55 protein-coding genes (2 of these 55 only partly in view) are annotated in these 57405 nt (G+C 66.2%); 17 read left to right on the forward strand and 38 right to left on the reverse strand.

The window, feature by feature from the left end:
• The 13 genes in view from nuoL to AOP75_RS03815 are tightly spaced (at most 46 nt apart) and all read right to left on the reverse strand, a layout consistent with a single transcriptional unit that may run on beyond the window.
• Positions 1-1679, reverse strand: the 5' portion of a protein-coding gene (nuoL, locus tag AOP75_RS03755; RefSeq protein WP_062076986.1) for an NADH-quinone oxidoreductase subunit L. The gene continues 202 nt to the left of window position 1, outside the view; the window shows 1679 of its 1881 coding nt (coding positions 1-1679); the start codon lies at positions 1677-1679; the stop codon falls past the left edge of the window.
• Positions 1680-1682: 3 nt separating this feature from the next.
• Positions 1683-1982 (reverse strand): NADH-quinone oxidoreductase subunit NuoK, encoded by a 300-nt coding sequence (gene nuoK, locus AOP75_RS03760; RefSeq protein ID WP_062076987.1) that lies wholly within the window; start codon positions 1980-1982, stop codon positions 1683-1685.
• The gene (locus AOP75_RS03765) at positions 1979-2782 is read right to left on the reverse strand and encodes an NADH-quinone oxidoreductase subunit J (RefSeq protein WP_062076988.1); all 804 of its coding nucleotides are present in this window, start codon (positions 2780-2782) and stop codon (positions 1979-1981) included. Before AOP75_RS03765 ends, nuoK begins: the two co-directional genes overlap by 4 nt.
• Positions 2772-3461 carry an NADH-quinone oxidoreductase subunit NuoI gene (nuoI, locus tag AOP75_RS03770; protein ID WP_062076989.1) on the reverse strand — a complete coding sequence of 230 codons (690 nt, stop codon included), beginning with the start codon at positions 3459-3461 and terminating at the stop codon, positions 2772-2774. The genes AOP75_RS03765 and nuoI overlap by 11 nt, the downstream gene beginning before the upstream one ends.
• Positions 3454-4806: an NADH-quinone oxidoreductase subunit NuoH gene (nuoH, locus tag AOP75_RS03775; protein ID WP_083966672.1), complete on the reverse strand. Its 1353-nt coding sequence runs from the start codon at positions 4804-4806 to the stop codon at positions 3454-3456. Before nuoH ends, nuoI begins: the two co-directional genes overlap by 8 nt.
• On the reverse strand, positions 4806-7295 hold the full coding sequence (locus AOP75_RS03780; protein WP_062076990.1) for an NADH-quinone oxidoreductase subunit G: 2490 nt from the start codon (positions 7293-7295) through the stop codon (positions 4806-4808). Before AOP75_RS03780 ends, nuoH begins: the two co-directional genes overlap by 1 nt.
• On the reverse strand, positions 7292-8620 hold the full coding sequence (gene nuoF, locus AOP75_RS03785; protein WP_062076991.1) for an NADH-quinone oxidoreductase subunit NuoF: 1329 nt from the start codon (positions 8618-8620) through the stop codon (positions 7292-7294). Before nuoF ends, AOP75_RS03780 begins: the two co-directional genes overlap by 4 nt.
• The gene (gene nuoE, locus AOP75_RS03790) at positions 8617-9270 is read right to left on the reverse strand and encodes an NADH-quinone oxidoreductase subunit NuoE (RefSeq protein ID WP_062076992.1); all 654 of its coding nucleotides are present in this window, start codon (positions 9268-9270) and stop codon (positions 8617-8619) included. Before nuoE ends, nuoF begins: the two co-directional genes overlap by 4 nt.
• Complete coding sequence (locus tag AOP75_RS03795; protein ID WP_062076993.1) at positions 9267-10610, reverse strand: NADH-quinone oxidoreductase subunit D; 1344 nt, start codon at positions 10608-10610, stop codon at positions 9267-9269. The genes nuoE and AOP75_RS03795 overlap by 4 nt, the downstream gene beginning before the upstream one ends.
• The gene (locus AOP75_RS03800) at positions 10607-11302 is read right to left on the reverse strand and encodes an NADH-quinone oxidoreductase subunit C (RefSeq protein WP_062076994.1); all 696 of its coding nucleotides are present in this window, start codon (positions 11300-11302) and stop codon (positions 10607-10609) included. Before AOP75_RS03800 ends, AOP75_RS03795 begins: the two co-directional genes overlap by 4 nt.
• Positions 11299-11850 carry an NADH-quinone oxidoreductase subunit B gene (locus AOP75_RS03805; RefSeq protein ID WP_062076995.1) on the reverse strand — a complete coding sequence of 184 codons (552 nt, stop codon included), beginning with the start codon at positions 11848-11850 and terminating at the stop codon, positions 11299-11301. Before AOP75_RS03805 ends, AOP75_RS03800 begins: the two co-directional genes overlap by 4 nt.
• 3 nt (positions 11851-11853) lie before the next feature.
• Entirely contained in the window at positions 11854-12213 is a 360-nt protein-coding gene (locus AOP75_RS03810; RefSeq protein ID WP_083966673.1) for an NADH-quinone oxidoreductase subunit A, read from the reverse strand.
• A gap of 46 nt (positions 12214-12259) precedes the next feature.
• Complete coding sequence (locus AOP75_RS03815; RefSeq protein WP_062076996.1) at positions 12260-13549, reverse strand: geranylgeranyl reductase family protein; 1290 nt, start codon at positions 13547-13549, stop codon at positions 12260-12262.
• A 190-nt stretch (positions 13550-13739) separates the two neighbouring features.
• Here AOP75_RS03815 and AOP75_RS03820 point away from each other — a divergent pair, with 190 nt between their 5' ends.
• The 5 genes from AOP75_RS03820 to AOP75_RS03840 all read left to right on the forward strand — a co-directional run bounded on the left by AOP75_RS03820 (position 13740) and on the right by AOP75_RS03840 (position 18520).
• On the forward strand, positions 13740-14996 hold the full coding sequence (locus AOP75_RS03820; protein ID WP_062076997.1) for an FAD-binding protein: 1257 nt from the start codon (positions 13740-13742) through the stop codon (positions 14994-14996).
• A gap of 43 nt (positions 14997-15039) precedes the next feature.
• A complete protein-coding gene (locus AOP75_RS03825; RefSeq protein WP_062076998.1) occupies positions 15040-16302 on the forward strand; it encodes an isochorismate synthase in 1263 nt (420 codons plus the stop codon).
• A gap of 146 nt (positions 16303-16448) precedes the next feature.
• Complete coding sequence (locus AOP75_RS03830; RefSeq protein WP_083966833.1) at positions 16449-17060, forward strand: class I SAM-dependent methyltransferase; 612 nt, start codon at positions 16449-16451, stop codon at positions 17058-17060.
• Positions 17061-17117: 57 nt separating this feature from the next.
• The gene (locus AOP75_RS03835; RefSeq protein WP_062077000.1) at positions 17118-18071 is read left to right on the forward strand and encodes a zinc-binding dehydrogenase; all 954 of its coding nucleotides are present in this window, start codon (positions 17118-17120) and stop codon (positions 18069-18071) included.
• Between the two features lie 50 nt (positions 18072-18121).
• Positions 18122-18520, forward strand: a complete 399-nt coding sequence (locus AOP75_RS03840; RefSeq protein ID WP_062077001.1) for an HNH endonuclease — start codon at positions 18122-18124, stop codon at positions 18518-18520.
• Between the two features lie 4 nt (positions 18521-18524).
• Here AOP75_RS03840 and menD read toward each other — a convergent pair whose 3' ends face one another.
• Both menD and AOP75_RS03850 read right to left on the reverse strand, forming a co-directional pair.
• Complete coding sequence (gene menD, locus AOP75_RS03845; RefSeq protein ID WP_062077002.1) at positions 18525-20189, reverse strand: 2-succinyl-5-enolpyruvyl-6-hydroxy-3-cyclohexene-1-carboxylic-acid synthase; 1665 nt, start codon at positions 20187-20189, stop codon at positions 18525-18527.
• Positions 20186-21076, reverse strand: coding sequence for an o-succinylbenzoate synthase (locus AOP75_RS03850; protein ID WP_062077003.1), 891 nt, complete (start codon positions 21074-21076; stop codon positions 20186-20188). Before AOP75_RS03850 ends, menD begins: the two co-directional genes overlap by 4 nt.
• A 110-nt stretch (positions 21077-21186) precedes the next feature.
• On the opposite strand from AOP75_RS03850, the gene AOP75_RS03855 reads away from it, so the two are divergent.
• The gene (locus AOP75_RS03855) at positions 21187-22116 is read left to right on the forward strand and encodes a 1,4-dihydroxy-2-naphthoyl-CoA synthase (RefSeq protein WP_062077004.1); all 930 of its coding nucleotides are present in this window, start codon (positions 21187-21189) and stop codon (positions 22114-22116) included.
• 277 nt (positions 22117-22393) lie between these two features.
• On the opposite strand, the gene AOP75_RS03860 is transcribed toward AOP75_RS03855, so the two are convergent.
• The gene (locus AOP75_RS03860) at positions 22394-23470 is read right to left on the reverse strand and encodes a DUF3048 domain-containing protein (protein ID WP_062077005.1); all 1077 of its coding nucleotides are present in this window, start codon (positions 23468-23470) and stop codon (positions 22394-22396) included.
• A 35-nt stretch (positions 23471-23505) separates the two neighbouring features.
• On the opposite strand from AOP75_RS03860, the gene AOP75_RS03865 reads away from it, so the two are divergent.
• Positions 23506-24531 carry an AMP-binding enzyme gene (locus AOP75_RS03865; RefSeq protein WP_083966674.1) on the forward strand — a complete coding sequence of 342 codons (1026 nt, stop codon included), beginning with the start codon at positions 23506-23508 and terminating at the stop codon, positions 24529-24531.
• Positions 24528-25397 carry a 1,4-dihydroxy-2-naphthoate polyprenyltransferase gene (locus AOP75_RS03870; protein WP_062077006.1) on the forward strand — a complete coding sequence of 290 codons (870 nt, stop codon included), beginning with the start codon at positions 24528-24530 and terminating at the stop codon, positions 25395-25397. The genes AOP75_RS03865 and AOP75_RS03870 overlap by 4 nt, the downstream gene beginning before the upstream one ends.
• Before the next feature lie 78 nt (positions 25398-25475).
• Here AOP75_RS03870 and AOP75_RS03875 read toward each other — a convergent pair whose 3' ends face one another.
• Entirely contained in the window at positions 25476-25742 is a 267-nt protein-coding gene (locus AOP75_RS03875) for a DUF4229 domain-containing protein (protein ID WP_062077007.1), read from the reverse strand.
• A gap of 96 nt (positions 25743-25838) precedes the next feature.
• On the opposite strand from AOP75_RS03875, the gene AOP75_RS03880 reads away from it, so the two are divergent.
• Complete coding sequence (locus AOP75_RS03880) at positions 25839-26117, forward strand: PLDc N-terminal domain-containing protein (protein WP_062077008.1); 279 nt, start codon at positions 25839-25841, stop codon at positions 26115-26117.
• Positions 26118-26177: 60 nt separating this feature from the next.
• Here the strand turns inward: AOP75_RS03880 and AOP75_RS03885 are convergent, their stop codons facing one another.
• From AOP75_RS03885 to AOP75_RS03920, 8 genes are all read right to left on the reverse strand, one after another.
• A complete protein-coding gene (locus AOP75_RS03885) occupies positions 26178-26906 on the reverse strand; it encodes a sugar isomerase domain-containing protein (protein ID WP_062077009.1) in 729 nt (242 codons plus the stop codon).
• Positions 26907-26962: 56 nt separating this feature from the next.
• Entirely contained in the window at positions 26963-28075 is a 1113-nt protein-coding gene (locus AOP75_RS03890) for a glycosyltransferase family 4 protein (protein ID WP_062077010.1), read from the reverse strand.
• 6 nt (positions 28076-28081) lie between these two features.
• Positions 28082-29131, reverse strand: coding sequence for a c-type cytochrome biogenesis protein CcsB (ccsB, locus tag AOP75_RS03895; RefSeq protein WP_062077011.1), 1050 nt, complete (start codon positions 29129-29131; stop codon positions 28082-28084).
• Positions 29128-30756, reverse strand: coding sequence for a cytochrome c biogenesis protein ResB (gene resB / locus AOP75_RS03900; RefSeq protein WP_062077012.1), 1629 nt, complete (start codon positions 30754-30756; stop codon positions 29128-29130). Before resB ends, ccsB begins: the two co-directional genes overlap by 4 nt.
• On the reverse strand, positions 30756-31514 hold the full coding sequence (locus tag AOP75_RS03905; protein WP_236683112.1) for a cytochrome c biogenesis CcdA family protein: 759 nt from the start codon (positions 31512-31514) through the stop codon (positions 30756-30758). Before AOP75_RS03905 ends, resB begins: the two co-directional genes overlap by 1 nt.
• Complete coding sequence (locus tag AOP75_RS03910) at positions 31514-32074, reverse strand: TlpA family protein disulfide reductase (RefSeq protein ID WP_062077013.1); 561 nt, start codon at positions 32072-32074, stop codon at positions 31514-31516. The genes AOP75_RS03905 and AOP75_RS03910 overlap by 1 nt, the downstream gene beginning before the upstream one ends.
• Positions 32071-32691, reverse strand: a complete 621-nt coding sequence (locus AOP75_RS03915; RefSeq protein WP_062077014.1) for a histidine phosphatase family protein — start codon at positions 32689-32691, stop codon at positions 32071-32073. The genes AOP75_RS03910 and AOP75_RS03915 overlap by 4 nt, the downstream gene beginning before the upstream one ends.
• Before the next feature lie 84 nt (positions 32692-32775).
• Positions 32776-33012, reverse strand: a complete 237-nt coding sequence (locus tag AOP75_RS03920; RefSeq protein ID WP_062078392.1) for a glutaredoxin family protein — start codon at positions 33010-33012, stop codon at positions 32776-32778.
• A gap of 52 nt (positions 33013-33064) precedes the next feature.
• On the opposite strand from AOP75_RS03920, the gene AOP75_RS03925 reads away from it, so the two are divergent.
• Positions 33065-33913, forward strand: a complete 849-nt coding sequence (locus tag AOP75_RS03925; protein WP_062077015.1) for an HAD family hydrolase — start codon at positions 33065-33067, stop codon at positions 33911-33913.
• Between the two features lie 196 nt (positions 33914-34109).
• Here the strand turns inward: AOP75_RS03925 and AOP75_RS12360 are convergent, their stop codons facing one another.
• On the reverse strand, positions 34110-34208 hold the full coding sequence (locus tag AOP75_RS12360) for a 30S ribosomal protein bS22 (protein ID WP_005504750.1): 99 nt from the start codon (positions 34206-34208) through the stop codon (positions 34110-34112).
• Positions 34209-34276: 68 nt separating this feature from the next.
• On the reverse strand, positions 34277-34516 hold the full coding sequence (locus AOP75_RS03930) for a helix-turn-helix domain-containing protein (protein ID WP_062077016.1): 240 nt from the start codon (positions 34514-34516) through the stop codon (positions 34277-34279).
• Between the two features lie 183 nt (positions 34517-34699).
• Here AOP75_RS03930 and AOP75_RS03935 point away from each other — a divergent pair, with 183 nt between their 5' ends.
• The 3 genes from AOP75_RS03935 (at position 34700) to AOP75_RS03945 (ending at position 37930) form a co-directional block, all read left to right on the forward strand.
• The gene (locus tag AOP75_RS03935; RefSeq protein ID WP_062077017.1) at positions 34700-36073 is read left to right on the forward strand and encodes a TrkH family potassium uptake protein; all 1374 of its coding nucleotides are present in this window, start codon (positions 34700-34702) and stop codon (positions 36071-36073) included.
• Positions 36066-36731, forward strand: coding sequence for a potassium channel family protein (locus AOP75_RS03940; protein WP_062077018.1), 666 nt, complete (start codon positions 36066-36068; stop codon positions 36729-36731). The genes AOP75_RS03935 and AOP75_RS03940 overlap by 8 nt, the downstream gene beginning before the upstream one ends.
• 134 nt (positions 36732-36865) lie before the next feature.
• A complete protein-coding gene (locus AOP75_RS03945; RefSeq protein WP_152649931.1) occupies positions 36866-37930 on the forward strand; it encodes a glycosyltransferase in 1065 nt (354 codons plus the stop codon).
• A gap of 2 nt (positions 37931-37932) precedes the next feature.
• Here the strand turns inward: AOP75_RS03945 and AOP75_RS03950 are convergent, their stop codons facing one another.
• The 7 genes from AOP75_RS03950 to AOP75_RS03980 form a co-directional block, all read right to left on the reverse strand.
• Entirely contained in the window at positions 37933-39672 is a 1740-nt protein-coding gene (locus tag AOP75_RS03950; RefSeq protein ID WP_062077020.1) for a glycosyltransferase, read from the reverse strand.
• Positions 39669-40511: a glycosyltransferase gene (locus tag AOP75_RS03955; RefSeq protein WP_152649932.1), complete on the reverse strand. Its 843-nt coding sequence runs from the start codon at positions 40509-40511 to the stop codon at positions 39669-39671. The genes AOP75_RS03950 and AOP75_RS03955 overlap by 4 nt, the downstream gene beginning before the upstream one ends.
• 374 nt (positions 40512-40885) lie before the next feature.
• A complete protein-coding gene (locus AOP75_RS03960; protein WP_062077022.1) occupies positions 40886-42646 on the reverse strand; it encodes a glycosyltransferase family 4 protein in 1761 nt (586 codons plus the stop codon).
• 21 nt (positions 42647-42667) lie between these two features.
• Positions 42668-43486 (reverse strand): anti-sigma factor, encoded by an 819-nt coding sequence (locus tag AOP75_RS03965; protein WP_062077023.1) that lies wholly within the window; start codon positions 43484-43486, stop codon positions 42668-42670.
• Positions 43473-44021 (reverse strand): RNA polymerase sigma factor, encoded by a 549-nt coding sequence (locus AOP75_RS03970; protein ID WP_062078394.1) that lies wholly within the window; start codon positions 44019-44021, stop codon positions 43473-43475. Before AOP75_RS03970 ends, AOP75_RS03965 begins: the two co-directional genes overlap by 14 nt.
• Before the next feature lie 38 nt (positions 44022-44059).
• Positions 44060-44821: a class F sortase gene (locus tag AOP75_RS03975; RefSeq protein WP_062077024.1), complete on the reverse strand. Its 762-nt coding sequence runs from the start codon at positions 44819-44821 to the stop codon at positions 44060-44062.
• A 102-nt stretch (positions 44822-44923) separates the two neighbouring features.
• On the reverse strand, positions 44924-45727 hold the full coding sequence (locus tag AOP75_RS03980) for a DUF4397 domain-containing protein (RefSeq protein ID WP_062077025.1): 804 nt from the start codon (positions 45725-45727) through the stop codon (positions 44924-44926).
• A gap of 416 nt (positions 45728-46143) precedes the next feature.
• Between AOP75_RS03980 and AOP75_RS03985 the strand changes: the two genes are divergently transcribed.
• A complete protein-coding gene (locus AOP75_RS03985) occupies positions 46144-47109 on the forward strand; it encodes a DUF4349 domain-containing protein (RefSeq protein ID WP_062077026.1) in 966 nt (321 codons plus the stop codon).
• 102 nt (positions 47110-47211) lie between these two features.
• Here AOP75_RS03985 and AOP75_RS03990 read toward each other — a convergent pair whose 3' ends face one another.
• Positions 47212-49635 carry a glycoside hydrolase family 94 protein gene (locus AOP75_RS03990; protein WP_062077027.1) on the reverse strand — a complete coding sequence of 808 codons (2424 nt, stop codon included), beginning with the start codon at positions 49633-49635 and terminating at the stop codon, positions 47212-47214.
• Positions 49636-49827: 192 nt separating this feature from the next.
• Between AOP75_RS03990 and AOP75_RS03995 the strand changes: the two genes are divergently transcribed.
• The 3 genes from AOP75_RS03995 to AOP75_RS04005 all read left to right on the forward strand — a co-directional run bounded on the left by AOP75_RS03995 (position 49828) and on the right by AOP75_RS04005 (position 54013).
• Complete coding sequence (locus tag AOP75_RS03995; RefSeq protein WP_062077028.1) at positions 49828-51150, forward strand: glycosyltransferase; 1323 nt, start codon at positions 49828-49830, stop codon at positions 51148-51150.
• Positions 51147-51590 (forward strand): hypothetical protein, encoded by a 444-nt coding sequence (locus AOP75_RS04000; protein ID WP_062077029.1) that lies wholly within the window; start codon positions 51147-51149, stop codon positions 51588-51590. Before AOP75_RS03995 ends, AOP75_RS04000 begins: the two co-directional genes overlap by 4 nt.
• Positions 51591-52102: 512 nt before the next feature.
• Complete coding sequence (locus tag AOP75_RS04005; RefSeq protein WP_161794530.1) at positions 52103-54013, forward strand: glycosyltransferase; 1911 nt, start codon at positions 52103-52105, stop codon at positions 54011-54013.
• Between the two features lie 46 nt (positions 54014-54059).
• On the opposite strand, the gene AOP75_RS12500 is transcribed toward AOP75_RS04005, so the two are convergent.
• The 3 genes from AOP75_RS12500 to wecB form a co-directional block, all read right to left on the reverse strand.
• A complete protein-coding gene (locus AOP75_RS12500; RefSeq protein ID WP_152649933.1) occupies positions 54060-54497 on the reverse strand; it encodes a hypothetical protein in 438 nt (145 codons plus the stop codon).
• A gap of 770 nt (positions 54498-55267) precedes the next feature.
• Positions 55268-56485 carry a glycosyltransferase family 4 protein gene (locus AOP75_RS04015; protein WP_062077032.1) on the reverse strand — a complete coding sequence of 406 codons (1218 nt, stop codon included), beginning with the start codon at positions 56483-56485 and terminating at the stop codon, positions 55268-55270.
• A 384-nt stretch (positions 56486-56869) separates the two neighbouring features.
• A protein-coding gene (gene wecB, locus AOP75_RS04020) for a non-hydrolyzing UDP-N-acetylglucosamine 2-epimerase (protein ID WP_062077033.1) crosses the window boundary here: on the reverse strand, positions 56870-57405 show its 3' portion. 508 nt of this gene lie beyond the right edge of the window; the window shows 536 of its 1044 coding nt (coding positions 509-1044); the start codon falls outside the window, past its right edge — the gene reads right to left on this strand; the stop codon is at positions 56870-56872.

Genomic DNA, 57405 nt, shown 5'->3' on the forward strand with positions numbered 1-57405 from the left:
CGCTGGAACACGGCGCGGTTCACGCCGTCTTGGAAGAAGTCGTTGCGTGCGGTGATGGTCGCCAGCGAGCCAGCTGGGGCCGTCTCGGGAACGTCAGCGCGGCCGTACTTCATCCAAGCAACAGCGGCGCCAACGATGACCAAGGCCAGCGTCAAAGCGATGATGACCGGAATCGGAATGACCGGATCGTGGTGCTCGGCGTGACCGGTGACGGGCTCCAGGAAGTGCGTGAAGCGGTCGCCAGTAGCCATGAACAGACCCAAGAATGCGGAGCCGACGGCCAGCACAATCATGGGCACGGTCATCAGCGGCGAGGACTCGTGCGGGTGCACGTCGTCCGTCCACCTGGCCTTGCCGTGGAACGTCATGAAGAACAGGCGAGACATGTAGAACGCGGTCAGGCCGGCACCGATCAGGGCTGCTCCTCCGAGCACCCACGGCTGCCACCCTTCGCCCACAAACGCGGCCTCGATGATCTTGTCCTTGGACCAGTAGCCCGAGAACGGCGGGATGCCGAGGATCGCGAGCCATCCCAGTCCGAACGTCACCCAGGTAATGACCATGACGCCGCGCAACGCGCCGAACCGACGCATGTCGACCTGGTCGTTCATGGCGTGCATCACGGAACCGGCGCCAAGGAACATGCCTGCCTTGAAGAAGCCGTGGGTCAGCAGGTGGAAGATCGCGAAGGCGTAGCCGATGGGGCCAAGGCCCGCGGCGAGCATCATGTAGCCAATCTGCGACATCGTCGAGGCGGCGAGCGCCTTCTTGATGTCGTCCTTCGCCATACCAATGAACGCACCGAGCAGCAGCGTGATCGCACCCACCACGGCGACAACCAGCTGCGCGTTGGGCGCCCCGTTGAAGATGGGCGCCGAGCGCACGATCAGGTACACACCGGCGGTGACCATGGTCGCCGCGTGGATGAGCGCGGACACCGGCGTAGGACCGGCCATCGCGTCTCCCAGCCACGACTGCAGCGGGAACTGCGCGGACTTACCGCATGCGGCCAGCAGGAGCGCGAGACCAATCGCCGTGAGCGTCGCGGTCGAGGCCTCGGGGGCCTCAGCGAAGACCGTGGTGAAGTCGACGGCGCCGAACGCCGCAAACATCATTCCCATCGCGATGATGAGGCCAATGTCACCGATGCGGTTCACCACGAACGCCTTGTTCGCGGCGGTGGCGTACTCGTTGCGGTGGTTCCAAAAGCCGATCAGCAGGTACGAGGCAAGGCCAACGCCCTCCCAGCCAAAGAACAGCAAGAGGTAAGAATCGGCGAGCACCAGCAGCAGCATCGCGGCGATGAACAGGTTGAGGTACGCGAAGAAGCGGCGACGTGCGACGTCGTGCTCCATGTAGGCAACTGAGTAGAAGTGAATGAGCGTGCCAACGAACGTGATGAGCATCACGAAGGTGATGGACAGCGGGTCTACCAGCAGACCCACATTCACGTTGAGGTCGGAGCCTGGGATGAACTCCCACAGGGTCAACGTCGTGGCACGGTTCGCCGCGTCTTGTCCCAGCATCTCCAGGAGCGCTCCCGCGCCCACCAGGAATGCCGCACTCGAGGCGACGACTCCTACCCAGTGACCCCATGCATCGGCCCTCTTGCCGGCAACGAGCAAAAATGCTGCGCTTGCCAGCGGAATGGCGATGGCGAGCCAGATCAGTGACTGCATCCCTTACCCCTTCAGCTCGGCGGGCTCGTCGAGCGAGATGGTCTGACGTGCGCGGAACAGGGCGATGATGATCGCCAGTCCCACCACAACCTCGGCGGCCGCGACCACCATGACGAAGAACGCCATGATCTGGCCGTCCAGCTCTCCGTACATCCTGGAGAACGCGACGAGCACGAGGTTGGCGGCATTGAGCATCAACTCAACGCCCATAAAAGCGACGATCGCGTTGCGGCGCAGCAGCACGGCGGCCGCGCCAATCGCGAACAGGATCGCGGCGAGGTACACGAAGCTCATGGCAGTCACTTGGGCTCCTCCCCGTCGCGGGTGTTGCGCGTGTCGGCGTCGCGCGAGGGCGCACCGTGCGGGCGCGCCTCATGGTCAGGATTGTCGGTGTCCTCGAGCTGGGCCCGGAACTCCTGGCCGTCCTGCGTCTGGCGGCGGATCTCCAGCACGCGAGAGACCGACTCCTCGATGGGCTGGCCCTGGGGGTCGAGTGCGGGGACGTCGAGCGCGTTGTGGCGCGCGTACACACCTGGCATGGGCTTGTTCACGGGGTTAGCTCCCGCGAGCACGCGTGCCGCCTGCAGTTCGACCTGAGTGCGGCGCGGAGTCAGGCGCGGGACGTGAGTGAGCACGAGCGCGCCCACGGCGGCGGTAATGAGCAAAAAGCCCAAAACCTCCATGACGAGGACGTACTCACTGAAGAGGATCATCGCGACACCTTCTGGGTTACCCACCGTGTCCGTCAAGCGCGGCTCGATGGACGCATCGCCGATCACGGAGATCAGCAGGATGCCCAGGCCGCCGGCGGCGAGGAAGCCAATCCACTTCTGGCCCTTGATGGTCTCGCGCATGTCTTCAGCGTTGTCCACGCCCACGAGCATCATCACGAACAGGAACATCATCATGACGGCGCCCGTGTAGACCACGATCTGCACCACGCCAAGGAACGGGGCGCCGAGGCCCACGTAGGCGGCGGCGAGCCCGACCATGACCAACACGATCGACATCGCGATGTGCACCGGACGCTTAGCAAACAGCAGCGCCAGCGAAGGAATGACGGTGAGTGCCGCCACGATCCAGAACAGGACCTCACTTACCACGGGCGGCCTCCGACACTCGGTTCTCCGGCAGAGTCTCGTCCTCAGGACGGTTCTCGCGGACCCAGTCCACCTGCTCCTCGACCACCTTCAGGACATCGCCCTTGTAGTAGTCGTCATCAACAGTGCCCGGCACCATGGGGTGAGGCGCCGCCAGCATGTCCTTGCCCATGGGGGCCAGGAGGTCCTGCTTCTCGTAGATGAGACCCTCACGGGTGGGACCGGCGAGCTCGTAGTCCGTGGTCATCGTCAGTGCACGCGTGGGGCACGCCTCGATGCACAGGCCACAGAAAATGCAGCGTAGGTAGTTGATCTGATAGACGCGGCCGTAGCGCTCACCGGGCGAGTACTGCGCGTCCGGCGTGTTGGAGTCCGCCTCCACGTAGATCGCGTCAGCAGGGCATGCCCAGGCGCACAGCTCGCAGCCAATGCACTTCTCGAGACCATCGGCGTAGCGGTTGAGCTGGTGACGCCCGTGGTAGCGAGGCATGGCCGTGTCTCGCTTGTCCGGGTACTGCTCGGTCACGGTGGGCTTGAAGAAGTTGCGCAGCGTGACACCAAAACCGGCGACGGGTGCGAACACCTTGCCAACCGGGCCCGGCTCGGGCAGGTTGGACTCGAACTTCTCCGCAGCGCCGTCGCGCTCACGGTTGACCTTCCAGACGTCGTCGGAGTCAGTCATCGTCGCCTCCTTCGGTGGCGGCTCGGCTGGCGCTCGCCTCAACGGTGCGACCGGAGCGAGGCGAGGGGGGCAGGGTCTGGTGTGGCAGCGGCGGGACCGGGTATCCGCCAGCAAAGGCGTCCAGAACCTCAGGCTCTGGCTCCGTCTCTTCCGGCTTCTTCGCTTCCTTCGCGTCCTTGATGAAGCTGATCACGGAGATGGTGAGCAGGATGCCCACCAGGCCGGCGACGGCGTCGTAGACGGCGAGGTCACGGCCCCACGAGTCGAAGATCTGGCGACCCACGGAGAAGAAAACGAGCCATCCCAGGCCGACAGGGATGAGGACCTTCCACCCAAACTTCATGAACTGGTCGTAGCGGAAGCGCAGCAGCGAACCGCGCACCCACACGAAGAAGAACATGAGCAGCCAGATCTTGAGGATCAGCCATACGGGGCCAAGCCACGCGGAGTTGAGGAACTCGCCGCCTGGCCAATCCATGGGCCACGGCGCATGCCAGCCTCCAAGGAACAGCGTGGCGGCCACGGCGGACACGTTGATCATGTTCATGTACTCCGCGAGGAAGAACCACGCGAACTTCATGGACGAGTACTCGGTCATGAAGCCGGCCACCAGCTCGCCCTCGGCCTCGGGAAGGTCGAAGGGCAGGCGGTTGGTCTCGCCGACCATGGAGATGACGTAAATCACGAAGGCGGGGAACAGCGGCCAGATCCACCAGCGGTCTTCCTGCGCCGCGACAATGCCGGTCGTGGACATGGTGCTCGACAGCAAGAACACGGTGACGAGCGACAGGCCCATCGCGAGTTCGTAGGAGATGACCTGTGCGGTGGAACGGATCGCACCCATCAGCGGGTAGGTCGAGCCGGAGGCCCAACCACCCAGCACAATGCCGTACACACCCAGGGCCGCGCAGGCCAGGATGTAGAGCACCGCGACGGGGAAGTCCGTCAGCATCATGGGCGTCGTGTTGTCCGTGCCAGGGATCGTGATCTCCGGCCCAAACGGGATGACCGCGAAAATCAGGAACGCGCAGAACACGGAGATCGCGGGCGCCACGATGTACAGCACCTTGTCCGCGGCGCGGACCGTGATGTCCTCCTTGAACAGGAGCTTCATCGCGTCGGAGACCGACTGCAGCAGGCCGAACGGTCCCAGGCGGTTGGGTCCTGGACGCAGCTGGAGGCGACCGATCACACGGCGCTCGAACCAGACTGCGAACAGCACGCTCGTCAGCAGGAAGACGAGGATGATGACGGACTTGACGATCGGCACCCATAGCGGGTCGTCTGCCAAGGCGGCGGTGGTGGCCTCAACGGGATCCACCGCAGTCAGCAGGGTCGAGATCATCACATGCCTCCCTTGACCGTGACGCGCGCACCCGGCTCCACGCCGAGTTCCTGAGCGACCCACGACCCAGGCGACTTCGCCGGGACCCAGACCACACCGTCGATCATGTCCGTGATCGCCACCGGCAGTTCGAGTGAACCGTACTGCGTCGAGACCGTCACCAGGCCGTCCTTGAGGCCCACAGCATCGGCCGTCTTGCGCGACAGGCGCGCAACGGAGGTGCGGCCGGTGCCCGCAAGGTACGGTTCACCGTCCTGAAGGGCACCCTCGTCAACGAGCTGGTGCCACGAGGCCAGCACCAGGTCGGCACCGGGCTTCGCGTCGATCTTGACGGCATCCACCTTGGGCGCGGCGGGACGCTCACCGGCTGCCGCAGCACCCAGGGCGCCGAGCTGCTGGGACACTTCGCCCACCGTGCCGGTGCCCAGGTGCACGCCCAGTTCGCGAGCGAGGATGTCGAGCACGCGGTGGTCGCTCATGGCGTCCGTCTTGATCGCGGTCGCGAAGCCGCGCAGGCGTCCCTCCCAGTTGACGAACGTGCCTGACTTCTCTGACGGCGGCGCCACGGGCAAGACCACGTCGGCCGCCTCGGCCACCTCAGAGCGGCGCACTTCAAGCGACAGCACAAAGCCGGTGCGCTCAATGGCGGCGCTCAGGTCGCCGGTGACGTCGGACGGCGTGACACCGCCCAGGATCAGGGCGTCGAGCTTGCCATCCTTCGCGGCGGCGATGATCGAGGCTGCGTCGCGGCCAGCGGCCTCGGGCAGCGCGTCCACACCCCAGGCCTGGGCAACCGCGGAACGGGCCGATGCCTCGGTCACCGAGCGTCCGCCCGGCAGGAGCGTGGGGAGGGCGCCAGCTTCAAGCGCACCGCGCTCTCCGGCACGGCGAGGGATCCACGCCAGCCGTGCGCCGGTGCGCTTGGCGAGCGCCAGTGCCTGGGTATAGGCGCCGGGCGACCCGGCCAGGCGTTCGCCGACCACGATGATCGAGCCGTCGGCCTTCAGCGCCTCGGACGCCTCCGTGGAGCCCTTGACCCCAGCGAGGGCCTTGCCTTCGCCACCGGGGGCGGCAGGCAGGAGCGTTGCGTCGAGCTTTTCCGCACCGCGCGTGAGGAATGGCGCCACGGTGAAGACCTGCTGCGAACCTACGGACTTGCGCAGGCGCAGGAAGACCACACCGCCTTCGTCCTCGGGCTCAAAGCCGGCGAGCAGCACGGCGGGGGCCTTCTCGAGGTCGGCGAAGGTCACTCCCATGCCGGTCGCGGCGACGGAGGAGCCCAGGAAGGCGATCTCCTCGTCGGACGCGGTGCGGGTGCGCACGTCAACATCGTTGGTGCCCAGCACCGTGCGGGCAAACTTCTGGTACGCGTAGGCGTCCTCGAGCGTGACGCGACCGCCGGGGAGCACTGCCGCACCCTGGGCCTCGTCTCCGGTCAGCGCCGCGCGCAAGCCCTTGGCTGCCGCCGCGAGGGCGTCAGGCCACGAGGCCTCGTGCAACTGACCGTCCTCGCCGCGCACCAGCGGGCGAGTGATGCGGTCAGACAGGTTCTGCCACGAGAAAGCGAAGCGGTCCTTGTCCGTGATCCACTCTTCGTTCACCACGGGGTCGTTGTCAGCGAGGCGGCGCAGAATCTTGCCGCGCCGGTGGTCCGTGCGGATCGCGGAACCCGAGGAGTCGTGCTCCGAGATTCCGGGGCTCGAGACCAGGTCAAACGGGCGCGAACGGAATCGGTAGGACGCGCTCGTCAGGGCGCCAACGGGGCAAATCTGGATCGTGTTGCCCGAGTAGTACGACGAGAAGGCACGGCCGGACTCATCCTCCGCGGCGACGCCGATGGGCTCGTAGCCGTCGAACTCGAGGACATCCTCATTGAACGTGCCGATCTGCTGCATCGCACCACGGTTCTGGAGATCGATGAACGCGTCGCCCGCGATCTCCTTCGAGAAACGGGTGCAACGCTGGCACAGGATGCAACGCTCGCGGTCCAAGAGGATCTGCGAGCTCAGCGACAGCGGCTTCTCGAAGACGCGCTTGACGTCGATGAAGCGCGTCTCGGTGCGGCCATTGCTCATCGCCTGGTTCTGCAGGGGGCATTCGCCACCCTTGTCACAGACCGGGCAGTCAAGGGGGTGGTTGATGAGCAGCAGCTCCATCACACCCTCCTGCGCCTTCTGGGCGGTCTCCGAGGAGTGCTGAGTGTTGACGACCATCCCGTCCATCACCGTCATGGTGCACGAGGCCTGCGGCTTGGGGAACGGCCGCACGTTGCCTTCACGGTCAGGCGCGGCGACATCCACGAGGCACTGGCGGCACGCACCTGCAGGCTTCAGCAGCGGGTGGTCGCAAAAGCGCGGGATGTCGATACCGACCTGCTCGGCGGCACGGATGATGAGGGTGCCCTTGGGCACGGTCACCTCGGTGCCGTCGATCGTCAGTGAGACGGTCTCGACGGCCTGCGTGGTGGCCTTGTCCGCGGTCGAGGTCATGCGTGAGCCTCCTCGGTGACCTTCGCGGGTGCGTCGTAGTCAAACAGCGCAGATGCGGAGTGGTCGAACGGGCACGCGGCATCCGCGATGTGCTGTTCGAACTCCTCCCGGAAGTACTGAATGGAACTGGAAATGCAGCTCGTGGCACCGTCGCCAAGCGCGCAGAACGCGCGCCCAAGGATCGACTCGCACGTGTCGAGCAGCTGCTGAATGTCTGCCTCGGTGCCCTGGCCGCCCTCGATGCGCTTGAGAATCTGGGTCAGCCAGAAGGTGCCTTCGCGGCACGGGGTGCACTTGCCGCAGGACTCGTGCTTATAGAACTCGGTCCAGCGAGTGACGACGCGCACCACGCAGGTGGTCTCGTCGAAGATCTGTAGGGCACGGGTACCGAGCATGGAGCCCGCCGAACCCACGGACTCGTAGTCCAGCGGGGTGTCGAGGTGCTCGTCGGTGAAGATCGGGGTGGATGACCCGCCTGGCGTCCAGAACTTGAGCTTCTTGCCGCCGCGGACACCACCAGCCATATCCAGCAGTTCGCGCAGGGTGATCCCGAGCGGGGCCTCGTACTGGCCTGGGCGTTCAACGTGCCCTGACAGCGAGAACAGGCCCATGCCCTTGGAGCGCTCAGTGCCCATCGAGGTAAACCACTCGACGCCACGGTCGATGATCGCGGGGACAGACGCAATGGATTCCACGTTGTTGACCACAGTCGGGCGAGCGTACAGACCCGCGACCGCGGGGAACGGCGGCTTGAGGCGCGGCTGACCGCGTCGGCCCTCAAGGGAGTCCAGCAGGGCGGTCTCTTCACCACAGATGTACGCGCCGGCGCCGGCGTGCACGGTGACGTCGAGGTCGAACCCGGAGCCGTGGATGTTCTTGCCAAGGTGACCGGCTGCGTATGCCTCACGCACGGCCTGCATGAGGCGGCGGTACACGTGAGTGACCTCGCCACGCAGGTAAATGAAGGCGTGGTTGCAGCCAATGGCGTAAGACGTGATCGCGACGCCCTCGATCAGCACCTGAGGTGCCGAGAGCATGGTCGGGATGTCCTTGCACGTGCCCGGCTCGGACTCGTCTGCGTTCACCACCAGGTAGCGGGGGCCGCCGTCGTCCGGGGGCAGGAAGCCCCACTTCATACCGGTGGGGAAGCCCGCGCCACCACGGCCGCGCAGACCGGAGTCCTTCACGGCCTGGACAATGTCGTTCTTGTCCATCCCAAGCGCCTTCTTGAGCGCGCGGTAGCCGCCGTGGCTCTCATACGTCGACAGCTTCCAGGACTGCTCTGCGTCCCAGGTCGCCGACAAGACGGGGGTGAGGTCGGTCATCGCTGCTCCTCCCAGCCCTGCTCGCGGGCGATCTTGAGGCCCACCAGCGTGGGATCGCCCACACCTTGGTCCTCGTCCACCTTGCCGTCCTCGAAGCCGGCGAGGACTCGCTCGGTCTCCTTGAACGTCGACACCTTGTGGGGGCCGCGGGTGGGCTTCACGTCACGTCCCTCGAGGATGTCGTCCACGACGCGCAGCGCGCGGTCAGGCGTCATGTTGTCGAAGAACTCCCAGTTGACCATCATCACGGGGGCGTAATCGCACGCCGCGTTGCACTCGATGCGCTCGAGGGAAATCTTGCCGTCGGCCGTGGTCTCGTCGTGACCCACGCCGCACTTGTCGGACAGCTGACGCCAAATCTCGTCGCCGCCCATCGTCGCGCACAGCGCGGTGGTGCACACGCCCACCTGGTACTCGCCGTTGGGGCGGCGCTTGTACTGGGTGTAGAACGTCGCGACCGCGGAGACCTCGGCGCTCGTGAGGTCAACGACCTCGGCACAGAAGGAGATGCCGTCGGGGCTCACGTAGCCGTCAACCGACTGCACCAGGTGCAGGAGCGGCAACAGCGCGGACCGCTTCACCGGGTACCGGCTCAGGATCTCGTCCGCGTCCTTGCGCAACTGCGCGAGGGTGTCTGCGTCGTAGGTCATCGGTCCACGCCTCCCAGCACCATGTCGATCGACGCGATCGCGACCACGACGTCGGCCACCTGGCCGCCCTCGCACATGATCGACAGCGCCTGCAGGTTGTTGAAGCCGGGGTCACGGAAGTGGGCACGCCACGGCTTGGCTCCGCCGTCGGACACCAGGTGCACACCGAGCAGACCCTTGGGTCCCTCAATGGCCTGGTAAACCTGGCCAGCGGGGACATCGAAGCCCTCGGTGACCAGCTTGAAGTGGTGGATCAGCGCCTCCATGGACTCACCCATGATGTGGCGGATGTGCTCAGGCGAGTTGCCCTGGCCGTCGCTGCCGATCGACAACTGAGCGGGCCATGCGATCTTCTTGTCCGCGACCATGACGGGGCCGTCGCCAAGCTTCTCGAGACGGTCGATGCACTGCTCGACGATCTTCAGCGACTCGTAGCACTCTTCCATGCGCAGGACCATGCGTGCCCACGCGTCGGAGTCGGTCGAGGTCGGCACCTGGAAGTCGTAGGTCTCGTAACCGCAGTACGGCTCTGCCTTGCGCAGGTCGTACGGCAGTCCGGTCGCGCGCAGGATGGGGCCGGTGATACCGAGCGCGGTGGCGGCGGGGAGGTCGACCTTGGCGACGTTCTTGAGACGTCCCTTGAGGATGGGGTTTTCCATCTGCAGCGCGGACAGCTCGTCTAGGCGCAGCTTGACCTCGGGCACCATCGCGCGCAGCGCCTCGATGCCGCCCTCGGGAAGGCCCTGGGAGACGCCGCCGGGGCGGATGTAGTTGTTGTTCGTGCGCAGGCCGGTGATCATTTCGATGACCTTGAAGGTCTCTTCACGGCCAATGAATGCCGTGGTCATGATCGTGGTGGCGCCCAACTCGTTTCCACCGGTGCCGACGGCGACCAGGTGGGAGCCAATGCGGGTGAGCTCCGCCATGAGCACGCGCAAAATGGAGGCGCGCTCGGGGATGTCATCCGTGATGCCCAGCAGCTTCTCAATGCCAAGGCAGTACGCGAGCTCCTGAGTCATCGAGGCCACGTAGTCCATGCGGGTACAGAACGTCACGCCCTGCGTCCACGTCCGGTACTCCATGTTCTTCTCGATACCGGTGTGGAGATAGCCGATGCCGGCACGGGCTTCCGTGACGGTCTCGCCTTCGATCTCGAGCATGACGCGCAGCACACCGTGCGTAGACGGGTGCTGGGGGCCCATGTTCATGACGATGCGCTGTTGGCCCAGGCGCATGGCCTCTTCCACGGTCTCCGACCAGTCGGCACCGTAAACGTTGTACTCGGGAACGTCGGCATCTTCGACGAAGGAGCCGGTTGCCTGTGCGGTGGGGTTGTTCATCGGTACTGCCTCCGCTCACCGGGCGAGGGCACTTCTGCACCCTTGTATTCGATCGGAATGCCGCCCAGGGGGTAGTCCTTGCGCTGCGGGTGGCCTACCCAGTCGTCCGGCATTTCAATGCGAGCGAGCGACGGGTGGCCGTCAAAGATGATGCCAAAGAAGTCCCAGGTCTCACGCTCGTGCCAGTTGTTCATGGGGTAGATCGCGCACAGGGACGGGATGTGGGGGTCGTTGTCGTCCACGGCCACTTCCACGCGCAGGCGGCGGTTGTGGGTGATGGACTGCATGGGGTAGACGGCGTGTAGTTCGCGGCCCTTGTCGGCGGGGTAGTGCACGCCGGACACGCCCAGGCACATTTCGAAGCGCAGATCCTGGTCGTCGCGCAGGTGCTGGGCAACCTCGTACAGGTGATCGCGCGCGATGTAGAGCGTGAGCTCGCCGCGGGCAACGACGACGTACTCGATCGCCTCAGCAGCCTTGTCCCCAAGGAGCTCCTCAAGGACGTCAACGACGCCGTCGAACCATTCGCCGTACGGGCGCTCGGACGCACCGGGCATCTGGACCGGCTTGACGAGTCCGTCGAATCCCGACGTGTCGCCCTTGGCGCCGAACAGTCCCTCGCGGACGTTGATGAGCGTCAGGGGTGAACGGCCCTCAGCCTCGACCGGCTGAATCTCGTTGTTGTCGCTCAACGCAGCAGCCCCTTCTGGTCAATGGTCGGGGTCGCCTTGAGCGCGGCGGCCTCTGCGGCGGCGGCGATCTCGCGACGGTTGGCGCCCATGGGGGTGTTCTTGACCTGCTCCTGCAGCTCCAGCAGCGCGTTGATCAGCATCTCGGGGCGAGGCGGGCAACCGGGAAGGTAGATGTCCACCGGCACCACGTGGTCAACGCCCTGGACAATCGCGTAGTTGTTGAACATGCCACCCGAGGAGGCACACACGCCCATCGACAGCACCCACTTGGGCTCGGCCATCTGGTCGTAGACCTGGCGAACAATGGGGGCCATCTTGTTGGACACGCGACCCGCGACGATCATCATGTCTGCCTGGCGCGGTGAGCCACGGAAGACCTCGGAGCCAAAGCGCGAGATGTCGAACCGGGACGTACCGGTGCCCATCATCTCGATTGCGCAGCACGCCAAGCCGAAGGTTGCCGGCCACAGCGAGCCTGCTCGCATGTAGCCCACAAACTTCTCGACAGTGCCGAGCATGAACGGAGGTGCACTCTCTTCAATACCCATAAGTCAGTCCCACTCAAATCCGCCGCGGCGCCACTCGTACACGAAGGGGATCGTGATGAGGGCGAGGAAGGTCATTGTCGCGATGAGGCCGAACCATCCCAGTGCGTCGTGAGCGACGGCCCACGGGTACAGGAAGACGACCTCGATGTCGAAGACGATGAAGGTCATCGCTACGAGGTAATACTTGATCGGCACGCGTCCGCCGCCGACCGCGCCCGGGGTGGGCTGCAGGCCGGACTCGTACTGGTCCACCTTCGCGGAGTTGTAGCGCTGGGGACCCACGAGGCGGCTGACGATCAGGCCAGCCACCGCCATCAGTGCGGCGACGCAGATCATCACCACGATGGGGACGTAGGGATTCACTGAGCGGCTCCTTCGTTTTGGTCGTCGGAAGCGGTGCGGAAAGTCGTCATGCGGCGGGTGCCACCTTAGTCAGCGTAGACATGAGCCGGTCTGCCCAGTCGCCCCCACGGGGTTCGTACACGTCCGCCAGCAGTTTATGCGTGAACTGCATGATCAGGGGCCGCGGGAGACCGTACTTGGTGCAGACCTTCATCACTGCCGGGTGCGCGATCAGCTCCGCGAACACACGGCCCAAGGAGTAGTAGCCGCCCAAGTCATCCTTCATCTGGCGCGCGTAGCCTTCGAGTGCGGCTTCGCGGGCGCCGTCCGTGGACGCCTCGCGCCATGCGACGAGCGACTCGCAGGCACGGCGGGCGGAGTGCATGGCATAGGCGATGCCCTCGCCGTTGAAGGGGCTCACCATGCCGCCCGAGTCGCCCACGAGCATGAGGCCAGGCACGTAGTGCGGCTGACGGTTGAAGGCCATTGGGATGGCGGCGCCCTGCACCTTGGACACGGGCGCCTCGGGGTCGATTCCCCAGTCGCCCAGGCTGTTCTTGATCCAGCCGTCGAACAGGGCGCGGTGGTCCAGGCCAGACGGCGCGCCATTGGGGCTCAGGGTACCGAGGCCGATGTTCGCGGTCCCGTCGCCCAGGGGGAAGATCCAGCCGTAGCCGGGAAGGAGGTTGGACTTGCCAGGCTCGCCGTCCCAGATGGTGAGGTGGCCCTCCATCCACTCTTCGTCGTGGCGGGGCGTCTCGAAGTAGGTGCGCACGGCCACCCCCATGGGGCGGTTCTCCATGCGTTCCATGCCAAGGCCCAAGGCGATGCGCGCGCTCACGCCGTCGGCGGCGATCACGACGGGGGCGGAGTAGGTGACCTCGTCACCAACCTTGCGCCCCTTCTCGTCAGTCGCCTTTGCGGTGACGCCCGTGACCCTGCCGGTGAGGTCATCGCGGACTGAGCCGGTCACGTGCCAGCCCTCGCGGATGTCGGCGCCAGCGGAGCGGGCGTGCTCGGCGAGGCGGTGATCGAAGTTCGCGCGAGTGAGGCTCAACCCATAGTTGGGGAACGACTCCTGCTCGTGCCAGGGGAATTCGAGGCGGTGGCCGCCACCGATCATGCGCAGGCCCCAGTTGGGGATCCAGCCTTCTTCGCGGGGAGTCGGAAGGTCGAGAAGCTGCAGTTCGCGCACTGCGCGGGGCGTCAGACCATCGCCGCAGACCTTCTCGCGCGGGAAGCGTGACTTCTCTAATGCGATGACGTCAAAGCCCTCGCGTGCGAGGTAATACGCGACGGCGGAGCCACCAGGGCCCGCGCCCACCACGATCACGTCGGCTTGAGTTTTCACGCCCATAGCCTACGCGGTTCAGGACCATGGTCACGAACGCAAATGCCTCGCTCCCCGTACAAAAATCGCAATACCGGTGTTGCGTAATTGCGTGCCGCCCCACCAAACTCGGCAACCCACGTCTACCCGTCTGCGGCCCCGCCCCACACGCGGCAAGCCACGGCTCATCGTCGCACCCCGCCCGTAGGCTGGCTCCATGAGCATTGGAGCTACCTGGGCCGGAACGCACGTCTTTACTGCCACCCGCCTTATTGAGGCCACGAGCATCGGCCAGGTCCAGGCCGCCGTCGCGGAGACCACGGGCCCCATCCGCGCGCTCGGAACCCGCCACAGCTTTAACGACCTCGCAGACACCTCCGGCACGCTCATCACCGTCACCGGCATCGCGCCCGATCCCCAGCTGGATCAGTCCGCGCGCACCGTGACGGTGGGTGCCGGCACCCGCTACGGCGATCTGGCCGTGTGGCTCGAGGGCCGCGGCTGGGCCCTGCACAACATGGGATCCCTCCCTCACATCTCTATTGGCGGCGCTGTCGCGACCGGCACTCACGGCTCGGGCGTCACGAATGGCTGCCTGTCGGACGCGGTGCAGGCGCTCGAGTACGTCGACGCCGCAGGAGATTTGCGTGTGGCGCGTCGCGGCGATGACGGATTCGAGGGCCTGGTCGTGGGGCTTGGCGCCTACGGCGTCGTGGTGCGGCTCACGCTCGACGTGCAGCCCACCTTCCTGGTCCGCCAGGACGTGTACCGCGGCCTCTCGTGGGAGAGGTTCCTCGACGACGTTCCCGCGGTCATGAGCGCCGGATACTCAGTGAGCGCCTTCACCACCTGGGCAGAGGACACGCTTCAACAGGTGTGGCGCAAGAGCCGCATCAACGACGCGGACGCGCCTGATCCCACCTGGCTGGGCGCCCGGTTCGAGCGCCCCGAGGAGGCCGGCTTGGTCGGAGTCCCGCCTGACAACCTCACCGTCAAGGGCGGCGTCGAGGGTCCCTGGCTCGAACGACTCCCCCACTTCCGGTTGGACTCGACACCCTCCAATGGTGACGAGATCCAGACCGAGTACTTTGTCGACCTCAAGGACGCCGCAGCCGCACTCACCGCCGTGCGCGCTCTCTCGAGCGACATCGCCCCACACCTGCTCGTCACCGAGCTGCGAACGGTCGCGGCCGACGCCCTGTGGCTGTCGGGCGCCTACGGCCGTGACACGCTTGCTATCCACTTCACGTGGCGCAACGCGCCCGCAGCCGTCAGCGCTCTCACCCCCCGCATCGAGGAGGCGCTCGCGCCGTTTGGCGCCCGCCCGCATTGGGGAAAGGTCCACACCATGGGGGCCGATGCCGTGGCCGCGGTCACGCCGCGCCTCGCCGATGCCCGGGCACAGTTTGAGCGGCTGGACCCGGCTGGGCGGTTCGCGAACTCGCACCTGCAGCGGTTGGGCGTGAGGGTGTGACTGCCGTTTCGAATGCCCGTCGCGCAGACGTAGGCTTACTTAGGTGAGTGTTCAGCCCGCGACCCCCGGCCCGCTGACGGTTCGCACCGTCGAGATCGACGCGGTCGATGACCTCCTATCCCTGTTGCCTGAGGGCGGGATGTCATGGGTGAGGCGCGGCGAAGGCCTCGTAGCGTGGGGAGAGGTGGCACGGCTGGACACTGCGGGCACTCACCGCATTGACGACGCCGACGCATGGTGGCGGCGCATCAGCCGCCACGCCGTAGTCCGCGATGACGTGCACCACCCGGGAACGGGGTTGATCGCGTTTGGATCGTTCGCGTTCGCAGACTCGTCGAGCGCTGGCGGAACGCTCATTGTCCCGCGCTACGTGGTGGGCCAGCGAGGCGACTGCACGTGGCTGACGGTGGTGAGCGAAGACGGTCTGGGCGAGATGCCCGCACTCGCGGACATCACTGCCGCGCATTCGGAACCCCGACGCGTTGGCAGCGTCGCGGTTGAGGACGGCAACCAAGCAGCGTGGACCCATGCGGTGACGGCCGCCGTTGAGCGCATTGCCGACGGCGTGCTGGACAAGGTGGTGCTGGCCCGGGCCGTCGAGGCGAGGGCCGATGCTCCGGTGGACGTGCGCACGTTGCTTGCGCGCCTGGCGGAAGACTACGAGCGCTGCTGGACGTTCCACGTGGACGGCCTGGTGGGCGCCACGCCCGAACTTCTCGCTCGGGTGGATCACGGCCTGGTGACGTCCCGCGTGCTCGCCGGGACCATTCGCCCCACGGGAGACGAGACCGCCGATCTTGCCCACGCTGCCGCCCTCGCACGGTCCTCGAAGGACTTGGAAGAGCACGAGTATGCGGTGCAGTCAGTCACGCAGGTTCTCGCCGCCCACTGTGGTTCCGTGAACGTGCCTGAGGCGCCGTCGGTCCTTCACCTGCCGAACGTGATGCACCTCGCGACAGACGTCACGGGTGTGCTCAGCCACAATGCATCCGCGTTGGAGCTCATCCGGGAACTTCACCCGTCGGCCGCTGTCTGCGGCACCCCCACCCTGACCGCCGCCCAGGTGATCGACGATCTTGAGGGCCTGGACCGCGGTCGCTACGCGGGCCCCGTGGGCTGGATTAACGCCGCCGGCGACGGGGAATGGTGCATTGGCTTGCGCTCTGCCGAGGTGAACCAGGAGGACCCCACCCATCTGCGTTTGTTTGCGGGGTGCGGGATCGTCGCGGCAAGCGAGCCGCAGTCGGAGTGGGCCGAGTCTCAAGCCAAGCTGGAACCCATGCGAAGGGCACTCGGCGCGTTGTAGCCTGCCGCTTGAGGGCAAATCGGGGCAGAATCGGCATGAGGGGCCATGACAGGCCCTCCCCACGCGAAAGGGCCGCCATGACGCACCCAGAACACGCACACGCCCCCGGCGCTCACACGCACGCAGATCACACGCACGCAGCGCCCATGCCAGACTTCTCGCGCGAATCCTGGGAAGCGAAGTACCGCGAGCGAGAGGCGCTGTGGTCTGGCCAGCCCAACGCTCCGCTGGTGGACGCGGTGGAGAACGCCGCCCCCGCACGGGCCCTCGAAGTGGGCTGCGGCGAAGGCGCAGACGCGGTCTGGCTCGCGACCCAAGGGTGGAAGGTCACGGGAGTGGACCTGTCTGCGACGGCCCTCGCGAGGGCTCAGGTGCACGCGGAGGCGTCCGGCGTCGCAGCGCACGTGACCTTCACGGATGAAGACATCGAGCAGGTCATCGAGCGCGACCGACCGTGGGAGTTGGTGACGTCCATGTACACCCACCCTGCCCAGGGTGGCCGGTGGCTAGTGGAGACGCTCGCCCAGGCGGTTGCCCCAGGCGGCAGGCTCGTGGTCGTGGGGCACCACCCCACGGACCCGCATGCCGCGGACCACCCCGACCTCAAGGACGCCGCCTTCGCCGCAGAGACGGTCGCTGACGTGCTGGACCGCGATGCGTGGGAGGTGTCCGCGCAGGTCCGCGAGCGCGTCACGCTCGGCGACGGCGGGCATGAGCGGCTGTGGCGGGATTCGGTGCTGGTCGCGCGACGCCATTAGGGCTGTCACGGCCCAAGGTCCCGGATGCGTCCGGCGGCCCGTTGCTAGGTTCCGACCATGGAGACCACCTGGGCGTACCGGCTGACCGCACCGTTGCAGTTTGAGCGCGTGGAAGTGGCGGTGCCGTCCGCACCCGCGCTTGGCGAGGTCGTAGTCGAGCTGACGGCGGGTGCGGTGTGCGGCTCCGACCTGCCGTTCGCGAAGGGCGCGCTGGTGCCCGCGGGGGGCGCTGGGCAGCCAGGGAGGCCAATGCACGAGGTCGTCGGCACCGTCCGCGACAGTGCGCACACCGACTTTGCGCCGGGAGACCGGGTCGTGGGCTGGGCCTCCAACTGGGACGCGTTGCGCGGGGTGTTCACGACGCGGGGCGACCAAGTCGCGAAGGTCCGTATGGATGTCAGCGATCCCTTAGCGACGGTGGCTCAGTCCGTGGCTTGCCTCATGACCGTATTCGATCGCTTGGGTCCGCTCGAGGGCCGTTCAGTGGGGATTGTCGGGGTGGGGCCGTTTGGGCTCATGACCTCGGTGCTGGCGCGCCACTTTGGCGCCGGGCGCATTGTGGGCGTGGACCCGCTGGACCGGAGGGCCGATGCTGCCGGGCTGCCGTTTGACGACCTCCTCGCGCTGAACTCACGCATCTGGGCGAACGAGATCGCGGACAACGACCGTCCCGACATTGTCATTGAGATGGTGGGGCACCAGCCTTCAACGGTCGCGGACGCCATGAACGCCGTCGGTGCCTCGGGCACGGTGCTGGCCTTTGGCGTCCCAGATGACGACTGGTACGCGCTGCCCATGCGCAGCTTCTTCAGGCGGGGAGGCACGCTCGTGACGGGCGTGACCACCCATCACCGTGACACGTTGGAGCGCGCACAGGACTACCTGATCGACAACCCGTGGTTCGCGGAACGCATGGTGACCGACGTGGTTCCAGTCGAGCGCGTGGACGAGGCCTTCGTTGCCGCATGCCGCCCCACGCCCGGGCAGCGCAAAATTGTGCTGTCTGTGTGACACCGTCGCGTCTCGACTTCCCGGCAAGCCCCGCGCAGTAGCATCCGCGTGTGACCACCCGTCGGCGCTCCTCCGCAAATCAGTCGGCGGCGACCCGTGCTCGGTACGCGAAGCGGCGCAAGAACCGGCTCGCGCGCGTCGACAACGACCTCGCTGCGCAGCAGTGGCAGGCGCTCGTGGACGCGTGGGGCGGGTGCGCGTACTGCGGCGCAACGGACGTGGCCTTACAAAAGGACTGCGTGCAACCCATTTCCCGCGGCGGGCGCTACACGCTCGACAACGTGGTGCCGGCCTGCGCGTCGTGCAATGCCAGCAAGCACAACTCCGAAGTGACCGGGTGGCTGCGCCGCAAAAAGCTCGACGAGCGGACGTTCCTTGAACGGCACGCCGTCATTCAGCGACGCCTGAGGGAGACCCAGGGGGCCGCCGACTCGCCCGACGCGCCGTGACCGCTTAGCGCAGCCGCGCCTCGACGACCTCGAACGCGACTGGTGGCACCGCGAGCGCGGTGCCCAGGGCATCGGCCTGAGTCACTAGGCGGTACCCCACGCCATAGCCAGCGCACAGGCTCGCGAGGTCCGCGCCATGCGGCGTCGTGAACACCCGCTCCACGTTGGCCGCGGGCGCCGTTGCGTGCTCCAACCCGCCAAAGATGGTGCCACCGGCGTCATTCACCACCACGATGCGCAGCCGCGGCCGCTGCTCGCGCGGACCAATGAGAAGACCGCCCACGTCGTGCAGGAACGTCACGTCTCCCATGAGCGCCTGCACTGGTTGATTCGCCGCGAGCGCCACACCCACGGCGGTCGCCACCGTCCCATCAATGCCAGCGAGTCCACGGTTCGCTAGGAGCACCGGCGCCTGCCCTGGCTCCCAGACGGGGCCAATGCGGTCAGCCGCGCGGATCGAACCCGACGATCCCAGGACCGCCACGTCACCTGCGCCGAGCGATCCCAGGAACGCCCGCGCAACCGCGCGCCTACCCCAGGGCCGCTCCTCGGCGACCACGGCATCGGCCGCCTGGCGCCATTCGCGCAGCCACGCCGAGTCCCCCAGTTCCAAGCGCCCGTCCGCGCGGCTCGTCCACCTGCGCGGCACCGCACGCACCACCCGGTCCGCATGCCGCGGAGCTTCCCGCCACCGCGCTCCATGCGCAGCCACCATGAGCGCCGGCGCGCGGGCGATCAAAGCCTGCACTGGTCGTGAGAGCGTTGGCCGGCCAATCACGACGACCTGGTGGATGCGATCGGCAAGGCCCTGACCCTCACGGGTAGCCAAGAGGTCGAGGTACGGGCCAATGCAGGCGTCGCCCGCGCGCGCACCCGAGGAAGGCTCTGCCAGCAGCGGCCACCCGTGGGCCTCGGCGACCTGGCGCGCAACGTCGCCAGCACCATCACCGGCGATGACGATGCCTCGCTCCACGTCAGGCAGTGGCTCCGGCTCGGCGACCACTGGGGTTCCGAACGACCCCTGCGAAGGGTGCGGGTCCACACGCGGGGGGTCATTCCACACGCCGTTGTCCGCCCCCAAGGGGTCGCGGAACTCAACATTGAGGTGGACCACGCCCGGAGTTCCCGTCATGTCATCGCGCGCGGGGTCGCCCAACGCGATCGCGACTGCCTGGGTAGCCAGGAGCGCGGCACGACCGGGCTCATCCCTATCTTCAGGCGCCGCCGAGGTGGCCGCCCACCGCACGAACGTCCCAAAGATCCCCTCTTGGTCCGTGGTCTGGTTCGCCCCCACGCCGCGCAGCTCACGCGGCCGGTCCGCTGTGAGAAGGATGAGGGGCACGCCAGCGTGATGCGCCTCCATGACTGCGGGGAGAAGGTTGCCGACCGCCGTACCCGAGGTCGTGACAATCGCCACGGCCCGCTGCTCGCCCACCGCCGCCCGACCGCGCGCCAAACCCAGCGCCAGGAATGCGGCGCTGCGCTCGTCGATCCGTACGTGAAGGTTGACGCTCGGTGCGCCCAAGGGTGGGTTGTCGGCCCCGGCCTCCGCGAGCGCATGTGCCAAGGGGCCGGACCTGGACCCGGGGCACAGCACGAAGTCGACGACTCCTCGCTCGACCAGGGTGGCGACGAGTTCACGCGCATACTCGGCGGAGGGGTTGCTCACACGATCACCTCGAGTTCACCGGCGGACATCCGCCCGTCCTGCGGCAGCCACGTCGCGGCCACCGTGTCCGTCTTCAGCAAAGCGCCTGTGCCCAACCCGCAGGCGAGGGGCTCGCGAGGCAAGGCACGCGCCAACGCTAACCCAGCGGCCAGGCCCACCGAGGACTCCATCGCGCTCGACACCACCACATCCAGGTCCCCGGCACTGTCGATAATCTCCAGCGCCCGGCGCACGCCCCCCAGCGGTTGTGCCTTGATGATCAGCACGTCTGCGGCGCCGGCACGCACCACGGCGTCCGCGGTGCCGGGGATCCTGATGGACTCGTCTGCGGCGATCGGCACAGTGACGGCGCGGCGCAGCGCTGCGAGGTCGTCGACCGACTCCACGGGCTGCTCGGCATACTGCAGTCCTGGTCCGCCGGCGGAGCGGGCCGCGCGGTCCAGGTGCGGCAGGCAGCGGATGGCCTCGTCGAGGGTCCACCCACCGTTGACGTCCACGCGGATCCGGCCGTGGGCGCCTAGCGCGTCCGCGACGGCTTCGACGCGGGCAAGATCCTGGTGGAGGTCTGACCCGCCGCCCACTTTGACCTTCGCAGTGGTGCACCCGTTGCGCGTGGCGTAGTCGCGGGCGCGCTCCGGGTCGACCAGCGGGACGATGCTGTTGACAGCAACGCTGTCGCGCACCGGCTCCGGCCACTCACCCCGGGCTGCTTCCATCGCCGCGCGCCACCACCGGCTTGCCCGCTCCGCGTCGTAGTCGGGAAAAGGGCTGTACTCGCCCCAGTGGTGGGCGCCGTCGGCGGCGACGGTGTGCACAAGGACGCCCGTGCGGTGGGTCGTGGCGCGAAAACGGGTGGTGAGCTCGACGGTGAAGGGCCTGAACTCCATGGGCACAGACTACGGCGCGCCGCTGGGCTCGTCGTGTCGCGAGCCACAGGCTCGGTCGCGACCGCGGCCGGGTCGGATCGCTGCGTCTCCCCTGCGACTACCCTGGCCATATGAGCATCCCCACCCAGGTCTCTGACACGTTTGACCCGCAGCAATGGCGGTCGATTGACGGCTTCCCTGACGGCGACATCACCTATCACCGGTGGGTGGAGCGGTCCGGGGACACTACGCGCGACCTGCCTGCCGTGCGCATTGCCTTCAACCGGCCGGAGGTGCGCAATGCCTTCCGCCCGCAGACCGTCGACGAGCTGTACCGCGCGCTCGACCACGCACGGATGACGGCGGATGTCGCGGCAGTCATCCTCACCGGCAACGGCCCCGCGCCCAAGGATGGGGTGTGGGCATTCTGCTCGGGTGGCGATCAGCGCATTCGGGGCCGGGACGGCTACCTCTACGAGGGCTCCGCGGCTGACGCTCCCGCTCACGGGGGCCGCCTTCACATCCTTGAGGTCCAGCGCCTCATGCGCACCATGCCCAAGGTGACGATCGCCGCCGTGAATGGCTGGGCCGCCGGGGGTGGCCACAGTCTGAATGTCGTGGCCGACCTGTCGATCGCGTCCCTCGAGCACGCGCGCTTCAAGCAGACGGACGCCAACGTGGGGTCGTTCGATGCCGGGTATGGGTCTGCGTTGCTGGCCCGCCAGGTAGGCGACAAGAAGGCGCGCGAGATTTTCTTCCTCGCACGTGAATACTCAGCTGCCGACGCCGCCGAGTGGGGCGTCGTGAACGAGGCCGTTCCGCACGCGCAGCTGGAGTCCACCGCGCTCGAGTACGCGAAGACCATCGCCACAAAGTCGCCGCAGGCCATCCGCATGCTGAAGTTTGCCTTCAACCTGGCCGACGACGGCCTGGCAGGCCAGCAGGTGTTCGCCGGCGAGGCCACCCGCATGGCGTACATGACCGACGAGGCCCAAGAGGGGCGCGATGCCTTCCTTGAGCGCCGCGACCCTGACTGGCGCCGTTTTCCGTACGCCTTCTAGCCCGAGTCACCCCCGGCCCCGCACCTCCCCCCAGCCCTGGCCGAACATACACGGCGGGGTATGGGGCTCGGCGCGCTCCTGGCCGTAGATTCTTGGCGAAACTCGACGGCGACTGGCCGATGCTGCGGTCCCGGCCGGGTTTCACGGCGCCAGGGAGCGCACGTGACGCTCGATCACGCCTGACAATCGCCGAGAATCGTCGGCCACGACGAAAACACTCCCCGATCCCCGCCGCGTATGTTCGGCCAGGGAAGTGGGGGCGGAGGGGAGCCGCGTACTAGGAGATCTCCACCGTGGGGTTGTCGGAGACGCCCGACTGCGGCACCAACTCCACCCAGGTCTTGCCGGGCTTGAGTTGCACGTCATCACCGTCGGCGGTCGTCAGTACGAAGGGGTCATACTGGCCGGCCTTGGACCACGAGATCTCGATGTAGGAGTCGCCCACGGCGGCATACCCGGTGCCCTCGCGACCGGCCACCATGGTCTCCGGCACGGAGGAGCCACCTGAGGAGGACGTGTTCTCGACGTCCACGCGTAGCACTACGACGTTGTCCGCGTACAGCTGGGTGTCGTCGTCCTGGACGTGGGGCGAACCGCCCTCGAAGCGCTGCCACACGTCGCCGTCCCACTCCCACGACGGAGCGGAGTAGCGCGACATGTAGATATCGATCTCGGATGCGGTGGTGCCGCCGGTGACGACGTTCGACTCCTCGACGGGGTAGGCATACTCGAACTGCTGGGGCGGCGCCTCAGCATCCGTCTGCGCAAGGAAGTCCGCGGTCGTGCCGTAGAGGTTGTGAGGCGCTGGCCGCGCAGATGAGCGGTAGAAGCCGGCGTCGCCGCGGTCGTCGACGATCACCTCCTGGCCGCTCGAGACGGTGTCGTTGATGAAGCGGCCCTGGGCCCCAGAGAAGATGAGCGGGCCCTCGAATGAGCCCATGATGTTCTTGTCCATGGGGCGCATGGAGCGGATGTTGCCGACCGTCTCCGGGATGTCCGACTGGTAAATCGCGACCAAGCGGGAGATGCCGGACTCGACGTACTCCTCGAAGACCACGTCAGCGTTGACGAGGTTCTGCTGCGGGCGCGCGGCCGCGGAGTTCTCGATCTTGATCGACAATGCGGGGTTGGCCAGGAGGGCCTCGTCGGCGCCCTCAGCGTCCACGCCCGTCAACGGCCACACCGTGTCCGGCGCGGGGTTCTCCGGCGGCGACGGCACTGCTGAGCGCGACACGGATGGCGCGGAGGCGGATGCGGTGGTGGCGGGAGCCTCCTCCACGTTCGACGAGCAGGCGGCGAGCAGCAGCGCCCCTGCGGCAGCGGCAGCAACGGGCACAATGCGACGGGTCTTCATGGCCGCCATTGTAGGGGTGCGCCTACGCTGGAGGCATGACCTACGCACGGCTCGTCGACGGCGCCGAGTCCGCCATCACCTTTTCCCTAGCCGACCGAGTGGCCGGAATCGCGGCCCGCACGTCGGGTTCCACGGGTGAGCCGCGCGAAGTGTTGTTGTCAGCGGCGGCCGTGCGGGCATCGGCCCGCTCCACCCTGGAACGCCTGGGCGGTCCTGCCCACTGGCTGCTCGCGATGCCCACGGATCGCATTGCGGGTGCGATGGTGCTGGCCCGGGCGGCGGTGGCCGATGCCCAGGTGGCGCGCATGGCGCCGGGCCCATTCACGGCGCAAGCGTTCTGCGACGCAGTCGATTCCATGGCACCTGGGCGGCGGTACGTCTCGCTCGTGCCCACTCAGGTGCGCCGGCTCGTGGCTGACCCGCGAGGCGCGGACGCACTCGCTAGTTTTGACGCGGTGCTGGTGGGCGGGGCTGCCCCCGGCATGGTGCTGCCTTCGAACGCAGTGGAAACGTACGGCATGACGGAAACCTGCGGCGGCTGCGTGTACGACGGCGTGCCCCTGGCAGGAGTGTCCGTCCGGATCGATGACGATGAGCGGATCTGCCTTGGCGGGCCGATGCTCGCTGACGGTTACGCGGACGGGGACAGTTCCGCCTTTGTCACCGCGCACGGGCGGCGCTGGTTCGCCACGAGCGACCTGGGCGGCTGGGATGGTGCGTTGACCGTCTACGGCCGGGCCGATGACGTGATCATCACCGGCGGGCACAACGTGCACCCGGCAGCGGTCGAGCGGGCCCTGCAGGACTTGCCGGGTGTACGCGAGGCCGTCGTGGTGGGGGTACCCGACCCCGAATGGGGTGAGCGTGTCGTGGCGTTGGTGGTGGCCGCTGATCCGGCACCGTCGCTGGCGCATGTGCGCGACGCGTTAGACCTTCCCCGCCATGCGTTGCCGCGCCAAGTGGTGCCGGTGGTGTCTCTGCCGCGCACGCCGGCTGGCAAAATCGATCGCGGTGCCGCGCGCGAGCAAGCCGCGGCCGCACATGGTGAGGAGAACGCATGACCACGGCTTCCGATTGGGTGGCAGGCGCGCGTCCGCGAACGTTGTGGACGGCGGCGTCGGCGGTCGCGGTGGGCTCGGGAGCGGCCGCGGCCGTGGACGAGTTCGCATGGGTACCTGCCCTGCTCGCGCTCGCCGTGGGCCTCGCATTGCAGATTGCGTCGAACTACGTCAACGACTACGCCGACGGCGTGCGCGGGACGGATGTGGACCGTGTGGGGCCGGACCGGCTGGTGGCAACGGGGCGCGCGACACCCACGGCCGTGAAGCGTGCGGCGATTCTGGCGTGCGTGGCCGCGTGTGCGGCGGGAATTGCGCTCGTGGCCCTGACCGAGACGTGGTGGCTGTTGCTCGTGGGGGCGATTGCGATTGCCGCAGCGTGGACCTACACCGCAACGTCCCGCCCCTACGGTTATGAAGGTTGGGGCGAGGTCAGCGTCTTTGTGTTCTTTGGCCCGGTCGCGGTGCTCGGCACCATGTATACGCAGGCTGGCTCGATCACATGGTGGGCCGTGGTGGCATCGGCGGGCGTGGGGTTCTACGCCGTCGCACTGCTGCTCGTGAACAACATCCGCGATCTGGACACCGATCTGGTGGCGGGTAAACGCACCCTCGCCGTGAAGCTCGGCGACCGTGACGCGCGCCGGCTGTTCATGCTGATCGTGATGTTGCCCACGGCGTGCACCGTCATTGTCGCGTTCGCGCAACCGTGGGTGCTGATCTCCGCGCTGGTCGCTCTTCCCAGCTTGCTGGTGGCGCTTGCGGGGCGTGTGGGTGCGGTACGCGTGGGCGCTCCGCTGATCTTTAAGGCGATCTCCGGCATCGGCTTGGCCTACGGAATCCTCATGACCGTGGGCTTGATGTTCTAACGCGGACGATCGCCGGAAACGTACGGCCACGGCTCGGGGATACCCCCGGACCCGCCGAGTATGTTCGGCCAGGGGAAATTAGCGGGGCGGGGCCGCGCCGCCGTCGACCTCGCTGTCTTCCTCAGCGTCCAACGAGCGCAGGCCCTTCTGAGACCGGTCAATCACACCTTCCATTTGCGACCCCGCCTCGCGGCGCAACCCGTCAAGGAACAAGTAAGACAGCATCCACGCAATGACAAACGCCGCGATCAAGGAAATGACGTCGAACCAGCCCACGAGCCACAACAGCACTACGACCGCCGCAAAGATGCCGGTACGCGCAGCCCAGTAGGCGAGGATCTTCATGCCCTCTAGGGTACGCGGGCCCGCGCATGCGGCCGTACGTAGCCGTGCCAACCGGCCCGCCTAGGAACTAGGGCCTTCCACCACTAGAATGGACCGATGCGTTACCTGGTGCTGGTCGGCCTCTACATCGGTCTTGCGGCTTATGCCGTCACCGATGTCCTCAATCGTGGACAGCAGGAGTACTTCGGCATCCACCGCACACTGTGGATCGCGATCATCATCCTGGCGCCCTACCTTGGCGCATTGATCTGGATTGGCCTGAACCTGCGCGGCAACGGTGGCCGCCCGGCAACCCACCCCAAGGCTCCCGACGATGACCCCGATTATCTGCGGTGGCTCCGCCAGCAAGAGCGCCGCAAGGGCAGGGACTCGTAGGGCGTCTACTCCCGCAAACAGGCGTCAGGGCCCTTATGTTGTGGGGTCCGGCACGGCCAGCTAACTCCCCTGGTTGGCTGCGTCACCAATCGCGAGGGCGCTCGAGACCCATAGATCCGGCTCCCATCCGCGCGCGGCCGCACGTTCGATTGCCTCGGCGACGACGGCGTTGACCAGTGCCGCACCGACTACCGTGGACGTTGGCCCCAAGCGCGTCCCTGCGCCCTCGACAGGCACGGCAGCGTCGCCGGGAACGCCGTGGTTGTCGAGCACAATGTCCGCGACTTCATGCAGCTTGGGGTGCGGTGTGGGGCGGGCCGCTGGCGAGGTCGCGTGACCCACCGAGGTCACGGCGATCGTGACGAGCCCACGCTCACGCGCTTCTTGCACAGCCTCGACGGAAACTGCATTGCCTCCGGAGTTCGACGCCACCATCAGCACGTCGCCCGCTTCCACCCCGTGATCGTCAAGAAGTTGGGCCGCCAAGCCAGAGATGCGCTCCAGCTGGGTCGCCAACTGCGCTGAACCGTGAAGCATGAGCGCCTCGAACAACAGCGGCTTCACCTGCTTGAGACCGCCCGCCCGGTAGTAGATCTCCTCCGCGAGGATGTGGGAGTGGCCAGAGCCAAAGGCATGGAGAGTGCGGCCCGCCACAAGCGCGTCCGCGACGGCCTGCGCGGCCGCGGACATTGCGGCCGACTCGGCCTGCGCGGCCTCAGCCAACATGCGTTGCGTGGTGTCGAGGTAGCGCGCCCCGGCGCCATCGGAAGTCAGCGGTGCATCGGACATGCGCTCCACTGTATCGGCGCGCCGGACGATGCTGTGGCTCACACTGTCGAGACGCCTCAGACGCCGTAGAGGTCCAGGATCTGCGCCCCCACCGTCTCGACATCAAACTGACGCACTCGCTGGGCTTGCTCGCCGTGCAGTTCAGTGCGCAGCGCGTCGTCCTCGATGAGCCTCGTGAGCGCGCCAGCGAAAGCGGCGGTGTCCCTGGCATCGACGGAGACCTCTGGCCGGTCCCCCAACACCGACAGGTACCCGGGGTTGGCCCCACCCAGCACCACGCCCGCACCGGACGCCATCGCCTCGATCAACACAATTCCAAAGCTCTCGCCGCCGGTCGCGGGGAACGCCGCGATGTCCGCACCGGCGTAGTACGCCGCCTTGTCCTCTTCCGCGACAAACCCATCGAAGTGCACCACTGAGCCCAGACCGGCCCGGGCAACGGCCGCCTGGAGCGCCTCGAGCATCGGCCCCTTTCCCCCCAAGCGCACCTCGATCCGGTCGCGGACCTGGGGCGCCAACGCCGCCACCGCGTCCACGAGTTCTGCCGCGCCCTTGCGTTCCACGAGCCGGCCCAGGAACGCGATCCGCAAACGATCGCTATCGCGAGGCGCGCCAACGGCACCGGCAAACACGGAGGTATCGATCGAGCAAGGAATCACTCGCGCCTCGATCCCAAAGGCCCTCCGCGCAAACTCCACCGCAGGCGGCGAGACCGCACAGAAGGCGTCAAAACGCGCAAGATTGCGGCGCTGCAGGAGGCCCAACGCGCGGGTGCCGTACTCAGACACCACCCCGTCAGGAAGGATGTGGAAGGTCCCGACAATGCGCACGCTGCGACCCTGCACCGACCGAGCCTCATCGACCACACGGGACGCGAACAGCGGCGAGTGCGGGATCTGCACGTGGATCACGTCAAAGCGTTGCTCATCCAGGAAGTCGCGCAACGCCCGCCGGGACGTCGGCAGCGGCACGCGCAGGTCGTTGCCGTTGAACGTGACCCCCACATTGCGCGCGAGCGAGTGCACCGTGACGTCGGTGCGCGATGCCTCGGAACACACGTAGTGCACGTCGTGACCGGCCCGCTCGAGGAACGCACCCAGTGTCAGGACGTACTGCTGCACGCCATCCGGGCGGTCGATCGAGTCGTCCAGCACAAACGCGATCTTCACTGCGGATCAGACCCCGGCGTACGAGTGCAGGCCCTGGAAGACCAGGTTCACCACGGTGAAGTTCATGATCAGCGCCACAAAGCCAATGAGCGCGAGGACAGCGCTGCGGCGTCCGGCCCAGCCCTGGGTGGTGCGGGCATGCAAGTAGGCGGCGTAGATGACCCAGATGACGAAGGACCACACCTCCTTGGGGTCCCAACCCCAGTAGCGACCCCACGCGTGTTCGGCCCACACCGCGCCAGCCATGACGGTGAATGTCCACAGCACAAAGCCCACGGCGTGCAGGCGGAACGCGAGCGCCTCAAGCTTTGCGGGCGCGGGCACTGCCTCAAGCCATGTCCAGCTCTTCAGGACACGCACGTTCCAGTTGCGCCACCGACGCGAGGCGCGGGTGAGCGCGTTGCCTGCGTCCGCGACGGGCAACTCGGAGTCGTCGCGGTAGTCGCGCCACAGTTGCAGCACGGTCGCGACGGCGCCGACCGTGAAGATACCGGTCGCAATGATCGCGATCGACACGTGGATGATCAGCCAGAAGCTTTGCAACGCGGGCTGGAGTCCCGTCGACTGCGCGTACAGGACCGTCATTCCCAGGCCCAGGGCAATGGTGGCAAAGCCCGTCACGCCCGGCGCAAGGTATGACACGTCGCGCTTGCGTTGCACGATCAGGAACACGACGACCGCAACCCAGGTGCCGGTAATCGTGTACTCGTACATGGTCGACCACGGCACGTGCCCCGCCTCAACGCCGCGCGCGACGACGCCGACTCCTTGCAGCAGGGCACCCATCAGGGTGGTCGCCTTGGCAATACCGTTCGCCTTGTCGTGAAGGGCGGGTGTGGCCGATGCCGTGGTGGGGGCCGACGCCCGGGTCGCCGTGGACTCGGCGCTTCCGTTGGCTGCGCCGCCGGCGGCCGTCACCTTGTGCTCCGCGCGGGCCTTCGCGGCCACCTTGGCGTCGGCGACGCGAGCGAGGTGCACGGCGGAGGCGACCATCGCGATTGCGTACAAGGCCGTGGCGCCCCACAAAGCGAGCCAGCTGAGTTCCTGCGCGGTCATTCTTCCTCCGGGGATGTTGCGACCTGAGTTCCGGTGGCCGTGGTCAGCACGCCGTCACGCTCGTCACGCACGGCACTGTCGTGCGCGGGCGCCCAGGCGGCCGCGGTGACCACTGTAGTCTTCCCGTCCGCACCTGGCTCCTGCGCACCGAGCGGGGCCAGCACCCATATGCGCCTGCGCGCGCCGAACAAGCTGAGGGCCAGGCCCGCCAGCGCGCCGACCGACGCGCCGAGCAGCCACGGCAGTGTGGGGTCGCGACGCAGGTCGAAAGCCGCGAATCGCGGTACGGACTCCCACGTCACCGTCCCGAGGCCGTCCGGCAGCGTGATGGTCTCGCCCAATCTGAGCGGCACCAGCAGGGGCTCACCGTCGTCGCCGCGCACGGGGCTCAGTTGCGACTCATCCAGCTGGTAGACGTTCTGCGGCACGCCGCTGTCCAGACCAAGGTCGCCGGTGTAGGCCTGGAGGTAGATCACCGGGTTCGTGAGATCGGGGTGCGCGGAGATAGGGCCGGTATCGCTCGCGACAGCCGTGGGCAACAGTGTCGCCTTGAATCCCAGTTGTTCGCCCTCGGTGACGTCAGGCACCTTGACGACTCCCGTGGACGTGTAGACACCGTCTTGCGGCAGGAACGGCACCGCACCCTGGAACGCCACTTCACCGGCGGAGTCCGTGATCGTGAAACGCGGAGCGTAGCCGTTGCCCTGGAGGTAGATTTTGGCGCCGTCGACCTGGATGGGACGGTTCACCTGTGCCTCAACCTCGCGCGGCTCCTTGCCCGGCTCCGTCAACGTCGCATGGGCGGTGAAATCCTCCGGCAGGCCCGTGGTGCCGAACACGGCGTCGAACTGGTCGAGCGAGAGAATCCATGGGTCTAGATCGTCTTCGCTGAACAGCGCACCGGCCTCATACGAGTCGTATGCGACGACCGCGTTCGTGAAGGTGTCGCCTTCCACGATCAACGCTTGCCCGCGGTAGGTCAGCAGGGAACCGGCGGCAACGGCCACGAGGATTCCGATGAGCGACACGTGAAAGAGCAGGTTGCCAAGTTCGCGAACGTGGCCCTTGTGCGCCGACAGGGCGAGCACGGGCATTCCGTCGCGGTCCTCACGCTCGTCGACCCGAACGCGGTAGCCGGTGAACCACCGCACGGGGCCGCTGCCCGACAATTCCGTGCGCGCGGACTCAATGACCTGCGCTGGAGCGCGGTCAGTCGCGACCTCAAGCGGCTCGTAGCGGTCCAGGCGGCTAGGCGCGGCGGGGACCTCGGAGCGCAGCTCGCGCCAGTACACACCGACGCGCGGCACAATGCAGCCAATGAGCGACGCGAACAGCAGCACGTAGATCGCGGTGAACCACGCCGAGCCGAACACGTCGAGGAATCCCGTGGCGTCCAGGACGGGACCCCAGAACGGGTTGGCGTCGATGAAGGCGCGGGTGTCGCCAGCGTTCTGCGGCCATTGCGGCAGCACCGAGCCCGGGATGGCCGCGAGCGCGAGCGCAATGAGCAAGATCAGCGCGACACGCATCGAGGTGACTTGACGCCACGTCCACCGGAGCCAGCCGGTGACACCCAAGCGCGGGACGTCGGCGTAGGCGTAGTTGTCGATCTTCATGCGTGCCATCAGATCGCCACCCAGAACGAGTCAATCCAGCCCTGCAGCTCATTGGTGAGCGCGCCCCACAAGCCGGTGACGAGCATGACGCCCAAAATCACGAGCATCGCGCCGCCGACCAACTGCAGCGCGCGACGGTGCTTGCGCAACCACGCCAATACCCGACCCGACCGCTCGAACCACAGCGCAAGGGCCAGGAACGGCAACCCCAGGCCCAGGCAGTACGCGACCGCCAGGAGTGCGCCGCGACCGACGGTGCCTTCCGTCAGCCCCAGCGTGATCACTGCGGACAGCGTGGGGCCAATGCAGGGGGTCCAGCCCAGTCCAAACACAATGCCCAACACCGGTGCGCCCGCCAGACCGGCCTTGGGGCTCACGTGAAAGCGACGCTCGTTCTGCAAAAAGGGCATGGCACCCATGAACGCCAGACCCATCAAAATCACCACGACGCCGAGCACGCGAGTGATGATGTCGAGCTGGGCCTCGAACGCCGCGCCCGCTGCGGACACCACGATCGCGAGCGTCACAAACACCGCGGAGAAGCCCGCGATGAACAGCAGCACCCCCAGCACCAGGCGCGGCCGGGACTTCTTGCCACCGGAGTCGGCGCCCGCCATCCCCGACACGTAGCCCAGGTACCCGGGCACGAGCGGCACCACACACGGGGAGGCGAAACTCACGAGCCCCGCGAGCATCGCGATGGGGACCGCGAGCAGCAGGGAGCCCGACAGGACGGTCGAGGCAAAGTCCGAGCCGATGGACTGAATCACTGAAGCGCCCCATTGACGAGGGCTTCCATGGTCGACGGCTCGACGCGGCCCACGACCCGAGCGGCGACGCGGCCCTCGGTGTCCAGGACGAGCGTGGTGGGCACGGCATTGATGGAGACCAGGCCCTGCATCTGCGCAACGGCCTGACCATCCGAGTCATCGATGCTGGGGTACTCCACCTCAAAGGTGCGGTCAAATGCGTGAGCCGTCGCGGCATCGTCCCGACTGTTGACGCCCAGCACCTGAACGTCGTCGCGCGCGTCCAGGGCCACCAAATCCGGCGCCTCGGCGCGGCACGGCGGGCAGCTCGCGTACCAGGTGTTCACCAGCACCACTTGGCCCACATAGTCGGCGGTCGCGACAGGCTCGCCGTCAAAGTCAACGCCGGACAACTCCAGCGCCTCGCCGCGCGCGTCGACCGCCCACTCCGTCACCGTGCCGTCACCACTGACGTAGCCAGGTGACTCCTCGATGCTTCCCGGCGCGCACGCTGAGAGCCACAGCACCAACGCCACCACCACCGCGGCAAGGATCACCAGCCGCGTGCTCCGCCTCACTTGGGCACCTCGATATGCGCCGCAGGCTCGCGATACGTCATCGACACGGCCTCGCCATCCTCGATCGTGAAGGACGTCAGACTCGCCAAGCCACACTGACGCGAGCGCGGGTCGTGGACCATCGAGCGGCCCTCGAACGAGCAGCGCGTCACCCAAATGGGCAACTGGTGACTCACCATGACGGTGTCCGAGTCAGGGTTCGCGGCGGCCGCGTCTTTCACCGCGGCCCACATGCGGGCGCGCTGCTCCTTGTACGGCTCGCCCCATGAAGGCGCCCAGGGATTGCGTAGCTTCCACCAGTCGCGCGGATGCATGAAGTCGCGCGCGCCCTTGGTGAGAACGCGGCCTGCGAAGTCGTTGCCCGCCTCGATGATGCGCTCCTCCGTGGCGATCTCCAGGCCAAACGCCTTCGCCACCGGGGCAGCCGTCTCCTGCGCGCGCTGCAGTGGGGAGGCAATCACACGCCCCACAGGCACCTCGCGCGCGACCAGGTCATCGGCAACGGCCTGCGCCATCGCCTGGCCAGCATCGGACAGCCGAAACTGAGGCAGGCGGCCATACAAGACCTTGTCCGGGTTGTAGACGTGGCCGTGGCGGAGCAAGTGGACGACGGGCATGGCCTCTATTGTCACCCACGCGCGCGGGACCTCAGTCCTACGGGCCTCAACGGACCCTCCGCACCCCAGCCCGGGCATCGGCCCTTAGCGCAGGGCGCTCGTCAAACGGTCGGGGTCTATGCGCCAAAACCCCACCACCGCACCGTCCACCGTCACCACCGGGATCTGCTCTCCGTACTGCGAGGTGAGGGCGGGGTCAGTCGAGATGTCGACTTCCGTCCACGTCACGCCGCGCTTCGCACACGTCTCTTCCACGAGGCGGCGCGCGTCATCGCACAAGTGGCATCCGGGACGTGAATAGAGGGTGACGCGTGTGGTCATGGCCACAGCCTACGTTCAGGGCCGCGCTCGCTATCGCTAGAGTGAGACGGTGATGGCAGAGCATACCGACGAGGGCACGCGTGCTGCGGCGTTTTTTGACGTCGACAACACCGTGATCCGTGGCGCCTCGTCGTATCACATCGCACGCGGCCTCCAACGGCACGGGTTCTTCAAGGCGCACGACATTTTCCGCTTTGCGTGGGAGCAGGCCAGGTACGTCATGCTCGGCGAATCGCGTGAACAAATGGACCAGTTGCGGGAAGAAGCGCTGTCGATCATCAAAGGATGGTCGGTGGCAGAGATGATCGCGGTCGGTGAAGAGGTCTACGACGAGGTCCTCGCCCTGCGCATCTTCCCCGGCACCCGCGCACTCATCGACGAGCACCTTGCGGCCGGCCGCGAGGTCTGGTTCGTGACCGCCGCGCCTCAAGAGGTGGGGTCGATCATTGCGCAGCGACTCGGCGCCACCGGCGCGCTGGGCACCGTCGCCGAGAACGTCGACGGCATCTACACCGGACGCCTCACAGGCGACATGCTCCACCGCGAGGCCAAGGCGACGGCAGTGCAAGCACTCGCGCACGACCGCGGCCTCAACCTCGAGGCAAGCTACGCCTACGGCGACTCGATCAACGACGGGCCCATGCTGGAGACGGTCGGCCACCCCTGCGCCATCAACCCCGACGGCAAACTGCTCAAGATGGCCAAGGAGCGCGGCTGGGGCGTCAAGGAGTTCCGCAAGCGACGCAAGAATGGCCGCCGCGGCATTGTCCGGGCCTCCGCCGCCGGCGCCGTGTGGGCGACCGTTGCGGTGGGGCGCGGTGTCAAGGCCGCAGGACGCACCACCGTTGGCCGCTTGACCGGCCGCCCGGTCGTGGAAGACGAGCGCGCGCAAAACCTCTAGCGAGCTCACCCCGAGCCACCGCATCGTGCGCTCACCCCCACTGTTCGTGCATGTGAGTGCCGGAATCACCGCGATTTCCGGCACTGACATGCACGACCCCGGGGGGCGGGACCGCGGGTAGACGCAGAAACGCCCGCCCCACCGGAGGGTGGAACGGGCGTTACGTGCGTCAAGCCGGGACTTGCCCGGCGTCACGCTACTTCTTGTTGCGGCGCTGGTGGCGCGTCTTGCGAAGCAGCTTGCGGTGCTTCTTCTTCGACATACGCTTGCGGCGCTTCTTGATGACGGATCCCACGGAACCTACCTCGAATCGATCAGGGTGCTTTCGGCGTCCAGTACGCGCTGGACGCGACAGACAAGGACCTAGCCTACCGTGCCGGAGCGGCGCTCGTCATCTTCGCCGGCAAAGCCGCCCTGAAAGCCCGCCTGCTCCATGAACTGATCGACCGCAGCGCGGGGCACGCGATAGGAGCGCCCGAACTGCACAGCGGGGATCTCACCAGCGTGAATCCAGCGATACACCGTCATCCGCGACACACGCAGAAGTTGCGCGACCTCAGCTACCGTGAGGAACGTCGTGCGGGACCCGCCCTTGTCTGCCATGAAGTCATTCTCCCTCAGTGAACCCATCCGGCAGGTGTATCGGCCGAACACTGCCTCTACTGTAGGGGCAGAAGTGACAGTTGTGAAGAGTGTGAAACATGCCGATGATTGCAATGGCAGGTGTTTCACACCTGTGAAAGGTCCATCAGGCGCCGCATCCGGACGGCGCCCGTGAGGAGTTGCATGGACAAGCTGCGCGACACCCGCGCTGCCGTGGGCGACTGGCTCGGCCGCGCCGCCTTGCGCTCCCCTGCACGCTTGGCACTGCTGTCATTCGCGGTCGTCATCCTCATCTTCACCGCACTGCTGTCGCTACCAGCGGCCACGAGTTCCGGCGAGCGCGCACCGTTCATCGACGCGCTGTTCACGGCGACGTCCGCGGTCTGCGTGACCGGTCTCGTCACCGTGGACACCGGCACGTACTGGTCCGCATGGGGCCTAGCGATTATCGCGACCGGCATCAAGGTGGGCGGCCTGGGCATCATGACGCTCGCGTCGCTCATTGGACTAGCGGTCTCGCGGCGACTTGGCCTCACCCAGCGCCTGTTGGCCGCAGGCGAGGCCCGCGCATCCGGCCTGGGCGACCTGCGCTCACTCCTGCGCACCGTCCTCGTGGTGTCCTTCACCGTCGAGGCATTGATCGCGGTCATCCTGCTACCGCGCTACATCATGCTCGACTACGGCTTCTGGAAGTCGCTGGGCTACTCCGTGTTCTACGGGATCTCCGCGTTCAACAACGCCGGGTTCACTCCGGATCCCGTGGGCCTATACCCCTACTCGAAGGACTTCTGGATCTTGATCCCGATTGGCCTGGGCGTCTTCATTGGCGGCCTGGGCTATCCGGTGTACCTCAACCTCATGCGGCACTGGCGCCGGCCCCGCACCTGGTCGCTGCACACCAAACTCACCCTCGTCACGGTGTCCGTTCTCGCGGTCATCTCCGCTGGACTGCTCGCGATCTTCGAATGGTCCAACCCCAAGACGCTGGGCAATCACAGTGCGGCAGAGACAGCCGGAAACCTCTTCTTCCAATCCATCAACCAGCGTTCGGGCGGCTTCGCGTCCTTCGACATCGGCAACGCGCGCGAGCAGACCTGGCTGCTCGAAGACGTCCTCATGTTCATTGGTGGCGGGTCGGGTTCCACCGCGGGCGGCATTCGCGTGACCACTCTCGCCGTCCTGTTGCTCGCGATCTGGGCTGAGGCCCGTGGCCGCCGCGACATGGAGGCCTTCGGCAAACGCATTGGCACGGAGGTCCTGCGCGGCGCGGTCGCGATCACCATGATCGGTATCGCGGTCGTCGTGGTGGGCACCGGCGTGTTCATGGCGCAGACCGACATTCCTTTGGACAGGGCACTTTACGAGGTCATTTCCGCCTACGCGACGTGCGGACTGTCCACCGGCATCACCGCCGACCTGCCGCCGGAGGCAAAGACCACGCTGATTGTGCTCATGTATGTGGGGCGTGTGGGCTCAATGACCATCGCTGCCGCGCTAGCGTTGAACAAGCAGCGCCGCGTTATCCGTTACCCGTCAGAGAGGCCGATCATTGGCTAGCAACGACTCCACCGCATCCGGCGTCCTCGTCATTGGCCTGGGCCGTTTTGGTTCCGCGTTGGCCGACAACTTGGACGCCATGGACGTTGAGGTGCTCGCGGTCGAGAAGGACGCGGACCTGGTTGAGCGCTTCTCCAAGCGCATTCCCGTCGTGGAGGCAGACGCCGCTGACCCTCGCGCGCTTGAACAGCTGGGCGCGAAGGACTTCAGCGCGGCCGTGGTCGGGGTGGGGACCTCGCTCGAGGCCTCGGTGCTGATCACCGGAAACCTCGTGGACATTGGCATGCCAGAGATTTGGGCCAAGGCCATTTCCGACGAGCACGCCCGCATTCTGCGCCGTATTGGCGCGCACCACATTGTGTTGCCGGAGTCGGATGCGGGAGTGCGCGTCGCACACTCCGTTGGCGGCCGGATGCTGGACTACATCGAGATCGATGAGGGCTTCACGATCGTCAAGATGAGCCCGCCCAAGGAGACTCACAACTTCACCCTGCGCGAGTTGAACCTGCGCGACAAGTACGGCATCCAGGTCATTGGCGTCATGAGCCCGGGCGAGGACTTCGAGTACGGCTCAAAGGACACCGTCATTCACGCAGATGACCTCTTGGTGATCGGTGGCGACGGGGACCTCGTGGAGCGGTTCGCTCAGCGCCCATGAACCTCACGAATCTGAAGGGGTCCATCCGCGCGGCACAGTACGGTGCCGGACCGCGGGCACACGCCTTGATTGAGACGATGCGGTGGGTACCGAGTGCGCACAGGGCGGCCGATGCTCGCTCACCATGGCAGGGCGTGACGACTCCGCAAGCGACTGCCAGGCTGCTTCTTGCGCCGGCAAACTTCGCGGGGCAAGCGCACGCGTGGGCCACCGCATTGACGAACGCCCATCCTGGAGTGGTCGCCGAGACATGGGCTCACGTCGGCACAACGAGCTTTTCATTTCCTTCGACCCACGTGAGCCCCCGAGAGGTCGCCGGTTTACCACGGCGGTGGCAGCAGGATCTCTTTGATGACGTGTGCCGTCACTTCACGCACGTGATGATGGAGTCCGGTCGCCCGTTGTTCGGACGCCTCCACGGGTTTGACGTACTGGCGGAGGCGGATGCGTTGCGCGAGCGCGGAATTCAAGTGTCGATGGTGTGGCATGGCACCGACATACGCCGCCCGATCGTGGAGCGTCAAGACAACCCACATTCGCCGTTCTGGGACGCCACCAAGAAGGGCCACGTGCGCGCATTGGAGTCAAGAGCACGGCGGCACGGACAGATTGCAGCGGCCTGGGACGGTCCCCAACTCTTCACTACGCCGGATCTGGCCGAACACCTGCCCGGGGGTACGTGGGTGCCGGTCGTCGTGCCCCAGTCGCCGTGGCGCGACCTCAGCGGCCCACAATGGGCGGCACCACTGCGAGTACTCCATCTACCATCCAATCCGTGGATCAAGAACACGGCCAGCTTGCGTACCGCAGCGGCCAACGCATCCGGTGTCTCGTGGAGCTTCCCCGGGCGCATGCCTCCTGCTGAGGTCCCGAGCGCTGTCGCAGACGCGGATGTTGTTGCCGACCAGTTTGGTTTACATCTATATGGCGTCGCCGCTGTCGAGGCCATGCACGCAGGACGCGCGGTGGTGGGCCTTGCGGGAGCACCGCTTCAGCAAGCAGTGCTCCGGTTGACGGGAGAGGACCTCCCTGTCGCGGCATGCGCGCCATCAGAGGTCCCCGAACTGATTGAGCATTGGCAAACGAACCCGGCTATCGCACGGGACCTGGCGGAACGCGGCCGCGAATTCGCGGCCCGTTGGCATACAGGCCCCGAGACTGCGCAGCGCATCGTCGAAGCACTGAGCCTCGACGCGTAACGCTACTGCGCCCAGTTTGTGAGACTTTCTGCAGCCACGGCTGGGACCTTCAACTGCGCCGCAATGTGCTCGGCGAGTCCGCGGTTGTCGTCGTCGGCCCACACCACGCAATCAATCGCGCGCCCGTGCAATGCTTCGGAGACATGCGTGACGATGCTCTCCCACCGATCCGGGCTAGCCAGCATTCGGGCACGCACACGTGCACGCCGGGGCGCGCGGCGCCGCTCCCATCCTCGACCGACGCGTTTGACGAGCCGATGTCCTGCATTCGACACTCGTTGAGCCGCGGGTAAGGCCGCGCCGGCGCCTTTCAGGGCGCGGGCAGTCATGTCGACGGCCCAGGCGGGCGCCGTGTCTACGAACCACGTTTCCGCTCGGGCACTGAAGCTGCCACCCAACTGTGGCTGCACATTCACGACCGTGGCACGTGGATCTGTCATCACCGCTTGTGTCATGCCGCCCACGACGACGGCAACCTCACTGTCGCGGCCCAAGAGCTCCGGCACGGCATACCGAATAGCGTGCTCGCCCCCGGGAGTAGCGGCGGCAACCAGGATCCTCGATCGCGCCGGTTCCGCACGGTGCCAGGTTTCTCCACGCGACACTCGCAACAGTCGTTCGCCAAAAGGTGTGGCGCCGTATAGGTCGACGATGCTCTGACGTGCCGCCACGGGGTCACCGGGCACAGCGATGAGAGTCGCCCACGCGTCGACAACCTCGGACGGAGTCGCATCAAGTGGCACCAGTGACGCGCGCCCCGCACCTGCTGCTCCACGTAACGTCTCCTCGGGGCCCGCACAGGTGGTTGCGATTACTCTGGCGCCAGCCGCGATCGCCTCCACGACAGTCAGCCCAAAAGTCTCGAACTGCGATAGATGCACGAGGGTGCCATGACTGCGCATGAGTTCAGCCACTTCGCGACCGCTGCGTGGCCCCAGGAATGCGACTTGGCCCGTGAGCCCACGCACCCTAACGAACTCACGCAGCTGGCTCTCCAACAAGCCAGCACCGACCATTGTTAGGGAGAGGTCCAGGCCGGGGAAGCGCGCGCAGGCAAGCGCGAAAGACTCCAGCAAGGTGAGCACGCCCTTGCGTTCAATGAAGTTGCCGACGAACAACCAGCGGCTATCTGTGCCATCAGAGTGTTTCGTCGGTGTCATACCGGGTCCAGACGGTGAGAACACGTCTACGTCCACCGGGTTGCCCGCAGTATGGACACGATCGCGGACCTCCGGGAATGCGCGGCGCACCATGCGGGCAGTGTCCTCACCCACGACTAGGTGAGCCGATGTACGGTTCAGCATCTTTCCGTACACCTCGCGTGCGACCGGATGCGCAAGGAGCGTAGGCAGGTATGTGGCGTGCTCAATGGTGATCAGTCGCTGGTCGTGCCGCAAAAGCTCCGCGGTCGCGACGCCCGACGGCATCCCTACATGCGCATGAATGACCTCCGCCCCCGCAAGTTCAGCGGCCACATGCGAACGCAACTCCACCCGGTGGCGCTCTGCCGTGTCCGCCCGCGACAGCATCGGATCGTGGGCCACCGGAACCCGAATTAGCTTTCCCCAGCTATGCGATTCACGTTGCACGGGGAAGTCCGCGCCGACGGGAACATCAACACAATGGATGACGCACACCTGGTCTGGGTGAAGGCCCATCGACCGAACCCACTCTCGAACAAACGTGCCAGAGTAGGGACTGACCTCGCGAGGAAACCATGGCGTCACCACCGCGATCTTCATGGGGTCGCCTGCAGGAGCTCGCGAATCACAATGGCGAGCGTGCGACTGCCTTGCAGGTATTGTTCGGCGCCACTGGCCCACGCTGCAGCTCTGTGCGCCGCCTCAGCGTGCCCATCCGGATCCGCGCGCCACGCTTCGAGCGCCTGCACAGCTTCGGCCACGCCCGACACCACCCGGCCCCCGCCGGACTCTTCGACAAGCCGTGCCTGGACCGGCAGATCGGTAGCGAGCACCGGTATTGCATGCGCCATATACTCGTACACCTTCGATGGTGCCGCTTCCCTGAACGCGGGCGTGTCATGCAACATACAAAAGCCCACCCAGGCGCCGTCCGCCAATTTCCACGAATCGTCGGGCCGCATACGCCCGTGAATGCGCACCCTGCCGTCCAGCGCGGCGGCCCTGGTGTGGGCCTCCTCAACGTCGTGAGGCGCAATGGGACCGATGAGATCGAGCTTCCAGTCCGGGCACAGCTCGAGGACTTCAAGCATGTCAAAGAGCCCGCGGGTACGGCGCAAGTCCCCTACGTACACAGCGCGGGGTTCATCGTCACGAGGGGTCGCGCCAACGCCATCGGGCACGTTGCGGACGACAACGCGCTCTTCAACATCACGCATCAGGTGCGAATCAGCGACGACCGTGAGATCTGCAGTGCGCGCGGCCTTGGCACCCATGCGCGCGAGCACCGTCCCGCCGAGCTTCACCAAACCGCGCGACCAAGGACGGTCGTGCAATACGGCCTGATAGTCCTCGTGAACGTCGGCTACGAAAATCCGCGAGCTCTTTCGGGCGACCTGGCTGCAGGCATGTGCGCTCTCGGGGTCCAGCGAGATCAGCACTCTACCTTGCGCATCGCGCGCGTAACGCTGCGCAAGCGCGAGCCGCTTCCATAAAGGTGGGCGCGGACTTACAACAGTGCGTGTCGAACCGCCCGGCGCGTCTGCGGAGTCGCCAAGCGCGAAAACCTCCACCTCCAGGCCAGCTGCTGCAAGAGCAGCGACGTGGCGGTGCAAGCGCGCGTCGGCAATGTCATGTCCAGACGTGACTATGCTCACGTCGGGGCCTCGCGCCTGGCCCTCGCTCGACGGGTCACCAGTTGCCTGCCGCAGCTTCCTCACCCTCTTCCTTCCTGCTGTGAAGAGAATACGCAATGCTCACGCATGCACGCACGATCTCGTGCACGGCACGGGAAGTGAACGCAGCAAACGGTAACTCACGTGCTACGCGCCAGGTGGTCGGCAACTAGCTCCGCGACGTCAGCTGCACTTGCATCCACCCTCCGCGCGCGGAAGCCAAACTCCTTCTCAAGCGCTTTCAACAGGGCTCTCGACTGCCCGTCGCAAATGATCCACGATGAGCCGACCTTGAGCAGTGTGGGTTCGACTCGACAGATTTCTCCGCCAACCGAAGGTGCCACCCGCCAAAATGGGCCCGATACACCTGGCGGGTCGGTCCGAAGCGCCTGCTTGCGCTGGCGGGCGGCATCGATTCGTCGACTGAGCGCTCGGCGGACCTTGCGGGCGTACCTGCCACCACGGCCGTCGAACCTGGCGATCTTCGCGACAAACCATCTGGCGGGCAACGCGAGAAGCAGAAGCGGCCAGATGTACAGAACACGGAGGTAGAGCGCGGCGCCGGGTGCCGTGCCCACGCCGCTGAGGTCTACTCCACGGGCGCGCGAGTCGAGCACACCCAGTTCCTCCTTTGGCGCGAGGCAAACGACCGGTGCGGCGCCTGCGCCCACAACGATCGACGCCAAATGCTGCGCGAGCCGCACACCCTGCCTCGTTGTCGCGAGCAGCCCCACAACGGCCGCGTCCCCCGAAGTGGTGAACGGGTTGAGGCCGTCGGACACGGCGCGGAGCTGGGCGCCAAAAGCTTGAGACCCGTATCTCCGTTGGAGGTGTTGAGCAGCAGAAAATGTCGCGCCAGGAAGCTGTTCCGCGAACCTCTGCACCAGGTCCATATCTTCGGGGCGCGGTTCAACGTGCAGCAAAAGCGCTTGCCCTCTGTCGAAAGCCTCTGCCAACGTGTCTTGAGGCCCCCCACACCGAGTGGTGATCACTGCCATGCCACACATTGCAGCCTCCACGACGGTTAGCCCGAAGGTTTCTTTGTGGCTAAGGTGCACGAGCACGTCTGAGTGTCGCATGAGCTCACCCAGCTCGCTGGCCGCTCTTGGACCTACGAGTCGAACTTCGTGGCCCCATTGCGAGGCGTCGGCGATGGCACGAATGTCGCGCGCCGCTGGGCCCTGTCCAACGATGGTGAAGGAGCCCTCTCGCTCCGGGGATCGCGACCGCCACGCTAGATATAGCTCCACTGCACGCGCGACGCCCTTGGCCTCGGTGATATTTCCCGCATACAGCCAATGGTCGAGGTGTGTCGGCGCTTCAGCACGCGCGCGGAACACCGCTTCGTTGACTGGATTTCCTACAGCGACCACCTTTTCACGGAGAGCGGGGAAGGCACCTCGCACCATCCTCGCCTCCCGCTCGCCCGACATCAGATGCATGGAGGTCTCTTCGAGCATTTCACCGTATGCCTGCCGCGTGTCATCCCTCTTCAGGAGGGTTGAAAGGTAGGAGGCATGCTCCACTGTCACAACTCGCGCTTTCGGTGGCGGCACCTGCGTGACTGCCCACGCCGTGGGCAAGCCGACGTGCGCGTGGACTACGTCCGCCTCCCAATACTCCTGCGGCGCCCGCGAACGCAATGCTTCAGCCTGCGCGCGCGCAACATCAATGCGCGGAGCGTTCGGCTCAAGCGGGATCGGGATCCGAATCACTGAGCCCCAGGGCTCCTCACGCCGCTCGAGTGCGGTTGCTGTGCCAGGTGCTACGACGTGGAGGTGGAGAACCGTGACTTGTTCTGGATCGAGGTTCATCGCAAGGGTCCACTCCCGGACAAACACACCTGCAAAGGGAGCATCGGGAGTCGCGAACCACGGCGCGACAACTACGAGTCGGTGCATCCGAGAATCGTAGCGGACCGCTCAGATGTCGATTTTGCCTCGCGTGATCGAGTCGCCCGAGTGCGTGGGCACGCCGTCAGTGGGCTCAATCGAGATGTCGACGATGGGGAACATCGTGACATCGAAGCCCTCAGGCAAGGTGAACTCGGTGCGGTCACCAGTGAGGTGGCCCAAACTGACCATGCCGTCGATGTCCTCGTCAATCAGCCACACCTCGAGGTAGGCATCTGACTGCGGCTCGTAGTCCGTCTCCACCACCAAGACCTGCGTGCCGTCGTCACGCACCTGGAGGTCTGCGGTGCCCGCAGAGGACTCCGTCTGGAGCTGCGACAGCGGCGCGCTGGCCACCACATCAGCGTTGCGGTCGGTTCCCGTGGTCGCCATCGAGACTCCCACCCCACCGATCACGACACCCGCGGCGGCTGCGCCCACAAGCGACCACCACGACGGGCCCGTGCGGCGCTCGCGGCGGGCCGCGAGCTCGTCAGCGGGGGCAACGGTACGGGCGGCGGCACTCGGTGCCCCAGCGCCGCTGGCCGACGCGGTGTCGCGCGTGGCTTCGCGCCCGGCGTGACGCCCGGTGTCGCCCGCAGCGCCATCCTGCACCGACGTGTCCACGGCGGCCGCCGGTGCGGTTTGTTGCGCGATGGACTCCCAGACGGACGCCGGTGGCGTCTCCAATGTCACGCGCCCGTCGAGCCCGCCCAACGCTCCGGTAATGCGGGTGTACTCCGCGAGCGCCTCTGCGCACACCGCACATTGCGTGGTGTGTGCGGCATCGGCCTCACTGCCGTCGCCTAGAGCGAGTGCGGCGAGTGCGTCGTCATTAAGATGCGACATCGGCCACCTCCCATCGGTGACGTAGTTCCTGAAGGCTTCGGCGCAGGTGGCTCTTCACGGTGCCTAGCGGCATGTCGAGCTTGACTGCGATCTGCTCGTGCGTGGCGCCCTCGTAGTAGGCGAGCGCCACGATGGTCTTGCGGGGATCGCCCAACGCCTCGACCTCGTAGGCCAAGAGCACCGCGTCTGCACTGTCGCTCGCGACGGGCTCCACCCGTTCCTGGGCGGCCTCCGCGCGCCGGGTTTCCCGCGCGCGGGCCGCGAGCGCGTCGGCAATACGGCGCTTCGCAATCCCGACTGTCCACCCACGCAGGTCGCCGCGGTCGGGATCGAATCCCTCCCTGCCATTCCACGCGGACACAAAAGTCTGTTGGGTGACGTCTTCGGCATCGGCCGCAGAGCCCAGTTGACGCACCGCCATCGTGTAGACCAGGGCGGATACGTCCCGGTACAACTCTTCGAGGGCGCCGTGATCTCCTGCCGCAAAGGCGTGCGCGAGCGCGGCGCCAGTGACGGGCGGGGGGCCTGCGCTCATCGATGCGTCTCCTGGATACTTGGCAAGAGTGATGACGCTCACGATATGCCATTCGCAGGGATCGCGGTCACGATCACGTTGTCGTCGTAGTGTCCGCGGCCTGCATCCCAGGCTCCACCGCAGGTGACCAGCACCAGTTGGGCGGGTCCGTCCTGCGCGAACACTCCCTCGAGGTCGACGTCGCGTTTGTCCGTCTGTTCCACATCGACGACCTCATAGGTGAGCCACTCGCCACTGGCCGATTCGACCTCAATGAGCGCGCCTTCCTCGACCTCGAGGAGCCGGCCGAACGGGCCCAGCCCCTGCGGAGAATCCACGTGCGCGGCCATCACCGCGTTGCCGGTGCCCTCGGCGGGTGCCGGTCCGTACTGGTACCAGCCAGCCACGCCAGCGTCCTCAGGAATCTCCATCTCCCCGCCGGGCTCGACCCCGACGGGCGCCACCGGCATGTCGATGTTCAGTTCCGGCACACGCAGGCGCTGCGGCTCGTCGACGACGACTGCCTCTTGCGCGTCAGGCGCGGAGGACCGGATGGGAACATCAGCGACCACGGGGGAGGATGCTTCCTCTGCGGGGGCCGATGTCGGCTCGCTCGTCGTCGCAGGCTCGGTGGGCGATGCGCTCACCGTCGGGACGGATTCGTTCTCCCCGGCGGCGCCGGGGGTGCCGCCGGCACCCGAACCGCCGGCGACACACCCCGACACCACCAGCCCCGTCGTGATCACAAAGCCGAGCGCCCGTCGCCACTTCGAGGGGGCATCGGCCCTCTCCACGGCGCTGCGGGGTGCGGCGGTGTCCATAGCGACTCCCTGACTGGGTTGAGCGGTGGCGAGAAATCAGTAGTGGGGAGGGCGTGCAGCGACAGCACGCCCTCCCCTGTCCGGTAGTACTGCGACCGGTCTTTAGCGGCGGGCGAACCGCAGCGCGAGCCCGGTCAGTCCCAGCATCGCGAGCACTGCTGCGATGGCGGGGACGGGCGAGGAGCCCTCGTCTGCGAAGCCGTACTGGCCAGCTTCAACGGCGGACGGGGCGGCAGAGTGCACGTCGACGGTCTGGACGGCGAGGTCGAGGGTGTCGTCCTCAGCGGAGCCCCACGCGTACACGATCGTGTTGACGCCTTCGGCGATCTCGACGTCAGTGGGTCCAAGAACCGGGTCGGTCTCGCCCGTGAGGGATACGGCCGCCTCGTAGGTACCGGCGGGGACGTCGCCCATGGTCTCGTCAGGGTTGGCGAGGTTCTCGAACAGGACGTCGCCGTCTGCCCAGATGTCGACGGCCGGAGCGGCTGCGGTGTGGCGGACGGTCAGCCGGCCCTCTCCCGCGGCGGTCTCGGAGATGTCGTTGGTGAAAAGGTTGGCGGTGGCCATGCCGTCGGCGTCGAGGTGAGCCACGGCGGTGTAGCTCATGTCAGCCTCAAGCGTGAGGTCGATGGGTCCGAGCACCGGCTCCGAGTCGTCCTCGGCGTCAGCTGCGGTGAGCGCGACCGAGTAGGTGCCGGGCTCAAGGTCCAACGGCCCTGCGAGGTCGCCTGGCTGGAAGTCGTCGATGGTGTTTTCGCCGTTGACGTAGACGTCGACGGGGGTGTCGGGGATGCCGTGCAGGACGGACAGCTCCGACATGCCGTCCTCGACAGCGAGGGCGGGGGCCGCGAATCCGGCCGCGAGGAGCGTTCCGGCTGCCGCGCCGGCGATCAGTGACGTGCGCATGATGCTCTCCTTCGTACATTTGGGTTGGAGGCCGCCGGGGTGCGACCTCTCATCAACCACTTCCGACGCACAGATGCGTTTGGATGCACATGCATGCAAATTATGCTCACAGCGAACACCCCGCCTCCCTCCGCCAAATGGCTCCATTTGGCTGTTTTGCGGGCCTATAACAGGCGTTTTGTGCCACTTCAGAGTCGAGCGGGCCGATGCCCGGGCTCGCCCCGCACAGCAGCGAGACCGGGCATCGGCCCAACTTCGTGGGGCGCGGTGCGCGCTCAGCCGAGGGGGCCGGGCCGACGCGGCGGTCGGCGGCGGTCGGCGGCGGTCGGCGGCAGTCAACGCCCCTGCTACGTGCCCGATAACGATTCGGCACCCAACCATCTCACCGGGCCAAGCGTCTCCCTACTATGAGCCTCATGGACACGCAGAACCGGACGGCGCGGCGCCGCAGACTCGCCGCAGGCGCGACCGTCGCCGCGATGGTGACGGCGTGGGCGCTGGCGGGATGCTCGTCGAGCGACTCGGAGAGCGACAGCGCCGGTGACTACGGCGGCTCGTACGAGGAAGGCGCGGGCTCCGCAGAGGCCTCAGCCATGGCGCCCGAGATCGCCTACACGGATGAGGACAGCGCGGTGGCGGACGGCGAGTTCACCACCGAACGCTCCGTCATCACCACCGGCGCCATGTACATGACGGTGGACGACCCCGTCGAAGCGAGCGACACGGCCGTCGCGATCGTCCAGGACGCCGGCGGCCGCATCGACGCCAGGAGCGAGACGGCCCCCGACGAGTGGAACGGCGGCTCCGCGTTCCTCACCATGCGTATCCCCTCCGATGACCTGACCGATGTCGTGGACCAACTGCGCACACTCGGCACGGTCGACGAGTTCACCACGAACGCATACGACGTCAGCACGGAGGTGACGGATCTCGAGGCGCAGATCTCGACCCTGCGCGCGTCTACTGAGCGGATCGAGGGTCTGCTCGATCAGGCGGAGGATATTGAGGACATCATCGCGCTCGAGTCCGAGTTGGACTCGCGTCGATCTGAGCTTGAGGCGCTCGAGGCCCGCGAACGCGGCCTCGCGGATCAGGTATCGATGTCAACCGTGGACCTGTCGCTGACGACCGAGCCAATCGTGGAGGTGGACGACGATCCCGACTCGTTCCTCTCCGGCCTCCAGTCCGGCTGGGAAGGCCTGCTCGGGTTCCTGTCGGGCGCACTCGTCGTCGCCGGCGTCTTGCTCCCGTGGCTGGTCGTCCTGGCCGCGGTAGCGCTGGTTGTCCTGTGGGTGATGCGTGCGCGCCGCGCCCGCCGCACGGCCCCAGAGCCCGAGGCCACCCAGCCCTCACCCCCGCACACACCCCCGCACACCGACTGAAGTGGCACAAAACGCCTGTTATACGCCTCTAAAACAATGAAATGGTGCCATTTGGCGCAGGGGGCGGGGCGGGGCGGGGTGAGGCGAGGTGAGGTGGGGCGACTAGACCGTCACCGAGACCGCGACCGTCGCGCCTTCCGGCGCATACGGCACCACGGTGCCATCGATGCGCTCGCCGTCAACCGTCACGACGGCATCGGCCCCACCGGAGTTGGTGACCTCCACCACGTAGGTCGCGCCGCGAATAACGCGCGTGACCGTGTACGAGCCGATCTCCGCACCGATGCGCGGGTCCACGATCAAGCCGTCGTAGCCAGGACGCACACCCAGCAGATACTGCGACACGGCCACAAAGTTCCACGACGCGGTTCCGGTCAGCCACGAGTTCTTTGCCTCACCGTGGCGCACCGCGTCCTTGCCGGCGATCATCTGCGCGTAGACGTAGGGCTCCATGCGGTGGACCTCGGACTGGTCCTCGCGGAACGCCGGGGCAATCTGCTTCCAGTACTCCCAGGCGTGCTCGCTGCGACCCAGCAGGGCCTCGCCAATGATGATCCACGGGTTGTTGTGGCAGAAGATGCCGGCGTTCTCCTTGTAGCCGGGCGGGTAGCTCGTGACCTCGCCCAACTCCACGTGATACTCGGTGTACGCGGGGTTCAGCAGCACAATGCCGTGCGGGGTGTTGAGTCGTTCGCGCACGGAGTCCAGCGCAGCCACCGCCTTGCCGTCCTCGACACCGACGCCGCCCATGACTGCCCAGCCCTGCGGCTCGATCCAGATCTGACCCTCGGCCGCCTCACGCGTGCCGACCTTGTCGCCAAAGTAGTCGTAGGCGCGCAGGAACCACTGCCCGTCCCAGCCGTGTTCGGCGGTGACCTCGCGCATGCGGGCAACGGCGGACTCGGCCCGCTCCGCCTCAGCGGTGTCACCCCGGCGACGCGCCAGCTCGGCGTACTCCGGCCCAATGGCGCAGAACATCGCGGCGATCATGATTGACTCCGCTGCGCCGCCGGTGCGGTTTCCGGTGGTCTGGAACGACTCGCCCGGCTCCGTGGAGAAGCAGTTAAGGTTCAGGCAGTCGTTCCAGTCGGCGCGGCCGATCAGCGGCAGCCCATGCGGTCCGGCCTTCTCAAGCGGGTGACTGAACGAGCGACGCAGGTGCTCCATGAGCGTGTCCGCCTGGGACTCGTCGTTGTCGAACGGCACCATTTCATCGAGGATCGACTCGTCGCCGGTCTCCTTGATGTACGCGGCGACGCCCAGGATGAGCCACAGCGGGTCGTCGTTGAAGCCCGAGCCCAGGGTGTGGTTTCCGCGCTTAGTGAGCGGCTGGTACTGGTGGTAGGCGCTGCCGTCAGGGAACTGGGTGGCGGCGATGTCGAGGATGCGCTCGCGGGCGCGCTCGGGCACCAGGTGCACGAATCCGAGCAGGTCCTGCGACGAGTCCCGGAATCCCATGCCGCGGCCCATGCCGGTCTCAAAGTAGGACGCCGAGCGCGACATGTTGTAGGTCACCATGCACTGGTACTGGTTCCAGATGTTGACTGAGCGGTCCAGTCGCTCCTCCGTTGAGGTCACGGTGTAAGAGCCCAGCAGCCCGTCCCAGTACTCCTGCAGGCGCGCGAATTCAGCGTCGGCGGCCTCGGAGGTCGCGAAGCGGTCCAGGAGGGCACGGCCACCGGCCTTGTTGACGACGCCGGGAGCCTCCCACTTGTCGTCGCGGTCGTTCTCGAGGTAGCCGAGCGTGAAGACGTACTGCTTGGATTCGCCGGGCGCGAGGTCTGCCTTGAGGTGGTGCGAGGCGACGGGGTACCAGCCGGAGGCGATGGAGTCGCCGCTGATGCCGGCGTGAGGAACGGCGGCCTCGTGGAAGCCATTGCCGAATCCTAGGAACGTGTCCCGATCAGTGTCGAAGCCGTCGACCGGGGCGTTGACGCCGTACACGGCGTAGTGCTCGCGGCGCTCGCGGTACTCGGTGACGTGGTAGATCGCGCTGCCGTCGACTTCGACCTCGCCGATGGAGAGGTTGCGCTGGTAGTTGGTCTGGTCGTCCTCGGCATTCCACAGGCAGAACTCGACGAAGGAGAACAGCGACACCGACTTGGGGGCATCGCTCGTGTTGGTCAGCGTGACGTGGTGGATTTCCGCGTTGGTGTCCACGGGCACAAAGAACAGGGCCGATGCTTCAAGGCCATTGCGCTGTCCGGTGATCCGGGTGTACCCCAGGCCGTGCCGGGTTTCGAAGTGGTCGAGTTCCGTCTTGTACGGACGGTAGGAGGGGCTCCAGACGTCGCCGCCGTCGTTGATGGTGAATACGCGGCCGCCGTCGTCGACGGGGGTGTTGTTGTAGCGGTAGCGCGTGAGCCGGCGCAGCTTGGCGTCGCGGTAGAACGCATAGCCACCGCCGGTGTGGGATACGAGAGAGAAGAACTCCTGGGTACCGAGGTAGTTGATCCACGGGTACGGCGTGTGCGGGGTCGTGACAACGTATTCGCGCGCCTCGTCGTCGAAGTGGCCGAACTTCATGGAGATACCTTCCGGTGGATGAGAATTAAGGACATAGTAGCCATGGAATCGAAACGTTGCGACTCCAATTCGTAACGATTCGAACGCGAGTGAGGTTTCGCCCTGCGCTGGGAGCGCGACCGGCGCTGCCGGCCCGATTGGTTCGCGGTAGTGGGCGCCGCCATTGACAAGACGGTGGAACAATGAGGAACCGTGACCGCTTCAACTCCTCACCTCATCTACATCGCGTGGGGCTTCGCGCCCGCCCGCACCGGCGGGGTTTACCGCGCCGTCGCAACCGCCAACGCATTTGCAGAAGCGGGCTGGAAGGTGACCGTTGTCGCAGCACCCGCGGAGGCGTACGAACGGTACGTAGGCGTGGACATTTCCATGAGCAATGCCGTCGACCCCCGCGTCACCGTCGAACGCGTGCCGTTCACCTGGGCTACACAAGAAACCGACGTCCGCGAATTCCCCCGCAGCCGCGCCCTCCTCGGATCACGCAACTACAACCGCATTCGATCGCGACTGGACCGCCTCACCTTCCCCGAAAACAACTACGGGCAATGGCGCGGCGCCCTCGAAAACGCACTCGAGCTCATCCACGACCGTGACCCCGCAGACCTGGTCGTCGCCACCGCCAACCCCAACGTCGACTTCCAAGGCGCCTACCACCTGCACAAGAAAGCAGGCGTGCCCTTCGTGATGGACTACCGCGACGGCTGGCGACTCGACGTGTTCGACGGCGGCTACCTCTTCCCGGAAAAATCACGCGTGGGACGGCTCGAAAAGAAGTACCTGCAGGCCGCGCATGAGGTGTGGTTCGTCAACGACGCCATCCGGGAGTGGCACCGCAAGGAATACCCCTTCGCCGCAGACAAAATGCAGGTCGTCATGAACGGCTGGGACCCCGCGCTCTTCGGAGAACGCAACGTAGCGCTGCCCGTCGCCAACCCTGACGCTCCCCGGTTTGGCTACCTGGGCACCATCACCCCCAAAGTCCCCCTAGAAGCGCTCATGAAGGGCTGGACACTCGCCAAGGCACAAGACCACATCCCCGCCGCCTCCACCCTGGAAGTGGGCGGATACCTCGGCTACTTCGCCACCCCACGCGGCGACCTTGCCACCCTGCTTGACGACGCCCGCGATGCCGGCGTCACCTTCATCGGCCAAGTACACAAGGGCCAAGTCGCAGAGTTCTACGAGCGCCAAGACGCCCTGGTCCTGGCGCTCGGCGAAGGCCGGTACGTCACCTCCGGCAAAGTGTTCGAGTACGTGGCCACAGGAAAACCCATCGTGTCCGTTCACGCCCCCACCAACGACTCCTCCAACGTGCTCCGCGACTACCCACTCTGGACTGCGGTACCCGACGTCACACCAGAAGCAATCGCCACCACCCTGGGCGACACCGTGAAGCTGCTCCACTCCGCCACCACCGCCGACTACGCCCGCGCCCACGACGCAGGTGAAACCTTGCGCCGCGACGCACAGCTTTCGCCACGCATCGGCTCTCTCACCGAGGAGGTCACCGCGTGACCCACGTCGTCATCCTGAGCGCCTTGCAACTGCGCCGCGCCACCGCGCTGTCGCGCTATATCGACCAGTTCACCGAAGCCGGCGCTACGCAGGTATCCGTCATCACCCTTGGACCCCTGTCTCACTGGCGCGACGAGGACCCCACTGCACATGTCCTCGACCCCACCATCCAACGACGCCGAGGTGGACGTAATCCCTGGCACAAATCAAAGGTGGCACGGCTCACACTGCGCGGACCGCGCTGGCACATGAACCGCCTTCTCCGCAAAGACCGCATCGCTCGCGAACTGCTCGCAAGCGCAGACATCGTGTACGTCGACCAGCCCACCGCAGTCCTCGCCGCCTGGCACGCCGCCCGCGCACAAGGCACTGTCCCCTACGTCACCAGCACCACGCGAGTCCTGCAGATGTTGCAGAGCTCCAGCGCCAACGCCGCGTAGCCCAACAAGCCCCCCACTACGAGAACTGAGCTACTGTGGAACACCCGCCCTCACCAAGAGCGCATGTCGTCATGCTCGTCGACAATGAGGTCGTCGTCGATGGCAGAGTGGTACGCGCCGCTGGCACGGCAACCAAGTTTGGATATGCGTGTAGCGTCGTCGGAATCAACCGTGCACGCGGCGCGGGCCCTGACACCATTGCAGGTGCCGCCATCTGGCGCTTCCCCGTGTCCTACTCGTTGCACGGGGCCACAGCCAAAGCCCGGAATGCCCGCCTCTCCTCACTCGAGAACCGCGCATCTGTACTCTCAGCACGCGCCCACCTGAAGGAGATGACGGCACAATCGGCTCGCCGCGGAGCGCCGCTCGCAAAGCTCGCGTCCGGGCTCACTTCAGCACGCGCACGACGCGCACAACGACTCGCGGAAGCCGCTCGAGAGAATCCGCTCACGCCTTGGCAACACCGTAGCCAGACGATTGTGCGAAAACTCGCGTATCTCCGCCCTGGGTGGATGCTGCCGCAGACGGGGCATCTGACTCAGGACTACGCTGACGCCCTGGTCGACCAGGTGGTTGCACTCAAGCCAGACATCATCCATATTCACGATGCCTTCATGCTGCCCACGGCGTTGAAAGCTCGAGACTCCCTGCGGGCGCAAGGGTCGGCACCCCGCCTTGTGTACGACGCGCACGAGTTTTGGCGGCCTCGTCGCGACGCCGCAATCAGCATGATCGGTGCGCGCGACGCTGAGGCAAAACTGGCACGTCATACCGACGCCGTTATCGCCGTGAACAAGGAGATCTCCGCAGGTCTCCACGACAGCACGGAGCGGCTGACACTAGTGGTGCCCAACGGCCCCTCCAGCACATCGATTCCCGCCCCCGGTCGAGAAGATATCCGCACGGAGGCGGGTCTCGGCCCAAACGTCCCACTGCTGGTCTACTCCGGTCACGTCGGGGAAAAGCGCGGTGTCGAGACGGCGATCGAGGCCCTGACCCACCTCCCCGATGCGCACCTCGTGCTCGTATCAGCGCCTTCGCGAACCCGCGCTCGAGAACTCAGCGAACGCATTGCGGCGCTCGCTCTGAAAGACAGAGTTCACTTCCACGCCTACGTGCCCGCTGCCTCGGTAACCTGGTACCTCCGGACTGCAGACATAGGACTCCACACGCTCTTGCGCGGACCCAACCATGACAACGCGATCCCGACCAAGATCGCCGAATACGCCACAGCTGGGATTCCGCTCGCTGTGAGCGACTGCCCAGCGCAGGCCGAGTTCGTCACAGACCACGGCATCGGTGAGGTATTCACCGCTGGAGATCCGGAGTCACTCGCGCAGGCAGTGTCAACGATCCTCGCGAGCTCAGACGCTTCACGCTACAAGGCGTCGCCGGAACTACAGCGTTCCATCAGTTGGGAGAGCCATGAGCAGAACCTCGTCGACGCGTATCAGAATGTACTCGAACACCAGGCCGCGCCACCTCAGGGCGCTCGTACGGCTGTCGCGACCATCAGCACACAGGAGGCCACGCTCGACTGGGCCGGGTCGGGATTCTCAGTCCGAACCCCGGCACGCAAGCCACAGGATACCGTGAGCGCACTCCGGCTCTATAGCGATCTGATCCAGAGCTCGGACACGCTAGTCCAGGCCGGAGTGAACGTCCTGGACGCGCTCGAGCCGGACGCACTCAAAGCGCTCCAGCTGATCGCCGTCAACCGCGAACGAACCTTGCTGATGGCCCGTGCCGGAGACCTCCTGAGCCCCAATACGCTCACGAGTATCGAAGAACACGCAGACGTTCACCACTGGTCCACCAAACGCCGTCGTGAGTGGTCTGAACGGTCAGACCGCCTGACTGCCGTGATCAACGGCCACCGGATTGTGCCACTGGTCCGGGACCCAGAACTGGTAGATCACGTGGCACAGAGTGCCTGGCTGCCGCTACCCGCGGCCCAAGAAAAGTTCGATTCTGGAGCCCCGCTACGGGCTGATGGTGAAACGCTCCGGGTCTACATCGCCGCTGACCACCTGGCACCCATCTGGCGTGAGAGCCTTGAGGCGCTCACCAGCCAAGCTGCACAGCACGCTGCCTTCACGCTGGTCGAGGATGTTTCCGTCGCTCACGCTGTCGTGGGGGACTGCGCCAACGGCACCTATCGCCAAACTGAGGTTGATGCGATGGCACGCGGTCAGATTGTCATAGGCCACCTCAGGAACGAAACCCGGGCAGCGCTGCCCGGCGACGTTCCACTGATAGAGACACGTATGGCAACACTCACCGAAGACATCGACCGCATCGCGCGAGAAGTCTGGATATCGACTGTAGAGCGACAGCGCGCGAGCCATCAGTACGCTCTCAACTGGCACAGCGCCGAGGCTGTTCAGGCACTACTCCGTGACGTGCTCACCGCTCACCACTAGGGCCGTCCACTGGACTCACAGCATTGCGCAGCCTAGTCGCGCAGCGCTAGAGGCGTGGCCGTAGAAAGTTGTCCGCAATGGCCGCGGCAGCAAGCTCCCCGTTATGCACCGCACGGACAAAGTCCCGCCCGGCGCGGCTGCGTGCGGCCCGGGCATCGGGGTCCTGCTCCACAAGTTCCTCGAGCACTTCGCGGAGCGTCGGCAACGTCGCCTGCACGATAGGAACATCGAACCCAGTTGTCGTTCGCACATGGTCACGAACGGAAGGCAGGACATTGCCCACTACAACCCGCCCCGATGCCATCGCTTCGCACGCCGCAACACCGTAGGACCCGACGCCGAACTGGTCGATGATGACGTCAAACCCGGCGACAACCGATGGCATGTCTCCCGGCGCGACCCCGGACACTCGCTCATAGTCGATCGCCCGCAAAGCAACAAGCGGTGCAATCGCCTCCTCTACTGCGTCGCTTCTCTTCAGCATCGAGCTGCTCGAAACGTGCCCCACACGGAGTCGGGCGCGCGGTTCGACTTCTTCCTGTGGAGACGAGAACCACTCCGCCCCAGGCACCACTGGGAGCCACGCAGACTCCGGAACGACGTCGAGCAAGTCCGGCGTTGAAACGAAGCGGGGCCCCTCGAAGGATTGAAGGGCTCCCAAGGTCGCTCGCGCCTTTCGCTCAAGCGCGATCGTGAGAGGCACCTCTGGGTCGCGAAATGGCGAGAACTCATGACGTTCCGCATGGACGGACGGGATGCGGACGTCGGATCCGTGTGCGACAAACGCAGGTGCCACTCCACGTTGCCGGAGTCGCTCGATCTGGGTCCACGGCGATTCGCCCCGCGCGACCCCTAACGGCTGACGACCAGACTCCCACATCCCATGCGAGAAGGCCGCAACTAGCCGATCCTCGAAAGCAACAGCCCAGTCGCTCGAGTGAGCTGTCACTTCGGGTGGTACCCCAAGCCCCACGGGGTAGGAGGTCGCAGACGGAACTCGAAACGCATAGTTCCATGCCCGGGCGTCGCCGATGTGAGCCGTGACAGCGTCCGCCCAACGGTATCCCTGACCGGCGGAGTTTGCTGGCGCGATAACCAGGCCCAGGTCCTCAGGCCCCTTCTTGGGGACCGTGAGGTAGTCCCTCAACGAACGGTCAGAACGCCACCGGTCGAGCCGACGCTTGCCACGACGAAGGTCGTTGCGTACCCGCGGCGAGAGATACCGGGAACTACCTGCTACGCGACTCCGAATGCTCACAGGGAAACTCTCCCGGAAAGCGCCGTGGATAGCCGCTGCTCGTACATGCGCTGGACCTCGACATCTGGACCGAAGAGTTTGCGGCGGTCCCGCGCAGAGATTGACCCCTGACGAACAAGCAATGACGAGTGCGCCCGCAAGGCCGTCCGTCCAAGCGTTCGCCGGACGACCGAGCGTGACCGCGGGGCCACGCCTGAGGGGCTTCCTGCCACCCTTTGGAGAACAGTCAACAATGCGCGTCGCTGAAACTCCCACGAGCGCTGCTGTCGCAAGTCCGAGGTGATGCGCCCCTTCAACTCCTCGAGGTTGCGGACGACATCGCTGAGGGCGCTGGATGCGCTACCCACATCTCCAGCAGCGAAGACGGCGCCGATGCGGTTGCTACGCACGAACTCGGCCTGCGCCTCACAGTCACTCACCAGGAGCGCAAGGCCGGCCACTACGTACTCCGAGATCTTGGTGGCCAACGCCGAGTCATGACTTGCCGACCGTGCGAACGGCGCCACACCAATATCTGCCGTGCTTAGATACCACGGCACGCTCTCCGGATTCACAAATGGCATGAGATGGAAGCGGTCTTCCATACCCAACTCGTGAGCTAAGTCTCGGAGCGACTCCACGTACGGAGAAACCGGACCGCACACGAGCGCAAGATGCAGGTCGGGTTGGGTGGCTGCTGCGCGGATTGCTACATCCACTCCGCGGGAAGGAGCAACGGCACCGCTGTAGACCATCAGGGGGACGTCCGGATCAAGCTCACACTCCTCGCGCAATGTTGCGCGCCCCTCCTGGGGACGATGGTTCGCTACCGCACCGTTTTCGACCACCACTACGGGCTCGGTAAGCCCCCACCGTCGCGCGAGCCACGTAGCCAGAGTTGAAGACACGGTAATAACCGCGTCAGCAGTCGGAATCCACTGGTCCTCCAGATTCATCTGACCTTGACGACGCGCCTCGGACACGCTCTCGACGCCGGGCCACCATTCATGAACATCCGCAATGAGCGGTACTTTGCGTCCACGCTTCTCAAGCAACCGCTGTGCGACACCTGCCGCCAGAAGCAGCGGCGAATCATGAACGTAGATGAGATCCGGCTTGAGGTCGATGATCGTGCTGCAGAACCTCGCAGTGAACTGGGGCAGATCGCCGTACGACTTGGAGCCTGCCAACGCGAGTTCGCGGCCATGCTTGCTGGGTATCGAGTGCAACGCCATTCCACCAGCGGCAGCCAAGTGCGAGTCAAGGCGCCGCGACAGCTTCTCGGTGACCCTCTGTCGTGAAGAGCCTGGTCGTGGCTCCGATGAGACAAAGCTACGGGCGGACGTAAGGGCCCTTCCACGCCACGTCACAGGACGCCCTACTCGCACCGGGACTCGAAGGGTGAGCACGCCGTTGAGGACCGCTCCAAACGGTCGGGCCCGTGTCGCAGCCCCCACAACTGTGACGCGATAGCCTGCGTCTTGAGCCGCCCGGGCGACCTTCTGGACTCGCGAGTCGAGATCGACGGTGTTGGGGACCACCATCACCAGGTGAGTCATTGTTCAAACTCTCCTAGACGACTGCTGGTCGAAGTACGCGACATCTCGAGAATGCCACGGTCACACTCCCTGAAGTGCGGCCGCCACGGCTTCGGCCGCGCGCCCGTCGCCGTAGGGAGCCTTGCGTGCAGCAGTCGGACGGTCGCGCTTGAGCGCCTCTGCAAGATCGGCCGGATCCGCCACCAGGACATTCCAGCCGTCGTGCAGCGTCTCCACCCACTCCGTCTCCGTACGCAACGTGGTGCAAGGGCGGTCAAGCAGGTAGGCCTCCTTCTGGAGACCACCAGAATCCGTCACCACACCCGCGGAACCCAGCACCGAGGCAACCATCTCTGCATACGGCACAGGGCTATGAAGCTCGATGGAACCCTGCGCAAGTTCAATGCCGAACTGCTCAGCCTTGGCGCGAAGGCGCGGGTGGGCCAGCAGTCGCACGGGCAGCGGCGCAGAAGCCAGCGCATCGATGATCGCGCGCAAACGGTCCGGATCGTCAGTGTTTTCTGCCCGATGAATCGTTGACAGTAGGTAAGGCGTCTCACTGGTGCCGCCGCCTGCGGCAAGGACTGCGTCGCGGACCGTGAAGCACACGTCCACCA

It is taken from the genome of Demequina globuliformis, assembly GCF_000975155.1.
Lineage (GTDB): Bacteria > Actinomycetota > Actinomycetes > Actinomycetales > Demequinaceae > Demequina > Demequina globuliformis.

Coding starts and splice junctions, on each gene's coding strand:
- AOP75_RS03965 (WP_062077023.1), bottom strand. CDS start 43,486: ATGTCGCATCTTAATGACGACGCACTCGCCGCACTCGCTCTAGGCGAC.
- AOP75_RS03880 (WP_062077008.1), top strand. CDS start 25,839: ATGCGTTACCTGGTGCTGGTCGGCCTCTACATCGGTCTTGCGGCTTAT.
- AOP75_RS03875 (WP_062077007.1), bottom strand. CDS start 25,742: ATGAAGATCCTCGCCTACTGGGCTGCGCGTACCGGCATCTTTGCGGCG.
- AOP75_RS03855 (WP_062077004.1), top strand. CDS start 21,187: ATGAGCATCCCCACCCAGGTCTCTGACACGTTTGACCCGCAGCAATGG.
- AOP75_RS03865 (WP_083966674.1), top strand. CDS start 23,506: ATGACCTACGCACGGCTCGTCGACGGCGCCGAGTCCGCCATCACCTTT.
- AOP75_RS03795 (WP_062076993.1), bottom strand. CDS start 10,610: ATGAACAACCCCACCGCACAGGCAACCGGCTCCTTCGTCGAAGATGCC.
- AOP75_RS03985 (WP_062077026.1), top strand. CDS start 46,144: ATGGACACGCAGAACCGGACGGCGCGGCGCCGCAGACTCGCCGCAGGC.
- AOP75_RS03930 (WP_062077016.1), bottom strand. CDS start 34,516: ATGGCAGACAAGGGCGGGTCCCGCACGACGTTCCTCACGGTAGCTGAG.
- AOP75_RS03950 (WP_062077020.1), bottom strand. CDS start 39,672: ATGAAGATCGCGGTGGTGACGCCATGGTTTCCTCGCGAGGTCAGTCCC.
- AOP75_RS04005 (WP_161794530.1), top strand. CDS start 52,103: ATGCTGCCGCAGACGGGGCATCTGACTCAGGACTACGCTGACGCCCTG.
- AOP75_RS04015 (WP_062077032.1), bottom strand. CDS start 56,485: ATGGCGTTGCACTCGATACCCAGCAAGCATGGCCGCGAACTCGCGTTG.
- AOP75_RS03915 (WP_062077014.1), bottom strand. CDS start 32,691: ATGCCCGTCGTCCACTTGCTCCGCCACGGCCACGTCTACAACCCGGAC.
- AOP75_RS03815 (WP_062076996.1), bottom strand. CDS start 13,549: ATGGGCGTGAAAACTCAAGCCGACGTGATCGTGGTGGGCGCGGGCCCT.
- AOP75_RS03860 (WP_062077005.1), bottom strand. CDS start 23,470: ATGAAGACCCGTCGCATTGTGCCCGTTGCTGCCGCTGCCGCAGGGGCG.
- AOP75_RS03925 (WP_062077015.1), top strand. CDS start 33,065: ATGGCAGAGCATACCGACGAGGGCACGCGTGCTGCGGCGTTTTTTGAC.
- AOP75_RS12500 (WP_152649933.1), bottom strand. CDS start 54,497: ATGCTGAAGAGAAGCGACGCAGTAGAGGAGGCGATTGCACCGCTTGTT.
- AOP75_RS03935 (WP_062077017.1), top strand. CDS start 34,700: ATGGACAAGCTGCGCGACACCCGCGCTGCCGTGGGCGACTGGCTCGGC.
- AOP75_RS03960 (WP_062077022.1), bottom strand. CDS start 42,646: ATGCACCGACTCGTAGTTGTCGCGCCGTGGTTCGCGACTCCCGATGCT.
- AOP75_RS03980 (WP_062077025.1), bottom strand. CDS start 45,727: ATGCGCACGTCACTGATCGCCGGCGCGGCAGCCGGAACGCTCCTCGCG.
- AOP75_RS03990 (WP_062077027.1), bottom strand. CDS start 49,635: ATGAAGTTCGGCCACTTCGACGACGAGGCGCGCGAATACGTTGTCACG.
- AOP75_RS03885 (WP_062077009.1), bottom strand. CDS start 26,906: ATGTCCGATGCACCGCTGACTTCCGATGGCGCCGGGGCGCGCTACCTC.
- AOP75_RS03870 (WP_062077006.1), top strand. CDS start 24,528: ATGACCACGGCTTCCGATTGGGTGGCAGGCGCGCGTCCGCGAACGTTG.
- AOP75_RS03850 (WP_062077003.1), bottom strand. CDS start 21,076: ATGGAGTTCAGGCCCTTCACCGTCGAGCTCACCACCCGTTTTCGCGCC.
- nuoE (WP_062076992.1), bottom strand. CDS start 9,270: ATGACCTACGACGCAGACACCCTCGCGCAGTTGCGCAAGGACGCGGAC.
- AOP75_RS03820 (WP_062076997.1), top strand. CDS start 13,740: ATGAGCATTGGAGCTACCTGGGCCGGAACGCACGTCTTTACTGCCACC.
- nuoI (WP_062076989.1), bottom strand. CDS start 3,461: ATGACTGACTCCGACGACGTCTGGAAGGTCAACCGTGAGCGCGACGGC.
- ccsB (WP_062077011.1), bottom strand. CDS start 29,131: ATGACCGCGCAGGAACTCAGCTGGCTCGCTTTGTGGGGCGCCACGGCC.
- AOP75_RS03970 (WP_062078394.1), bottom strand. CDS start 44,021: ATGAGCGCAGGCCCCCCGCCCGTCACTGGCGCCGCGCTCGCGCACGCC.
- AOP75_RS03920 (WP_062078392.1), bottom strand. CDS start 33,012: ATGACCACACGCGTCACCCTCTATTCACGTCCCGGATGCCACTTGTGC.
- AOP75_RS03835 (WP_062077000.1), top strand. CDS start 17,118: ATGGAGACCACCTGGGCGTACCGGCTGACCGCACCGTTGCAGTTTGAG.
- AOP75_RS03830 (WP_083966833.1), top strand. CDS start 16,449: ATGCCAGACTTCTCGCGCGAATCCTGGGAAGCGAAGTACCGCGAGCGA.
- nuoH (WP_083966672.1), bottom strand. CDS start 4,806: ATGATCTCGACCCTGCTGACTGCGGTGGATCCCGTTGAGGCCACCACC.
- AOP75_RS03780 (WP_062076990.1), bottom strand. CDS start 7,295: ATGACCTCGACCGCGGACAAGGCCACCACGCAGGCCGTCGAGACCGTC.
- AOP75_RS03975 (WP_062077024.1), bottom strand. CDS start 44,821: ATGGACACCGCCGCACCCCGCAGCGCCGTGGAGAGGGCCGATGCCCCC.
- resB (WP_062077012.1), bottom strand. CDS start 30,756: ATGGCACGCATGAAGATCGACAACTACGCCTACGCCGACGTCCCGCGC.
- nuoF (WP_062076991.1), bottom strand. CDS start 8,620: ATGACCGACCTCACCCCCGTCTTGTCGGCGACCTGGGACGCAGAGCAG.
- AOP75_RS03805 (WP_062076995.1), bottom strand. CDS start 11,850: ATGGGTATTGAAGAGAGTGCACCTCCGTTCATGCTCGGCACTGTCGAG.